Source organism: Haloarchaeobius amylolyticus (genome assembly GCF_042678045.1).
Classification (GTDB): Archaea; Halobacteriota; Halobacteria; order Halobacteriales; family Natrialbaceae; genus Natrinema; species Natrinema amylolyticus_A.
This window is the reverse complement of the sequence record NZ_JBHUDI010000006.1, coordinates 1-54,717: the sequence shown is the minus strand read 5'-3', so window position 1 is coordinate 54,717 and position 54,717 is coordinate 1. Positions and strand designations below refer to the sequence as shown.

General features: G+C 64.3%; 58 protein-coding genes, 1 tRNA gene and 1 pseudogene. 16 read left to right on the top strand and 44 right to left on the bottom strand.

What is annotated here, in order from left to right; genetic code table 11:
• Nucleotides 1–60: 60 nt before the first annotated feature.
• From ACFR99_RS11535 to ACFR99_RS11520, 4 genes are all read right to left on the bottom strand, one after another.
• Entirely contained in the window at nt 61–360 is a 300-nt protein-coding gene (locus tag ACFR99_RS11535; RefSeq protein ID WP_390287491.1) for a HalOD1 output domain-containing protein, read from the bottom strand.
• A gap of 106 nt (nt 361–466) precedes the next feature.
• Complete coding sequence (locus tag ACFR99_RS11530) at nt 467–2,605, bottom strand: GAF domain-containing protein (protein WP_390287489.1); 2,139 nt, start codon at nt 2,603–2,605, stop codon at nt 467–469.
• 49 nt (nt 2,606–2,654) lie between these two features.
• Entirely contained in the window at nt 2,655–3,707 is a 1,053-nt protein-coding gene (locus ACFR99_RS11525) for a DNA-methyltransferase (RefSeq protein ID WP_390287487.1), read from the bottom strand.
• Between the two features lie 100 nt (nt 3,708–3,807).
• Entirely contained in the window at nt 3,808–4,344 is a 537-nt protein-coding gene (locus tag ACFR99_RS11520; protein ID WP_390287485.1) for a hypothetical protein, read from the bottom strand.
• Between the two features lie 462 nt (nt 4,345–4,806).
• Between ACFR99_RS11520 and ACFR99_RS11515 the strand changes: the two genes are divergently transcribed.
• The gene (locus ACFR99_RS11515) at nt 4,807–5,451 is read left to right on the top strand and encodes a hypothetical protein (protein WP_390287483.1); all 645 of its coding nucleotides are present in this window, start codon (nt 4,807–4,809) and stop codon (nt 5,449–5,451) included.
• A 42-nt stretch (nt 5,452–5,493) separates the two neighbouring features.
• Here the strand turns inward: ACFR99_RS11515 and ACFR99_RS11510 are convergent, their stop codons facing one another.
• Nucleotides 5,494–6,087, bottom strand: a complete 594-nt coding sequence (locus ACFR99_RS11510; RefSeq protein ID WP_390287481.1) for an NADPH-dependent FMN reductase — start codon at nt 6,085–6,087, stop codon at nt 5,494–5,496.
• Between the two features lie 91 nt (nt 6,088–6,178).
• Between ACFR99_RS11510 and ACFR99_RS11505 the strand changes: the two genes are divergently transcribed.
• Nucleotides 6,179–7,174, top strand: coding sequence for a nucleoside recognition protein (locus tag ACFR99_RS11505; protein WP_390287479.1), 996 nt, complete (start codon nt 6,179–6,181; stop codon nt 7,172–7,174).
• Between the two features lie 137 nt (nt 7,175–7,311).
• Here ACFR99_RS11505 and ACFR99_RS11500 read toward each other — a convergent pair whose 3' ends face one another.
• The 3 genes from ACFR99_RS11500 to ACFR99_RS11490 form a co-directional block, all read right to left on the bottom strand.
• On the bottom strand, nt 7,312–7,707 hold the full coding sequence (locus ACFR99_RS11500; RefSeq protein ID WP_390287477.1) for an SPW repeat domain-containing protein: 396 nt from the start codon (nt 7,705–7,707) through the stop codon (nt 7,312–7,314).
• A gap of 1,297 nt (nt 7,708–9,004) precedes the next feature.
• Nucleotides 9,005–9,179, bottom strand: a tRNA-Trp gene (locus ACFR99_RS11495).
• Nucleotides 9,180–9,236: 57 nt separating this feature from the next.
• Nucleotides 9,237–10,145 (bottom strand): DUF5794 domain-containing protein, encoded by a 909-nt coding sequence (locus ACFR99_RS11490; protein ID WP_390287475.1) that lies wholly within the window; start codon nt 10,143–10,145, stop codon nt 9,237–9,239.
• Nucleotides 10,146–10,632: 487 nt separating this feature from the next.
• Here ACFR99_RS11490 and guaB point away from each other — a divergent pair, with 487 nt between their 5' ends.
• A complete protein-coding gene (gene guaB, locus ACFR99_RS11485) occupies nt 10,633–12,135 on the top strand; it encodes an IMP dehydrogenase (protein ID WP_390287473.1) in 1,503 nt (500 codons plus the stop codon).
• A gap of 26 nt (nt 12,136–12,161) precedes the next feature.
• On the opposite strand, the gene ACFR99_RS11480 is transcribed toward guaB, so the two are convergent.
• The 5 genes from ACFR99_RS11480 to cmk form a co-directional block, all read right to left on the bottom strand.
• Nucleotides 12,162–13,805 (bottom strand): acyl-CoA synthetase, encoded by a 1,644-nt coding sequence (locus tag ACFR99_RS11480; RefSeq protein ID WP_390287471.1) that lies wholly within the window; start codon nt 13,803–13,805, stop codon nt 12,162–12,164.
• 61 nt (nt 13,806–13,866) lie between these two features.
• Nucleotides 13,867–14,376, bottom strand: a complete 510-nt coding sequence (locus ACFR99_RS11475; protein WP_390287469.1) for a hypothetical protein — start codon at nt 14,374–14,376, stop codon at nt 13,867–13,869.
• 6 nt (nt 14,377–14,382) lie between these two features.
• The gene (locus ACFR99_RS11470; RefSeq protein WP_390287467.1) at nt 14,383–15,969 is read right to left on the bottom strand and encodes a sodium/proline symporter; all 1,587 of its coding nucleotides are present in this window, start codon (nt 15,967–15,969) and stop codon (nt 14,383–14,385) included.
• The gene (locus ACFR99_RS11465) at nt 15,962–16,474 is read right to left on the bottom strand and encodes a hypothetical protein (protein WP_390287465.1); all 513 of its coding nucleotides are present in this window, start codon (nt 16,472–16,474) and stop codon (nt 15,962–15,964) included. Before ACFR99_RS11465 ends, ACFR99_RS11470 begins: the two co-directional genes overlap by 8 nt.
• 427 nt (nt 16,475–16,901) lie before the next feature.
• Nucleotides 16,902–17,513, bottom strand: coding sequence for a (d)CMP kinase (cmk, locus tag ACFR99_RS11460; RefSeq protein ID WP_390287463.1), 612 nt, complete (start codon nt 17,511–17,513; stop codon nt 16,902–16,904).
• A 114-nt stretch (nt 17,514–17,627) separates the two neighbouring features.
• On the opposite strand from cmk, the gene ACFR99_RS11455 reads away from it, so the two are divergent.
• Complete coding sequence (locus ACFR99_RS11455) at nt 17,628–18,140, top strand: hypothetical protein (protein WP_390287461.1); 513 nt, start codon at nt 17,628–17,630, stop codon at nt 18,138–18,140.
• 297 nt (nt 18,141–18,437) lie between these two features.
• Here the strand turns inward: ACFR99_RS11455 and ACFR99_RS11450 are convergent, their stop codons facing one another.
• The 7 genes from ACFR99_RS11450 to ACFR99_RS11420 form a co-directional block, all read right to left on the bottom strand.
• Nucleotides 18,438–20,201: a YcaO-like family protein gene (locus ACFR99_RS11450; RefSeq protein WP_390287459.1), complete on the bottom strand. Its 1,764-nt coding sequence runs from the start codon at nt 20,199–20,201 to the stop codon at nt 18,438–18,440.
• 66 nt (nt 20,202–20,267) lie between these two features.
• Nucleotides 20,268–21,506, bottom strand: a complete 1,239-nt coding sequence (locus ACFR99_RS11445; RefSeq protein ID WP_390287457.1) for a cation:proton antiporter — start codon at nt 21,504–21,506, stop codon at nt 20,268–20,270.
• A 202-nt stretch (nt 21,507–21,708) separates the two neighbouring features.
• A complete protein-coding gene (locus ACFR99_RS11440; RefSeq protein ID WP_390287455.1) occupies nt 21,709–23,163 on the bottom strand; it encodes an MATE family efflux transporter in 1,455 nt (484 codons plus the stop codon).
• Complete coding sequence (locus ACFR99_RS11435; RefSeq protein WP_390287453.1) at nt 23,160–23,798, bottom strand: TetR/AcrR family transcriptional regulator; 639 nt, start codon at nt 23,796–23,798, stop codon at nt 23,160–23,162. Before ACFR99_RS11435 ends, ACFR99_RS11440 begins: the two co-directional genes overlap by 4 nt.
• A gap of 102 nt (nt 23,799–23,900) precedes the next feature.
• Nucleotides 23,901–24,035 carry a hypothetical protein gene (locus ACFR99_RS11430; RefSeq protein ID WP_390287451.1) on the bottom strand — a complete coding sequence of 45 codons (135 nt, stop codon included), beginning with the start codon at nt 24,033–24,035 and terminating at the stop codon, nt 23,901–23,903.
• A 121-nt stretch (nt 24,036–24,156) separates the two neighbouring features.
• Nucleotides 24,157–24,606 (bottom strand): RNA-binding protein, encoded by a 450-nt coding sequence (locus tag ACFR99_RS11425; protein ID WP_390287449.1) that lies wholly within the window; start codon nt 24,604–24,606, stop codon nt 24,157–24,159.
• Nucleotides 24,607–24,673: 67 nt separating this feature from the next.
• The gene (locus ACFR99_RS11420) at nt 24,674–24,874 is read right to left on the bottom strand and encodes a DUF1918 domain-containing protein (RefSeq protein WP_390287447.1); all 201 of its coding nucleotides are present in this window, start codon (nt 24,872–24,874) and stop codon (nt 24,674–24,676) included.
• Nucleotides 24,875–25,028: 154 nt separating this feature from the next.
• On the opposite strand from ACFR99_RS11420, the pseudogene ACFR99_RS11415 reads away from it, so the two are divergent.
• Nucleotides 25,029–25,322, top strand: a pseudogene (locus ACFR99_RS11415) (zinc ribbon domain-containing protein); the annotation flags it as partial.
• Nucleotides 25,323–25,438: 116 nt separating this feature from the next.
• Here the strand turns inward: ACFR99_RS11415 and ACFR99_RS11410 are convergent.
• From ACFR99_RS11410 to ACFR99_RS11400, 3 genes are all read right to left on the bottom strand, one after another.
• Nucleotides 25,439–25,762 (bottom strand): hypothetical protein, encoded by a 324-nt coding sequence (locus ACFR99_RS11410; protein ID WP_390287445.1) that lies wholly within the window; start codon nt 25,760–25,762, stop codon nt 25,439–25,441.
• Nucleotides 25,759–26,571, bottom strand: coding sequence for a succinylglutamate desuccinylase/aspartoacylase family protein (locus ACFR99_RS11405; protein ID WP_390287443.1), 813 nt, complete (start codon nt 26,569–26,571; stop codon nt 25,759–25,761). Before ACFR99_RS11405 ends, ACFR99_RS11410 begins: the two co-directional genes overlap by 4 nt.
• A gap of 415 nt (nt 26,572–26,986) precedes the next feature.
• On the bottom strand, nt 26,987–27,676 hold the full coding sequence (locus tag ACFR99_RS11400; RefSeq protein WP_390287441.1) for a type 1 glutamine amidotransferase domain-containing protein: 690 nt from the start codon (nt 27,674–27,676) through the stop codon (nt 26,987–26,989).
• Nucleotides 27,677–27,828: 152 nt separating this feature from the next.
• On the opposite strand from ACFR99_RS11400, the gene ACFR99_RS11395 reads away from it, so the two are divergent.
• Nucleotides 27,829–28,293: an Hsp20/alpha crystallin family protein gene (locus tag ACFR99_RS11395; protein WP_390287439.1), complete on the top strand. Its 465-nt coding sequence runs from the start codon at nt 27,829–27,831 to the stop codon at nt 28,291–28,293.
• Between the two features lie 45 nt (nt 28,294–28,338).
• On the opposite strand, the gene ACFR99_RS11390 is transcribed toward ACFR99_RS11395, so the two are convergent.
• The 4 genes from ACFR99_RS11390 to ACFR99_RS11375 form a co-directional block, all read right to left on the bottom strand.
• Nucleotides 28,339–29,337 (bottom strand): DHH family phosphoesterase, encoded by a 999-nt coding sequence (locus ACFR99_RS11390; protein WP_390287437.1) that lies wholly within the window; start codon nt 29,335–29,337, stop codon nt 28,339–28,341.
• A 145-nt stretch (nt 29,338–29,482) separates the two neighbouring features.
• Nucleotides 29,483–30,481, bottom strand: a complete 999-nt coding sequence (locus ACFR99_RS11385; RefSeq protein WP_390287435.1) for an ornithine cyclodeaminase family protein — start codon at nt 30,479–30,481, stop codon at nt 29,483–29,485.
• Between the two features lie 74 nt (nt 30,482–30,555).
• Nucleotides 30,556–30,771 (bottom strand): DUF8015 family protein, encoded by a 216-nt coding sequence (locus ACFR99_RS11380; protein WP_390287433.1) that lies wholly within the window; start codon nt 30,769–30,771, stop codon nt 30,556–30,558.
• Between the two features lie 296 nt (nt 30,772–31,067).
• Nucleotides 31,068–31,493: a DUF3054 domain-containing protein gene (locus ACFR99_RS11375; RefSeq protein ID WP_390287431.1), complete on the bottom strand. Its 426-nt coding sequence runs from the start codon at nt 31,491–31,493 to the stop codon at nt 31,068–31,070.
• A 348-nt stretch (nt 31,494–31,841) separates the two neighbouring features.
• On the opposite strand from ACFR99_RS11375, the gene ACFR99_RS11370 reads away from it, so the two are divergent.
• Nucleotides 31,842–32,540 (top strand): J domain-containing protein, encoded by a 699-nt coding sequence (locus ACFR99_RS11370; protein WP_390287429.1) that lies wholly within the window; start codon nt 31,842–31,844, stop codon nt 32,538–32,540.
• Here the strand turns inward: ACFR99_RS11370 and ACFR99_RS11365 are convergent, their stop codons facing one another.
• The 13 genes from ACFR99_RS11365 to ACFR99_RS11305 all read right to left on the bottom strand — a co-directional run bounded on the left by ACFR99_RS11365 (nt 32,541) and on the right by ACFR99_RS11305 (nt 42,534).
• Nucleotides 32,541–33,146, bottom strand: coding sequence for a toll/interleukin-1 receptor domain-containing protein (locus tag ACFR99_RS11365; protein ID WP_390287427.1), 606 nt, complete (start codon nt 33,144–33,146; stop codon nt 32,541–32,543).
• 58 nt (nt 33,147–33,204) lie between these two features.
• Nucleotides 33,205–33,636: a DUF8159 domain-containing protein gene (locus tag ACFR99_RS11360; protein WP_390287425.1), complete on the bottom strand. Its 432-nt coding sequence runs from the start codon at nt 33,634–33,636 to the stop codon at nt 33,205–33,207.
• Nucleotides 33,637–33,718: 82 nt separating this feature from the next.
• Entirely contained in the window at nt 33,719–34,363 is a 645-nt protein-coding gene (tpiA, locus tag ACFR99_RS11355; protein ID WP_390287423.1) for a triose-phosphate isomerase, read from the bottom strand.
• A gap of 70 nt (nt 34,364–34,433) precedes the next feature.
• A complete protein-coding gene (locus ACFR99_RS11350; RefSeq protein WP_390287421.1) occupies nt 34,434–34,976 on the bottom strand; it encodes a multiprotein bridging factor aMBF1 in 543 nt (180 codons plus the stop codon).
• Nucleotides 34,977–35,063: 87 nt separating this feature from the next.
• Nucleotides 35,064–35,678: a CDP-alcohol phosphatidyltransferase family protein gene (locus tag ACFR99_RS11345; RefSeq protein WP_390287419.1), complete on the bottom strand. Its 615-nt coding sequence runs from the start codon at nt 35,676–35,678 to the stop codon at nt 35,064–35,066.
• Complete coding sequence (locus tag ACFR99_RS11340) at nt 35,675–36,229, bottom strand: adenylate kinase family protein (protein WP_390287417.1); 555 nt, start codon at nt 36,227–36,229, stop codon at nt 35,675–35,677. The genes ACFR99_RS11345 and ACFR99_RS11340 overlap by 4 nt, the downstream gene beginning before the upstream one ends.
• Entirely contained in the window at nt 36,226–37,365 is a 1,140-nt protein-coding gene (gene hisC / locus ACFR99_RS11335; protein WP_390287415.1) for a histidinol-phosphate transaminase, read from the bottom strand. The genes ACFR99_RS11340 and hisC overlap by 4 nt, the downstream gene beginning before the upstream one ends.
• Before the next feature lie 153 nt (nt 37,366–37,518).
• Nucleotides 37,519–37,887, bottom strand: a complete 369-nt coding sequence (locus ACFR99_RS11330; protein WP_390287413.1) for a rhodanese-like domain-containing protein — start codon at nt 37,885–37,887, stop codon at nt 37,519–37,521.
• Between the two features lie 47 nt (nt 37,888–37,934).
• Nucleotides 37,935–39,692, bottom strand: coding sequence for an ATP-dependent DNA ligase LigA (ligA, locus tag ACFR99_RS11325; protein ID WP_390287411.1), 1,758 nt, complete (start codon nt 39,690–39,692; stop codon nt 37,935–37,937).
• Nucleotides 39,693–39,845: 153 nt separating this feature from the next.
• Nucleotides 39,846–40,157, bottom strand: coding sequence for a HalOD1 output domain-containing protein (locus ACFR99_RS11320; RefSeq protein ID WP_390287409.1), 312 nt, complete (start codon nt 40,155–40,157; stop codon nt 39,846–39,848).
• An 83-nt stretch (nt 40,158–40,240) separates the two neighbouring features.
• Nucleotides 40,241–40,900, bottom strand: coding sequence for a helix-turn-helix domain-containing protein (locus tag ACFR99_RS11315; protein ID WP_390287407.1), 660 nt, complete (start codon nt 40,898–40,900; stop codon nt 40,241–40,243).
• 177 nt (nt 40,901–41,077) lie between these two features.
• Nucleotides 41,078–41,779 (bottom strand): cupredoxin domain-containing protein, encoded by a 702-nt coding sequence (locus tag ACFR99_RS11310; protein WP_390287405.1) that lies wholly within the window; start codon nt 41,777–41,779, stop codon nt 41,078–41,080.
• 125 nt (nt 41,780–41,904) lie between these two features.
• Nucleotides 41,905–42,534 (bottom strand): class I SAM-dependent methyltransferase, encoded by a 630-nt coding sequence (locus ACFR99_RS11305; RefSeq protein WP_390287403.1) that lies wholly within the window; start codon nt 42,532–42,534, stop codon nt 41,905–41,907.
• Nucleotides 42,535–42,662: 128 nt separating this feature from the next.
• On the opposite strand from ACFR99_RS11305, the gene ACFR99_RS11300 reads away from it, so the two are divergent.
• Nucleotides 42,663–43,823, top strand: coding sequence for a methionine adenosyltransferase (locus ACFR99_RS11300; protein ID WP_390287401.1), 1,161 nt, complete (start codon nt 42,663–42,665; stop codon nt 43,821–43,823).
• Between the two features lie 33 nt (nt 43,824–43,856).
• On the top strand, nt 43,857–44,513 hold the full coding sequence (locus tag ACFR99_RS11295) for a proteasome subunit beta (protein WP_390287399.1): 657 nt from the start codon (nt 43,857–43,859) through the stop codon (nt 44,511–44,513).
• A gap of 88 nt (nt 44,514–44,601) precedes the next feature.
• Here the strand turns inward: ACFR99_RS11295 and ACFR99_RS11290 are convergent, their stop codons facing one another.
• Nucleotides 44,602–44,913: an MTH1187 family thiamine-binding protein gene (locus ACFR99_RS11290; protein ID WP_390287397.1), complete on the bottom strand. Its 312-nt coding sequence runs from the start codon at nt 44,911–44,913 to the stop codon at nt 44,602–44,604.
• A gap of 153 nt (nt 44,914–45,066) precedes the next feature.
• On the opposite strand from ACFR99_RS11290, the gene ACFR99_RS11285 reads away from it, so the two are divergent.
• The gene (locus tag ACFR99_RS11285; RefSeq protein WP_390287395.1) at nt 45,067–45,798 is read left to right on the top strand and encodes a ZIP family metal transporter; all 732 of its coding nucleotides are present in this window, start codon (nt 45,067–45,069) and stop codon (nt 45,796–45,798) included.
• An 85-nt stretch (nt 45,799–45,883) separates the two neighbouring features.
• Entirely contained in the window at nt 45,884–47,437 is a 1,554-nt protein-coding gene (locus ACFR99_RS11280) for a glutamate-cysteine ligase family protein (protein ID WP_390287393.1), read from the top strand.
• Nucleotides 47,438–47,472: 35 nt separating this feature from the next.
• Here the strand turns inward: ACFR99_RS11280 and ACFR99_RS11275 are convergent, their stop codons facing one another.
• Nucleotides 47,473–48,867, bottom strand: a complete 1,395-nt coding sequence (locus ACFR99_RS11275) for an FAD-binding oxidoreductase (RefSeq protein ID WP_390287391.1) — start codon at nt 48,865–48,867, stop codon at nt 47,473–47,475.
• 338 nt (nt 48,868–49,205) lie between these two features.
• Here ACFR99_RS11275 and cofD point away from each other — a divergent pair, with 338 nt between their 5' ends.
• On the top strand, nt 49,206–50,204 hold the full coding sequence (cofD, locus tag ACFR99_RS11270) for a 2-phospho-L-lactate transferase (RefSeq protein ID WP_390287389.1): 999 nt from the start codon (nt 49,206–49,208) through the stop codon (nt 50,202–50,204).
• The gene (locus ACFR99_RS11265; protein ID WP_390287387.1) at nt 50,197–50,958 is read left to right on the top strand and encodes a beta/alpha barrel domain-containing protein; all 762 of its coding nucleotides are present in this window, start codon (nt 50,197–50,199) and stop codon (nt 50,956–50,958) included. The genes cofD and ACFR99_RS11265 overlap by 8 nt, the downstream gene beginning before the upstream one ends.
• A 24-nt stretch (nt 50,959–50,982) precedes the next feature.
• Here the strand turns inward: ACFR99_RS11265 and ACFR99_RS11260 are convergent, their stop codons facing one another.
• Nucleotides 50,983–51,231: a hypothetical protein gene (locus tag ACFR99_RS11260; protein WP_390287385.1), complete on the bottom strand. Its 249-nt coding sequence runs from the start codon at nt 51,229–51,231 to the stop codon at nt 50,983–50,985.
• 111 nt (nt 51,232–51,342) lie between these two features.
• Here ACFR99_RS11260 and ACFR99_RS11255 point away from each other — a divergent pair, with 111 nt between their 5' ends.
• From ACFR99_RS11255 to ACFR99_RS11245, 3 genes are all read left to right on the top strand, one after another.
• Nucleotides 51,343–52,575, top strand: a complete 1,233-nt coding sequence (locus ACFR99_RS11255; protein ID WP_390287383.1) for an HD domain-containing protein — start codon at nt 51,343–51,345, stop codon at nt 52,573–52,575.
• An 80-nt stretch (nt 52,576–52,655) separates the two neighbouring features.
• Complete coding sequence (locus tag ACFR99_RS11250; RefSeq protein WP_390287381.1) at nt 52,656–52,865, top strand: hypothetical protein; 210 nt, start codon at nt 52,656–52,658, stop codon at nt 52,863–52,865.
• Between the two features lie 77 nt (nt 52,866–52,942).
• Nucleotides 52,943–53,962: an amidohydrolase family protein gene (locus ACFR99_RS11245; protein ID WP_390287379.1), complete on the top strand. Its 1,020-nt coding sequence runs from the start codon at nt 52,943–52,945 to the stop codon at nt 53,960–53,962.
• An 87-nt stretch (nt 53,963–54,049) separates the two neighbouring features.
• Here the strand turns inward: ACFR99_RS11245 and ACFR99_RS11240 are convergent, their stop codons facing one another.
• Complete coding sequence (locus tag ACFR99_RS11240; protein WP_390287377.1) at nt 54,050–54,589, bottom strand: gamma carbonic anhydrase family protein; 540 nt, start codon at nt 54,587–54,589, stop codon at nt 54,050–54,052.
• Nucleotides 54,590–54,717 lie beyond the last annotated feature (128 nt).

Here is a 54,717-nt window from a genome sequence, read left to right as displayed (position 1 = left end):
TTACGCTCGGCTCGCGGGCAGAAAATCGAAGGAAGCGAGCCGACAGTCGGCCTCGAGCCGTTAGCTGTCTTTGATGCGGATCTCGCCGTCGCCCGTGACGGTCACCCGACACTCGCTGTACTCGAAGGTCACTGAGCCGGTAGACCGGAGACCGTTTGCGCGCGGTTCGAACAGCCGCTCGAGCGCGTCGGCGTTGATCGAGTAGTGAATGGGTTCGAGCTCGGTGACGTCTTCGTTCAGGAATATTGCAACGGCGTCCGCGATGGCGACGCTGAGCGGTTCGTCGCCGAGTCGATCGTAGTGTGTAGAATAGTGATCCCCAATCTCGGTCGCCGGTGATGGTGAACTCATCTTGCTCATGGCTTGTACGTACCCCCAGTACGGTGGGAAGTCGGTTTCTGATTCAAGAGTTGTTGTAAAGAACCTACTCGTTAACTGTGTAAGGGCCGCCACAGCAGATGGTTAATCAGTTAACCCCCGAATCGGTCGTCCCCTCGAACAACCCGGCGAAGAGTTTCCGTTCGACGGCTCGAACGTGCTTGTGAAAGGCAGGGGAGGAGATCTCCAGCGTAGTCGCGATCTCTTCGCCGTTTGCCCGACGGGGCCACTCGAAAAAACCGCCGTGATAGGCCGTCTCGACGACCTCTCGCTGTCGATCGGTGAGCGTCTCGAGCAAGGTACTGCGTGCACGGGTGGCGACCGTCCGGCGACTCCCCGTCGATACCGACCGACGTGCGATCATCGACACGTCGGGGCCACTCCGGCTGATTCCGGCGACGATGTCGCGAATGCCGCTCGCGTTCGGGACGCCGATGCGTGCACGTCCTCCCGACGCGTCGGCCACGAACTCGCGTAACTGTGCCCCGTGGGAGTCGGTAATCACCTCCAGTGATGGCTCGTCCACCCGGAGCCGCAGCACCGTCTCGTCTTCGTGTTCGGCGATCGTGCCGAGCTCGCTGACGCCCTCGATCGTCGTGCGAGCCTCACCCTCGAGCGACTCGTCGATCGGTCCGTCGATGGCCGCGAACACGACGTGGCCCTCGTCGTGAGCCGTCGCACCCGCATACCTCACATGTGCGTCGAAGAACGCAGCCAGCCGGCACAGCGTCGCGTCCGCCGCGACCTCGAGTTCTACTTCGGTGTGGTCTCCGTCGACCAGCGTGCGCTTCCGATTGACGGCGTCGATCGCGTACGCGATCGTCCCGCCGAGGTCCGCGAGCATCGACCGAAACGGCTCGCTGAACGCGTCCCGCTGGGTCCCATAGAGTGACAGGACGCCGTAGAGAAACCCGTCGTAAACCAGCGGGATCGCGTACACACACTGGACGTTTCGCGAGAGGGCTTCACTGCGCCACGCCCCGTCGTGGACCGAGTCTGCGACGTTCTCGACGTAGACCGGTGCTCGCGTTTGAGCCGCTCGCCCCGCGGGTTCGGCTGTCGATTCGTCGACCGTCGGGACCGTGACCGCGTCGAGGTAGCCGCGTTCGTGTCCGGCGTGCGATCGCGGCGTGAGGCTGTTCCCGTCTGCGTCCGGTTCGCCGGCCCAGACCAGCGAACACGCCCCGCAGTCAGCGAGACGCGCCGACACGCTGCGTTCGATCTCCGTCCGGGAGTCAGCCATCAGGAGGGCCTGTTCGACCTCCTGGCGCATCTCGAGCGCAGCGTCGAGCAGCTCGAGTCGACGAGCGTGCTGCTCGAGCTCGTGTTCGCAGTCGTGCAGTCGCTGTCCCTGTCCGATGCGATCGAGCGCGGCTTTCGTCGTCGTCGCGAACAGTTCTGCGAGTGCGATGAGTTCGTCGCTGAAGCCGGCGGGATCGCTCGAGACCGCGACGAACACGCCGTGTTCACCCAGTGAAACGGCGAGTTCGCTGTGTGGGACGGCCGCATCGGGAACTGCTGGCGACGTTTGAACGTCGTCGAAGACCGACGGGGTGCCAGTGACGAACGTCTCCCAGATGCTACTGTCGGTTGACTGGAGCGACGCCGGGGCACCACTTGTCGACTCGAAGTCCGATGAGTGTACTACCGGACGGAGTTCGTTGGCCTGCTCGTCGAATCGATAGACGATGGCGTCGAGAGCAAGCACGTCGGCCGCGACGTCGACGAGGGATTCGCAGGCGGCCGGTTCCGAATCGGCCGACAGCAGGCGACTGGTCGCGTCGCGAAGCGTGTCGAGTTCCGTCTGATACCGGACACGGTCGGATAGTGCTCGCTCGTTCTCGATTTTCGCACGCTCGTCCTCGATCCCCTTGAGCGTTCGCCGGAGCCGATACGCGAGCAGCCGCGGCTCCTGGATGGATCGTGTCGCGACGATTTCGGCTGCACCCGCTGCCCGTACGGCGTCGATCGACTCGTCAGTCGTCGAATCGAGCGCGTAGACCACCGGACACGTCCCGCCGACGGCCGCGAGTACGGCACGTTCGTCCGTCAACACACACGCTGCTGTCTCGAGTCGGTCGTTCGTGAGTTCGGACGGGACCGAGACGACGTCCGCGACTGTCACTGCTTCGTCCGCGAGCGCTGTCGTCGCCGTCCGGATCCACTCGGACGTCCCGACGAGAACGCACTCGGGCGTCGTCTCGGCATCCTCGAGACTGTGAACCATACCACTGGTGGGCGCGGCGACGGTAAAAAGGTCGTGTCGATTCCCACTCTCATTCGGGTGTGAGCGTGCCGTGTTCGACCCAATAGCCGTCGTCACGGGCCTCGATCGCCCGTACGTCACGCAGTTTGATCCCCTGTTCCATCTTGGTGATGACCGGCGTGTCGTAGTAGTCGGCCTCGTACTCGAATCCCTTGCCTTCCTGGCGGCGACGATCGACGAACTCCCGGTGGCGCTCGAGGCGTGCGCGGCCGACCGACCGTGAGAGCGCCGGCACCTCGTCGATGCTCTCGTCGAACACCTCGAGAAACGCCTCCTCGAGTTCGACCCCGATCGAGTTTCGGCCGGCACACATCGCTGCGAGCGTGGTCGTCCCAGTGCCCCAGAAGGGGTCGAGGACGGTGTCGCCGTAGGCTGAGTACATACAGATCAACCGGTAGGGGATCTCGAGGGGGTAGGCTGCCGACCGCTCCCGGAGTTCGTCGTCGACCGCCTCGAGCGACTGCAACTCGCCGGTCACGTCGGTCCAGACGTCCGAGAACCAGCGGTTGCGTTCCTCCCAGAAGTAGGCTGCCTCGTAGCGCCGGTCGGCACCCGGCTCGAACTCGCGGCGCGTTCCCCCTTTTCGAAAGATCAGCACGTACTCGTGCTCGAGGGTGACGTAGGCGTTCGGCGGGATCATCCCGCTCCCCATGAACTTGGCCGCGCTGTTGGCCGGTTTGCGCCAGAGCACGTCCGGCAGCGGGTCGAATCCTCGTTCTTCGAACGCCGCGAGCACGCGGGCGTGGTTGGGGTAGACCCGAAAACTGCCGTCGACCGATCGGGTCGCGTCGCCGACGTTGATACAGGCGATCCCGCCGTCGACCAGCACTCGCTCGAGTTCGTCCCAGACGGCTGCGAGTTGAGCGTGCATCGCCTCAAAGGCGGCGTGGCCGTCACCGGCGTCGAGTGCATCGCCGATCGCGGGATCGAGCTCCGTAAAGAGGTCGTCCCACATCTCGATCATCGGATACGGCGGCGACGTCACGACGAGTTCGACCGACTCGTCGGCCACGTCCGAGAGCGCGCGTGAGTCACCGACGACGACGCGGTGAGTGGTCTCCATTGGCTTGCACTGTCGGCGTCTCTCCCTTAGCTTCTTCGTCAGACGCCGCACAGCACAGAAAATACGATGATCGGTCGCCCCCGTTCGAGCTGGTTGTCTGTTACTCTTCGTCGCTCTCGTCCATCTCTTCGGCCTCGAGCTCGGCTTCTTCGTCCGTCTCGGTTTCGCCCTCGATGTCGGTCGCCGGCTCGAACTCCTCGATCGGTTCCCACTCCTCTTCCTCGTCCGATTTGAGTCGCCGGCGGAGAATCGCGGCCCCCGCGAGCACGCCCACTGCGAGCAGCAGTCGCGACAGCCGCGAGGGTGCGTCGGATTCAGTGTCGTCCGTCATCGCTTCCGTCGTCTCCTCGGTTTCCTCGGTCGTCGATCGGACGTCCTCGATGATCTCTGGCTCCTCAATGTCCTCGAGCGGCGTCTCCTCGAGCGTCGGTGACTGCTGGCCGAGGAGAAACCCAACGGCCGCACCGAGGCCGAACAGTATCCCTGCAAGCGGGAGTCGCCCGCCTGAGCGAGCCCCCTCCGATTCCTCGACGGCCTCGAGAATCGTCTCGCGCATCGGTGTCTCCATGCCTCTCGTAACCGCTTCTTTGACGATGAACTCGGACAGCGTGTCGTCCTGTTGTTCCGTCTCGGGCATAATCCGCTCCGACCACACCCCTATATATAGTTCTATCCCTCGTTTCTCTCGGTCGGCCGTGTTCGTCGTATCGTATGCATGAACTACTCACGAAACCGGACGGTATAACTACTTGTTAACTGGCGGGCGGGTCGATCGTGCGCGAACAAACGGGCCGATCGTCGTCGAACGGCGTCTCGATCACCGTTCAAAAACGCCCTCGAGAGCCGTTCTGTGGCCTGGACGGCTGATCGCGCTCGAGACACGGGCTGTGTTCTCGTACGGCATAGCACGTGCGCGGGAAGAAACAGCGCATTTACGGAAGCTAACGGATCAGACACGCGTTGCCGTCGGTCGTTTGGTCGTATCAGATCGGTAAACACCGTTCTTCCGGCCATATAAGGCTGCATCGGCACGACGAGCGCGCGCCATCTCCGTGGAATGACTTCCATAACGAAAGGGTTCCCTGAGAGGGATGCACACATGAGTGTCCTCCGCCAGCCCGAGGTACTCGGCCGAACGGCGCGACGGCGCGTCGTCGGCGTTACTGCCGCGCTCTCTGCGGCGGCCGTCGAAACCGTCGCGGTCGGGTGCTGGTTCAGCCTCGTCATCGGTCCGCGGACGACAGCGACCGCGCTCGCAGGACTTGGGGTACTTTTCTGTGGCTCGCTGCTCAGAATGGGGATCTTCGGGGCGACGGTCAGCGACCTCGGTGATCTCCTGGAGCCGCGGCGACTCGGCGTGACGGTCGTCCTCACGTCCGGCTGGATCGTCTGGCTGCTCGTGGCCGAACTGATCGGCGATCCCCTCGGTGTTGCCGTCGCGACCCTCGTGTTCGCCGGGGTTCTCACCGGCCAGTTCGTCCTCGAGCGCCGTACCTTCAGACAGCCGGCGACCGATGGCTGGCCGGTCACACTGGCTATTTCGGGGCTGTTGCTGGCCGTCGGCGCGTCGACGCTGCTCGCGACCGCCTGGTTTACTGACTGGGCGATCGCCTCGTCGCCGCTTGCCGTCGGTTCGACGACGGTCGTGCTTCGGCTCGATGCCGTTCATCTGGGCGTGCTGGCGTTCGGCCTCTTCGCGTTCCTCGCTCACCAGCACCGCTTTCAGCGGCTTCTTGGTACTTGATTTTGATGTGAGATCGCCGATCCACCACACCCTCTACCAGTCTCACTTCCCCTGTGCACCCACGTTCTGGTCGCTCTCGAAGGAACCCGGGTCCGGCTCGATCGTCGCATACTGGACCGCCCGCCTGCCCAGCGTCGTTACCCGCGTCTCGAGTTTCGGATCGGCGAATTCGCCGTCATCGATGGCGGCGCTCGCGTTCGGGATCGCCGCCTCGTGGGGAATGACCCACGCGTTCAGCGCGCGACAGACCGACCGCATATGCTCGAGCGCCGTCACGGGGAAGGCCCCGCCGGAGACGGCGAGCAAGCCGACGGTCTTGTCCTCGAACTCGTCGAACCCACAGTAGTCGAGCGCGGTCTTCAGCGGTGAGGAAAACGACCCGTGATACATCGGCGATCCGAGCAGGATCGTGTCGGCCGCGCGGACGCGAGCCGCCAGCTCGGCTGCATCGCCCGCATCCTCTCGGTCGCGATCCGCGTCGAAGATCGGCAACTCGTACTCGCGGAGGTCGAGCAGTTCTGTGGTGGCTCCAGCTCGTTCGGCGGCTGAGAGCGCCTGCTCGAGCGCGATTCGGGTGTAACTTCCATCGCGAAGACTGCCACAGAGTGCAGCCACGCGGACATCGCTATCGCTCATAGCTGTCTTGACGACTGGTTTGAAGGAAAAGGTACCTGCTGGGCGTGCTCGATCCGATGGCCCTTTCCCCTCGAAATTCGAACCGGTTGTCGTGGAGTCGCTGCTCACCGTCTTGCTCGAGGAGGCGCTGCCGCGCGTGGTGACGATCACGCTCCTAATCGGGGTGGGTGTCGGCCTGGCCAACCTCGCAGTGGAGTACGGCGTGGTCGAACTCGTCGCCCGCGTGGGCCGGTATCTGACGGAGCCAGCGAACCTTCCCCCGGAAGTCGGCACTGCCGTTCTCACCAACGCGGTCTCGGTGACCGCTGGCTATGGGATGCTCGCGGAGTTTCGCGAGGAGGGCTTGCTCGACGATCGAGCCACGCTGATTGCCATCATCATCAACACCTTCTTCGGCTTCATCCAGCACATTTTCACCTACTATGGGCCCGTTCTCATCCCGATTCTCGGACTGCAGGTCGGGCTCATGTACGTGGGTGCCCGCGCCGGTATCTCGCTTGCCATCACGCTCGTCGGCTTGCTTGCCGGTGCCCTCTTCCTGCGGGGGGCCGACTACGACGGCGCCGCAATCGAACCCGACACGCCCGACGAGGACGACGAGCCACAGACGAACCGCGAGAAGCTCTCCGCTGCCGCCCTGAGTACTTACGAGCGCCTGCGTTCGATCGTTCCCCGACTCGCGATCGTCTACTCGCTGGTCTTTGTCGCCCTCGAGTACTCGGACCAAATCCTCGCCGCGTTCGCGTCGGCCGGGCTCGACGATCCAGGTGTGGTGCTCGAGCCGATCGCTGGCCTGTTGGGGCTGCCAGGGGCCGCGGTGCCGGTCATCCTCGTCTCGCTGGTCGATCCGACGACCGGCGCGATCACCGTCGCACCCATGATCGGTGACGTATTGACGCCCGAGGAGGCGGTGATTACGCTGCTGGTCGGCAGCCTCGTCTCGCTGACGATCGGGACGGTCAAGCGCTCGATCCCGTTTCAGTTCGGCATCTGGGGAGCGTCGTTCGGCACGAAAGTGATCGTCGTCAACGTCTGTCTGAAAGCGGCGTTCATCCTCGTCGCGATCGGCGTTTTCTTCGTCGCCTGATACGGTCTGCTGTCACTGTGTACCGGTACAATCGCAGGACGGTCATGGTCGCACCGGCACTGACTGACAGCAGACCGTATGACGCCACTGTGGTACTGCCGTTCCTGCGTCTCGAACGGATTGACCGACAATCGATCCTATGCGCTCGCCGATGCGGTCGTCGACAACTGGCGGCTGCCGTATGCCCCGACGAGGGACAGAATCACGATAAGCACACCGGCAACACCGTTGACTCCGATCACCAGCGCGCGGTCGACGCCTAGGACGAACGGTGCCGCGACGATCCAGATTCCCAGCACGGCGAGGACGGCCGCGATGACGATGCTTGGTGACCGGTGCTCGTTGGTTCGATAGGCCTGAAACGCGGCGAGGAACGCTACTACCGCGCCGACGGGGACGTTCTGGATCCCCATGAAGTCGGTAATCGTGAAGAAGACCGTCGACATCATGATGAACGCGCCGAGCACCGCCGTCAGGCCGGCCGTTCGCTGAACCAACACTGACGAATCGTCCGCGGATCGTGTTCGGCTCATACGCGGTTCTACCACGTGCTTCGTATTTAAGGGATAGCGCGTCTATCATGTATTTAGTATGTAACTGTATCTTACTAACGAGGTTGGGCTAGAGAAGTCCGAGAATCTTGCCTCCTCATCCAGTCCTCTGCGTTACTACGTACTATATTCCCAGACAGGCAATAGGCTATTATAAACCCGCTACAAGACACAGGTGGCGAGGGACGGTCGATTCAGCCACAGATCCTCGCTATACCTGAGATCGCACCACCAACCATCCGTGCCACGATCTCAGACATATACAAGCAACCACCATTTGGGCAATGAGTGTGCTTACGTCGGCCCTTAGCCGACGTTTCTACGGTAAAGTAAGACTCGTAGTTGAAACGACAGCTATCGTAGCCACTGCGGGTGAGATCATCGCGCTCGAGGACCTGGCGGCGGCCTGGACGAAGTTTGGAACTTTGGCCGTAGCCACACAAGCTGCCGAGACAATATGGTTCGGCCGAGCGATCTCCTCTGCTCGGGTCTAATACTGCCGGACAGAACGACGTGACGATCGGTCGCTCTGCTACGGCCGTCTCACCCGGAGACGGCCGCGAATACGTGGCTGACTCCGTATTGACTTCTGCCTGATAGTATACGAATTAGAAACCAGCCAACACCCAACCGTAGTAGTCGACGAAAATATCTATCGCCCCGTACGCTACTGCCAAGAGCATAGCTGCACAAATCACGAGGAATATCAACACGATAGACACGATATACGTTAGTGTTGCAGAGTCCATAATACTCGATCAGAGGCTATTTCGTAAAAACGTGGTGGCAATCCATCTCTGGCATAACCCCCGATTCATCTGGATCAACTGGAACTCAGCAGAGACGTGAGTGGGGCGCTGTGATTTTTTGGCGCTGTCGCCGTGCCGACAGCGTCTCGGGTCCGATCGAGGAATGAACCGTTTTGTCCGACAGTATGAAAAGACGTATCGCAAGAGTGCTGCCACTCACGAGGGCTGTTCTACCAGGTGGTGGTCGAACCCACACGGTGGCTACCTTTCCCGCCACTACGTGTCCGTCATGCGATCGACACCGCACTGAACGGACTACTGCTGTTCTGTTTGAACCCGGCCGGTTCACACTCCGCCCTGGTTAACATTCTAATACTCACAGCTCGCGAGTTTGTTTGATACGAGAAGATGGGTTGGAGGGATTTGAACAACGCCTGAGAACCTGCTCCCGTTGGTCGCAGAACCTCAGTCTCGTTCAAATCCACCTCGTCCAATACTCCCCGCTCACGAAGTTGTGTGCGGCGAGAATATGGGGTCGGAGGGATTTGAACCCCCGATCGACTGATATCTCCGGTGCGCCTCGGAACTCCAGAGGGTCATCACACGGACACTGATCAGGTGCCCGATCAGTATATCAGTCTGGAGTGTCGTCCCGGGCGCGGTGCCTCTGGAGTCAGTCGCCATGCCTGGCTTGGCCACGACCCCGCGTCCTTCAGTTGGGGGATCGCCCGTAAAGTGGTTTCGATTCGGACCGAAACCGCACTACAGCCATGGGGCCCGGCCCGCGGTGTCCGTCGTCTCGTCACCCGGATACGTGTCCGGCTCGTCGTCGCTGTCCGTTGCCGGGGGCTCGCTCGAGCCCTCGCCAGCCCCGCCGTCGGGCACCGCGCTCAGTTTGGCGGCCGCGTCTGGCTTCGCTTGCGGACTCGAGTCCGAGTCGGTCCCGCCCAGCGGCAGGTCGACGGCGAAGACGGCGGCGACGAGCAACGCGGCGAGCGGGGCCTGTCCGAAGGCCATCCCGAGCAGGGACAGTGGGAGCAGGCCCAGCGCGACGGCGCTGCCGAAGCGGAACCGGTCGATGTCCATGTACGTCCGGAGGTACGGACCGGTCAGTGCGATCGTCAGTGCGAAGGCGACGCCGATGGCCGCCGCCAGCGTCGCGTTGGCGACGAGGACGGGATCGGTCATCACCTGCACCGTCAGTCCGGACGGATCGACGCTGGCGACCAGCCCCAGCCCGATGACGACGACGGGGTTGGGGAGGTAGTCGCCGATGGTCGCGCTTGCGGTCTTGGCCGCGATGGCGGCGATCACCAGCGCCGCGAATCGTTCGAAGATGACGATGTCGATGACGCTCTCGATCACCGGCGCGAGCGCGGCCTGGACGGCTGCCAGCAGGATCAGTGGGACGCCGACGAGCATGACGACCGCCGCCTGCTCGCGCGGGGTGCCGTCCATCTCCGCGAGGATGACGGCGACGGTCGCGCTCCCGCCGAAGATCAACAGGCCGACCTGAATCGCGCCCAGCGGATCGTCGAGCGCGCCAGCCAGGATCAACGCGGGGAAGACACCGTCGACTAACGGGAGCATCATCACCAGCGCGAGCAGTCTCGCGTCACCGCCGACGATGCGCTCCATCTGGAGCGCGACCGGATGCTGTGACGTACTCATCGGTCAGGGCCGATGGCCGTGACCCGAGGCCAGTGGGCGATATGAATGCCGATCCCAGACCGATCGGTCCACACACCGCTCGATCGATTTGGGTTTCTGGCCATTCGCTGTGAGTTTCGGTGTAAAATTCCCGAACGCAAAGGTGGCGACGGAGTCGAAGCTCGTCCGGCCAGCAGTTCGGGCGTCGGATGCACTCACAGCGTACATACCCGAATTCACGGCAGGATTGTCAATAAACGTTGCGTGAGAGAGGGTTTCACGACCAGGTAGTATTCGTGAGGTATCAGCCGTATTCGTACGGAAATGGACAGACCTGCACTGGATGTGGGCAGCCGTCGCGGCGATCGCCTCGAGTCCGATCGAGACGCGTCTGAACCGAGATGATCACTCGCATGGCACAACGGATCGCCTACTGACGGCCTCGACAACCGTTCTCACCCGAGTTTCATCTCGCAACGCTTTTCCCCCGGGACACCGGACAGTTTACATGGCGAACGACGTTCCTGAGCACGAGCCCTATTCTTCGAAACTACAGGTACCGGAAGCGCTAACGTTCGACGATGTCCTTCTTCGTCCGAAGGAGAGCCGTGTCGAACCGGACGACGCCGATCTCACCTCGAACGTCTCGAAAAACGTCGAGGTCTCCGTCCCGATCCTCTCGGCGGCGATGGACACCGTCACCGAGAGCGGCATGGCGATCGCGATGGCCCGCCACGGCGGGCTCGGCGTTCTCCATCGCAACATGAACGTCGACGAGATGGTCGAGGAGATCGAGCGCGTCAAAAGCGCTGACGAGCTCATCATCCCCCTCGAGTCCGTCGTCACGGCCGATCCCGAGATGTCCGTCCGTGAGGTCGACGACCTGATGGCCCGCCAGGGCGTCGGCGGCGCGCCCGTCGTCAACACCCGCGGCGAGGTCCTGGGGATCATCTCGAGTACGGACATCCGGCCCCACCTCGAGGTCAACGAGGATGACCCGGTCACGGAAGCGATGACCGACGAGGTCATCACGGCCCCCGAGGACATCGACGCCCGCGACGCGTTCGATTTGATGTACGAGCACAAGATCGAGCGCGTGCCGGTCGTCGACGACGAGAACCTGCTGGTCGGCCTCGTGACGATGCAGGGCATTCTCCAGCGCCGTGAGTATCAAGAAGCCGTTCGCGACGAGGGCGGCCGACTCCGCTGTGGCGTCGCCGTCAGTCCCTTCGAGCAAGACCGCGCCGAGGCCGCCGACGAGGCCGGCGCGGACGTCCTCTTTATTGACACCGCACACGCGCACAACCTGAACGTCATCGACGGCGCCCGTGAGATCAAGGAGTCCGTCGATGCGGACGTCGTCGTCGGTAACGTCGGCACCCGTGAGGCGGCTGCCGATCTCGTCGACTTCGCGGACGGCATCAAGGTCGGTATCGGGCCGGGTTCGATCTGTACCACGCGCGTCGTCTCGGGAGCTGGCATGCCCCAGATCACGGCCGTCGCACAGGTCGCCGACGTCGCCGCCGAACACGATGTCCCTGTGATTGCCGACGGTGGCATTCGATACTCCGGCGATGCGATCAAGGCGATCGCCGCCGGCGCGGACGCGGTCATGCTCGGTTCGTACTTCGCTGGCACCGACGAGGCACCCGGCCGCGTCGTCACCATGAACGGCAAGAAGTACAAGCAGTACCGCGGCATGGGCTCGGTCGGCGCGATGAAATCCGGCGACAGCGATCGCTACCTCAAGGACGAACCCGACGAGGACGACGAGTACGTCCCCGAGGGTGTCGAGGCGGCGACGCCGTACAAGGGCACGCTCCAGTCCGAACTCCACCAGCTCGCCGGCGGCATGCAGTCGGGCATGGGCTACGTCGGTGCGGAGACGATCCCCGAGTTCAAGGAACGCTCGGAGTTCGTCCGTATCTCCTCGGCCGGCCAGGCCGAGAGCCACGCCCACGACGTCGTGATCACCGACGAAGCACCGAACTACTCGCCCGACGGCGAGTAACGGACGCTAGCCGACACCAACGCGGCTTACACTAATTCCGTTCGGCGAATCTTCCCGGTCGTCGTCGTCGGCAGTTCGTCGACGAACTCGATCTCGCGCGGATACTCGTATTCTGCCAGCCGCTCTCGAACGAGCGTCCGGATTTCCGTCCGTAACTCGTCCGAGCCACGCTCTCCGGCGACCGGCTGGACGACCGCCTTGATGATCTCGCCGCGGGTCTCGTCGGCCACGCCGACGACGCCGACCTGCTCGACGGCGTCGTGCTCGAGGATCGCCTCCTCGACTTCGCGCGGTGCGACGCGATAGCCGCTCGTGATAATGAGGTCGTCGTCGCGCGAGACGAACCAGAGGTAGCCGTCTTCGTCGCGTTCTGCGAGGTCGCCCGTCCGGTGCCACTCCTCGAGTGTCACCGCGGCCGTCTTCTCGGGGGCGTTCCAGTACTCTTCGAAGATCACGGGATCGTCACCGCGTCGAACCGCGATCTCGCCGGTCTCGCCGGGGTCGACGGGTTCGCCGCTGTCCGGATCGATGACCGCGACATCGTGGCCGGGAACCGGTTTCCCCATGCTCCCTGGCTTCGCGGGGAACCAGCCGCGACAGTTCGTTACCAGCAGGTTCGCCTCCGTCTGGCCGTACAGTTCGTTGATCACGGTCCCCGCGAGTTCTGCGTCCGCCCACTCCAGAATCTCGCGTGTCAGCGGTTCGCCACCCGAACAGATCGCCTCGAGCGACAGGTCGTACTGTTCGGTGGGGTCGTCGACGTCCATGAGCATTCGGATCGCCGTCGGTGGAATGAAGGCATTCGTCACGTCGAACTCCGCGGCGATCTCGAAGGCAGTTTCGGGATCGAACGACCCCATCGGGTAGCCGACGACCGGCCGGCCGTAGTGCCACGCGGGGAAGACGAGATCGCCCAGCGCGCCGATCCACGCCCAGTCGGCCGGCGTCCAGTAGACCGAGTCGCCGCGGATGTCCCGCTCGAAGTACATCGAAAACGCCGGGCAGTGGCCCACCCAGAGGTCGTGGGTGTGGAGGACACCCTTCGGATCGCCGGTGCTGCCGCTCGTATACATGACGATCGCCGGCGTGTCGGCGTCCGTCGCGACGGTCTCGTACTCGCTCGAGCGCCCCTCGATCGCCGCATCGAAGGTCCGGACTGTCGTCTCGCCGATCCGTGCCGTCTCCGGCTCGCCGTCGACCACGAGTACGTGCTCCAGGGCGGGACAGTCGGGTGCGACGGCGCGGATCGTCTCCCACTGGGCGGCGTCGACGACGGCGACCCGCGCTTCACTATCCTGCAGTCGATAGCGCAGCGCGTCGTCACCGAACAGCACCGACAGCGGGAGCGATACGGCCCCGCGTTTCCAGCACGCGAGATGAGTGAGGACGTTCGCCGGCTTCTGGGGAACGGCGATCGCGACCCGGTCCCCGCGGTCGACGTCCATTTCCTCGAGGGCGTTGGCGACGGCGTTCGATCGTCGATCGAGGTCGTCGAAGGTGTACGTCTCGCGGCGGCCGTCAGGATACGCTTGGAAGAGCGCCGGCCGATCGCCGTTGGGGTGTTTCCCTACCAGATCGGTCGCCGCGTTGAAGTCCGACGGGAGGTCCCACTCGAACGACTCGCGAGCCGTCTCGTACGAACCTTCATCGAATGTGACATGCCACGTCATATCGCGCCATACCACGAAGCCCTAAATAAACGGTTGGGACGGGGCTAGTGACTGGCCCAGACTACAGACGAGGGAATCGTGGCGTCTCGACGGCCACGTCGACGTTCCCGAGTCGCGGATCCGACGCCAGGTCGGCCACGAGTTCCCGCTGTGAGTCCGCGGTTCGCGACTGGTACAGCGTCCACTCGTCGGACTCGATGTCGTCTCCCGCCCGCCAGCCGACGACGAGTCGCGCCCGCCGCAGCCGTGTTCCGGTGACGAGGCGGAGTGTCTCGAGGGACTCGAGCGGTACGACGAGGTTCCGCTCGTCGAACGTTTCGATGTCGTCGGGCGGAAGGTCCGCGATCGTGTCTCGAGCGCGCTCGCCCATGTCTGCCCGCAAGAGCAGCGAGCGGTAGGACTCGCCGACGAAACAGAGGAGGAGTCGCTCGTCGGTCAGGATCAGTTCCCAGAACTCGATCGAGTTCGGTCGCTGGCGAAACCAATGTGTGAGTCGCGCGATCGTCGTCTCTGTCGTCATCGGTTCATCAGCATGTTCGATCGTCGGGTGGGGTACTGTGTGGTCGGGCATCTGCGATCAGTGTTCGAGCAGCGGGTGGAGATCGACCGGGAGCTCCTCCCACTCCTGGGTCGCGAGCGAGACGCCGACGAACAACACGATGGCGACGAGGAGTGCGACGGTTCCGACCGGGAACGCATCGGGGAAGGGGTAGAACGCCATGATACCGGTCGCAAGCCCGTCGTAGCCCGCGACCTCTGCGGTCATCGGGACGGCGCTGTAGAGGATGTTGATGACGAGTCCGCCGACGATCGAGGCGATCGCACCCCACTTCGTCGCACCCTTCCAGTTCATTCCGAAGACGGCGACCGGGACGAACGCCGCGGCGAAAAAGCCCCAGCCGATCGTGCCGAGGATACCGACTAGCGTCTCGGAGTAGTAGACGACGCCCGTCGAGAGGATCGTCAGCCCGGCCAACGCCACCTGCGTGATCCGCAACTCCGTCTTGTCGTCCTCGATCGGACGGCCCAGCGCCCGCGGAATGTCCCTCGAGACGGCCGCCGCGCCGATGTTGAGGAACGAGTCGCTCGTCGACATGATCGCCGCGAGTAGCGCCGCGAGGATGAGTCCGGCGACGACACTCGGCGTGTACTCGAGCACGAAGACGGGACCGACCTCGCTCGCGCTGAACGTCTCCGCAATCTCGCCGGCTTCGACCATCGAGCGCATCGACAGTCCCGCCGAGAAGGCGATCAGGCTCGAGACGGCATACGAGAGGGCGGCGATCGGCGCGCCCCACTTCAGGATCTCCAAGTTACGGCTCATGTAGAACTTCGTGATCAGGTGGGGCTGGCCGGCGGCACCGACCGAGAAGAGAATCCACCACGCGATGCCGACGAGGACGGCCGTCGTCGCCTCGCCCATCGCACCGAACGGCGACACCAGAGCCGGGTCGGCGCTCGCGAGGTTTCTCGAGATCGTTCCCATGCCGCCGCCGACGGACATCGCATACGCGAAGACGAATACTGCGCCGGTGATCATCGTCAGCGCCTGCAGGAAGTCGGTCCAGACACCTGCGATCATGCCGCCGAGCATACTGTAGAGTAGCAAGATGAGGGCTCCGCCGAGCAGCCCCCAAATAACCGGGATCCCGAAGATCGCACGCATGACGAACTGCAATGCCGCAAGGTTCGTCGCCAGGTAGGCGATCACCCCGACGACGACGGCTAGCCCGGTGAGTCCGCGAACCCAGTCGCTCTCGTAGCGGACGTACATTCCGTCGGCCAGCGTGAGGACGTTCCGGATGTCCGCGAGCAGGCGCAACCGTTTGGCGAGGACGACCCAGGTGAGGAGGAACCCGAACGGCGCGGTAAAGAAGATCCACAGCGACGTCGTCCCGAACGCGTAGACGAGTTCGGGGCCGCCGACGAAGCCGAACCCGGACTGGATGACCGAGAAGGCCGTCATCGCGAGGACCCATGTCCCGATGCTCTTCCCGGTGATGAGGAAGTCGCCGGTCGTCTGTGTTCGCATGTAGCCCCACGCACCGATCAGGACGACGATCAGCAGGTACACCGCCCCGAAGGCAAGGATGATCGGATCGTCGGCGACCGGAATACCACCCGACTGCAACGGCTGCCATGGGATCGACGCGCGTTCAATCATCGCTTCCCTCCACGTCGGACGCTCGATCGAGCCCGTCCGCGCTCGTTGACCGCTCGATTCGTCGCGGTTCGAGCGGGACGTCCACCTGTTGCTGTCGGTCCCGTGCCTCGCTGATGATCTCGTCGACGACTGCGTCGCTGCCGATTCGGTCGAAAACGATCACCGAGTAGTAGATCGCCGCGAACGCGGGGGCGAGCCACAGGAGCACGAAGTAGACGAGCGTCGGCGTCGGCACACCCAGCGCGTAAGTGTAGCTCGTCACGTCCGGGCTCCACAGCAGCCAGATTCCCGTGAGCCCCGCAAGGAACATCCCGGTGAGCCCGGCGACGAGGCCGGTGTAGGGCTCGAGAAACGAGCCGTGGTGTTCGATCGATGCGGACGCGACGACGGCGAGGATGAACACTGCCGCGACGTACGAGAACACCCGATACAGACCGAGGCTCGCGGCGACGAGTGCCCCTGCTGCGAGGAGGGCGATTCCCGTCATCAACGCGTTTCGTGGCATGCACACCCCCTCCCGTCGCACGTCGCGTTGCTCGCAACCCCGTTCCACCTGCTGATCCAGGTCCTCAAGCGAGACGACCCGCCGGTCGACACGTCCCGATCAATGGCTGGCTCGATATTGGAATCTATTACCATGTCTCTCTATTCCACACCGAAATACGAACTCCTATTTAACCGTTTGGCGGGAGAAGAGCAGTCCTCGCGATGGGCGCTCTCTCGTGCCCTTGCTGGTCGTTGCTCGCTGGGTCTCCTCGGAGTCGTGGGTCGTACTACTGGACAGCAGTCGATAGGAAGCCGGTCGCGAATTCGCGGCCGTCCCCACAGGTGACGGCCACATACATGCGAACGGCTTCACGTCGTTCTGTCCGGCAGTATCAGCCGATGAGAGTCGCCGCCTCTGTATCACCGAACGATATTGCCTGGCGCAGTCAGATGTCTATCGACGGGGTTCGAAACGCCCCCTCGTCCAGTTCCGCATCGTACTCTTCGATCGCCGCTCGAACCAGCGCAAACACGCCCTGTTTGCTCCAGCGGGCGGTGTTGATGTCGAGGTCGTAAAACGACCGGTCAGCGATGTCGAGGTCGTAGTAGGACTGGTAGCGGCCGGCTTCGCTGACCTCGCGGACGCGCATCTCCGCTTCGGTTTCGGTACGTTCTTCGATCCGCTCGAGACGGACGTCTTCGGGCGCGTCGAGCCAGATCCGCAGGTCCGCGCGGTCGCCGGCCAGCCAGCCCGCCAGCCGAGACTCGAGGATGAAGGGTTTGTTGGCCGTCCCCCACTTCTCGGCGATCTGCTGGAGGCGCTGGTCTAACGCGCGGTCGATTTCGTCGTCCTCGTCGGCTTTCGCCGTGAGCTGATTCAAACTCATGTCGCGATCCTCGGCGAGTTCCCGGAAGATGTCGCCGCCGGAGACGTAGGGACAGCCCATCGCGTCGGCGAGGCGTTCACAGAGCGTGGTCGCCCCACACCCTGGCGGGCCGGAGACGGTGATAAAGAGTGTCGTGTCGATCTCCGCGGTCGAACTGTCTGCTGTGGCCATACGTTGATCCACTCGATCCCTCGTGAAAAGGTTCCGGCTCGGATCGAGGACGGGACGACCGACCAGAGCAGTCGAAGAGTAACGCCTACAGTCGTCCGTCCCCGAACGCCGTACGTGAACCGTCGGACGGTACTTCGGACCGCAGGCGTGACCGCAACCATCGGGCTCTCGGGCTGTATCGAGGCGCTGCAAGAACATTACGAGGGCAGTTTCCGTGGACTGGTCCCGATCGAGATCCACAGCGAGGCCGACCAGCCCTACGACGTCACACTCGAGGCCTTCGACCCCGAGACGGACCGCCAGACCTACGACGAGAGCTACACGGTCACGGCCGGCGAGCGGGCGCTCCCGCCGCATCTCGATGCGACCGAGCAACTCCTTCGTGTGACCCGAATCAATCGTGAACACCGCGATCGCCAGCTTACCAGAGAGGCGACGATCACGCGGGAGACGAGCACCGTGATCGTTCGGCTCACCAACGACGATCTCCGCCTCGAGCTAGAGCGCGGTGACGAAGACACGGAGCCAACGACAGTGTCTGGAACGGACGGGCCCGAATCGAACACATCCAGTCAGACCGACGCCGAGCCGAGTACGAACGAGTCTGCCGCCAACACATCCGAATGAACTATCCCGCCCTACTCGCTCCCTCCGATCGCTCCTTGAGGGCGGGGGCTTGGCACCCGCACCATCACCGCTAACGGCTCGGCGACGATTTCGGAGAGTCGCGGATGACGGGCCGTGACCAGCCGATCGTGGCTCGGCACTCCTTGCTGCCAGCGATATCGTCTCGCACACGAGCGGTGTGCAACCTGTGTGATCCGACTGTCTCATACGGACTCCTGTCAGTCGTTGCCGGTGCACTCGCGACCCGCACTGCGGGTACACCGGTAACTCGGTACAGCAGACCGTATCTGCGACGGATCAGGGATACGGGTGGAACGCTCGCTCGAGGCGCGGTTCGAAGCCCAGATCCGCGGGTACCGTCCGCGCGCGCTCGCCGAAGAACGGCGCGTCGGTAAACAGCGGCTGGGCACCCGGGACAACGACTCGAACGGCCTCGAAACCGATCGCTTCGACATCTCGAGTCGTCAGCCGTGCGGCGGCGGGCGTCAGGTCGGCATCGCGCACCCGCGAGCACAGCGTCTCGAGTCGATCCCCACCGGTCGGGACGGGATCGGGGCCGACGCTCGATGCAGGAATCGTTCGGTCGACGTCGACGAACGTTCGTGCGCGCTCGGGAAACGCGGCGTACTCTCCGATCGCGCCACCGGCGTCGTCGGCCTCGTCGGGGCCGAGACTGCGCAGCTCCATCCAGTTTTGCAGTGCTTCCTCGAGCGCCGACGTCGCGGCGGCTTCGGCGTCGAGGCCGGCCGCCGAGCCGACGGCGAACGCCGGCCACGCGTCGTCACCCGGCGAGATCGATCCGTCACCGTCGAGCGCGTCCGGGTCGCGGTGGACGGCGACGGCGACGACGGGCACGTCGATGTCCTGGGTGACGAGCAGCGCCGTTACTGCAAGTCCCTCGCTCTGGGCGCGACGCTCGAGCGTGTCGAACGCGTCGGTCTCGACCGACAGGCCGAGCGGCTCGAACGTCGAGTACCACGCGAGCATGGTCGCGTCGCGCTCGATCACTTCCGTCAACCCGGAGACCAGCGCATCGACCGTCGAGGAGCCAAGTCCCAGTCCGGTCGTGATCGCCGGGACCAGCGACTCGCCGGGCTGGGGGAACTGGACCGCCGCGGCGGGCAGATGTGTCTCCTCGCCAGTCGCGAGGTTCTCGCCGGGAACCCAGCGGTGGTCGGCGCTCGCGTCGTAGGTCGGCGCGTCGTCCGGGCGGACGAGGTCCGTCGGCGCGATTGCACTCTCGAGGTCGTCCTCGCTCGCGTGGACGAAGTCCGCCTCGAGATAGACGCCGGCACAGTAGCGCTCGAGGCCCTCGCCGACGGCTTTCATCAATGCGGCGTTCCAGTCGTCGGCGACGCCGGCGGCCTGCCGCGGCGCGCTCGCGTCGCTGTAGGCGGTCGTGTCCGCGACCGTCGAGAGGTAGTAGGGTGCCGGGAAGGACTCGACCTCGGCGATGCTCGTGACGAGGCCGATCCGATCGTCGATCGCCCCTTCGGCGTGTTCGACCGCGGTCTCGAGCGGGAGCGTCTCGGCGTCGCGCTCGAGCGTGCGATCCCGCTCACTCTCGGCACACGTACAGCCCGGGACGGGCAGCACCTGCCGGCGGGTGTGGGGCACTTCGCGTACCTGCCCGATGATCGACTCCTCGTCACCGGAGAGGACGCGCACACACTCCCGGCCGGCGATCGCACCGGCGAGTCGTGCGGCGGCGCGGTCGGCCTGTGGGTTCGCGGCGCGATCCTCGACGTTCGACGCAACGCGGGCGCGCAGACAGTCGAAACAGGCGGTGGCGGGCGCAAAACCAGAGATAGCCGCGTCCACGTCCGGAAGTGGATGGTTACCGACCCCGCCGATCTCGACGGCGATCCAGGGCGTGCCACCCTCGAGTGCGGCCTCGTTCGCCCGGTCGAACGTCGCCGAGCCGGCGACGTCGCTGACGACTGCGAAGCGAGCGTCGGCGAGCTCGCCGGGGCTGCCGTTGCGGACGCCGACGTCGACATCATCGAGCGCGGTGACGACGGCCTCGCGGACCGGATCGTCACCCACGACGGTGACTTGCATACCCCTATCTGCTGTGGCAGGCGGCAAAAACGCCCCGCTCGAGCGTCGCCGACGTGAGCGCCAGGGTCAATCCTCGAGCGGCGTCATCGAATCGACGTAGACGAGTTCGTCCGCGTTCTCGAGCAGGCGAACCCCCCAGGTGACGGTGACGGGGACGAGTGCGGTCGTAAAGACCGCGATGAAGACGAGGATCGAGAACAGCGACTGGTCGATGACGCCGGCGCGAAAGGCGACCTCAGCAATGATGATCTCGACGGTGCCACGGCCGTTCATCCCGAAGCCGACGACCAGCCCCTCGCGTGAGGTCAGCGATGTCGGTAGCGAGAACAGCCAGGAACCGATGATCTTGCCGAGGAAGGCGATGACGACGAGTCCGACGAGCACGCCGATGCTGTCGGAAAAGACGTCGAACGTGATCTGGAAGCCGACCGTGACGAAGAAGACGGGTGCGAACAGCCCCATCGCGAGGTCGTAGATGACCACGTGGATGTGTTCGTAGAGTCCGGGTTCGACGTCTGATTGGCGGAGGAACATCCCGGCCATGAACCCGCCGATGATCATGTGTAACTCCGCGAGCGTCGCAAGCTGGGCGAACAGCAGGGAGACGAGCAGGGCGAAGGTAAAGGCAGTCGTCCGATCGACGAAGCCGTATCGCTCGCGCTGACGCTCGATGTATTGCCACGCGAGTGGGAGGAACCGATAGCCCAGGAGGAGCGTCACCGCGAAGAAACCGATCGCTTGCAGGATGATCGTACCGAGTTCGGTCGGATCGAGCGCCCCCGCCGTCACGTAGCTGTCGATGCCGGCGAACACGATAAGCACCCCCACGTCCGAGGCGAGCGCGCCGCCGAGGAGCACGTTCGCGATCCGCGTCTCAAGCAGGTCGAGATCCGCGAGAATGCGTGATTTCGTGGCTAGCGACGTGGCGGCCATCGCGAGCCCGAGAAACAGCGCCGCGCCGGCGGAGACGCCGAGCCAGACGCCGGCCGCATAGCCCATGCCGAACGGGATGACGAAGGCCCCGAAGGCGATCAGCAGCGACTGAGGACCGAGTTCGAACAGTTCACGGAGGTCGACCTCCATACCGACGTAGACCATCAGGAGAAACACGCCGAGCTCGGACAGGACCGAGAGCAGTTCCGAGGGGTGTAACACGCCGAGCAGCGCCGGGCCGAACGCGATGCCGGCGAACAGCTCGCCCATCATCGTCGGGTAGCCGAATCGCTCGGCGAGCGCGCCGAACACCCACGCGACCGTCAGGACGAGTAGCAGACTCAGCAGGTCGATGCTGACTGTCTCGACCATCGGTTACACCACCGTGGTGGCTATGGCTGCTGGCCGTTTCATCACACTCGGCTCGATCAAATCGGACGACACACAGGTACTTTACTGGACCGGCGTGAAACTCGTGCCAGCAGCCCGTCTCATACGGTCTGCTATCACTGGTTCCCGTCGCGCCCGCAGGACGGGTCGCGGGTGCGCCGGAACCCACTGAGAGGAGTCCGTATCAGTCGTTCGGACTGGTCTCGAGGTCGCTGCCGGCCTCGAGGTCGTCACCCAGCGCGGACCCTGCCGGCTGGCCGGTCACGTCGGCTTCCCGCCAGGTGCCTCTGCGGTACCAGGCGTAGGCGAGCATGGCACCGAAGGCGTTCGAGACGGCGAACGCGATCCAGATCCCGCGGTAGTCGATCGCCTGCGAGAGGCCGTAGGCGATCGGCAGTCGAACCAGCGCGTAGGTCACGAGGACGATCGCCGCCGCAGTCAGCGTCTTGCCGGTCCCGCGGAAGCTGCCGTTGTAGGCGCGCATGACGCCGATGAAGCCGAATGAGGGGGCGACGTACCGGAGGAACGTCACGCCGACGTCGATGACCCGCTGATCGTCGGTGAACGCGGCGGTGATCGGTTCCGCGCCGAGCCACGCCACGACGCCGAGTGCACCGAGGACGACGAACATGGTGCGGGCGGCGAAGTTCGCGGCAGCCTCCGCACGGTCTGGCTTGTCAGCCCCGACGTTCTGGCCGGTCATCGTCTCGACGCCGCGGGCGACCGCGATCGCCGGGAGGAAGATGACCGAGAAGACGCGCGTCCCGATCCCGTAGGCGGCGACGACGTAGGTGGGAAACAGCCCGACGATCACCAACAGTAGGTTGATCGACAGCGCACGGCCCATTCCCTCGATCGACGCCGGGAATCCGATGCTGACGAGTTTCTTCGCAAAGGAGAGGTCCGGCCGCATCTGTCGGAGCCGAATCCGAACACCTCTCGCATCCTGAAACATGATCGCGAGGCCGACGATGAGCGCGAGAGCACGGGAGAAGACCGTCGCGATCGCTGCCCCCTCGATTCCGAGTCTCGGAAACGGCCCCCAGCCGAAGATCAGGAAGGGGTCGAGAACGACGTTGAGCAGGACCGAGCCGAACATGACCAACATCGGCGTGATCGTGTCTCCGTACCCCCGCATCAGCGCGATGAAGACGAAGAAGCCGAACATAAACGGCATCCCGAGCGAGATGACCTGCATGTAGTCGGTCGCGAGCGGCAACACGTCGGCCGATGCGCCCAGCAGCCCGAGCAGGTCGTTGACGATACCGTAGCCGACGACTCCGAGGAGCATCGCACCGAGCAGTGACAGTGCAACGGTCTGGGAGGCGGCGTACTCCGCTTTCGACTCCTCGTCCGCCCCGATGTGCTGTGCGACGAGGACGCTCCCGGCAACTGACAGTCCCATACCGACCGAGATCAGCAAGAAGACCATCGGGAACGCGAAGCTGATCGCCGCCAGCGCCTCGGTGCTGTACTGGCCGAGCCAGAACGTGTCGATGAGGTTGTAGGCGGTCTGCAACAGGTTCGTCACGATGATCGGCAGCGACAGGTAGAACAGCGGCCCTGCGATGTCACCGGAGGTCAGATCGAACTCGTCGCGGCCCTTGAACAGCCCGGAGAGTCGATCGAGGAGGCTCATCCGTTGGCCTCCCCGCCTCCGGTCCCGTCGGTCGTCGGTGGAACGTCATCCCCACTCGTTGCCGCCGGCTGCAAGATTTCGTCGATGTACTCGTGGACGTACTGGCGGGTCCGTTCGGGCGGTCGATCGACTGCCGTCGCGCGCGTCTGTGCGCCATGAAACAGTGTGACGAGGAAGTCCGCCGTCGCCTCCGGATCGACATCCGCGTGGAACGCGCCCGTCTCGAGGCCCTCGGCCACGAGGGCCGCGATCCGCTGCTGGAGGAGTGTATCGAACTCGCGCAGTCGCTCCCGGTAGGCCTCGTTGTACGGCGACTGAGCCTTGATCTCGAGGATCGCCGTCCGGAATTCCTCGGTGGAGTCGTCCGACGGCGTCAACAGCTCGTCGACGAACTCGTGGAGCTGCTCGGCCGGCGTTTCACCGGGCACGGTTTCGGTCCGTGCCTCGAACTCGTTCAGCAAGTATTCTAGAAACGACTCGAGGAGGTCCTGTTTGCTGTCGAAATGGTAGTGGAGGGTGCCCTTGCTCTTGGTCGATTCCGCGGCAATATCCTGCATCGTCAGCTCCGCGTACCCGTGTTTACAGAGGGCGCAATACGTCGCCTCCATCAGATCGTCGATCGTCTCGTCCGTCATTCAGAAGGGCTCTACACGAACTTACTGACTGGCCAGTCAAAAGGGCGTCGCCCTCGTCGTCGATCGATTGCGGTTCACACACGGCCGGAATGTGGGCTATCGTCACTGGCACCAGCCGGCGAGCCAGCGGGCTTTCATCAGCGCCAGCAGGTCGGCGACGTGATCGGGTGTACAGTGACAGTCGGTGGCACGGATAGCTGTCGCTGCTCGCCAGCAGGGACAGCAATCGGCAGTCATACTACTGGACAGCAGTCAAGACGAAGCTAGTCGCATACGTGCGGCCGTCTCCACGCGCGACGGCCGCGAATTCGCGACCGGCTTCACGTCGTTCTGTCCGGCAGTATCAGCCGAGGACAGATTAGTGTTCGTCGCGCAGTCGCTCGAGAACTTCTTCGGCGTTCTCGACTGCCTTTTCCTTCTTGGCGGGGTAGGCCTCGACTTTTCCGCGGAAGGTGATCCCGTCGCCGAGGCGGACGTCACCCTCGAAGGCAGCCTGTTTGTCGAGGCGAAGGAACAGTTCGGTGTTCTCGGTAACCCGCTCGTCGAGTTCGTCGATCAGGTCGTCGAAGGACTCGAGGTCGGCCAGTCGCGAGAGGACGTACCGGACGTCGTCGGCGTTTTCGACGCGGGCCGAGAGCACGAGGATGCGGTCGCCGTAGTGGCCCTCGCTCTCGGTGCGCTCGAGCTCGAACGGCTCGTCGTCACGGTCGGGGAGGAAGGTTCGCAGAGCTTCCTCGACGCGTTTCTCGTCCTCGGTGGCGTAGCAGAACGTTCGTAAATCGACGTAGTGAAGCGGGATCTGTGGCATCTGCGGGTCGAATTCCAGTATGGCTAGTTCGCGGGGCTCGAGCGAGCGCGGTCGCCCGCAATCGGTCTTATTCGTCGTCGGCGTCGGTGTCGTCGGCTGCCTCGAGATCGTCCTCGGGAACGCCGGTTTCCTGCCCATCCTCGAAGCTGATGGTGTAGGTGACGTCGCCGAACATCGACTCCATCGTCTGAGTCACGGTACCGGTCTCGCCGTCGAACTCGCTGTGCTCGTCGTTAAGAACTACCTGGTCGTCTTTCTCGAAGCTCATAGCCGATTCTTCCCCGTCGGCGTGTAAAAAGGGACTGATTCGTTGCAACGGTATACCGCGGGACTTCACAGGCGGTACGAGGCGGATGCCCCGACCCTTGAGGTCAGGGAGGAAGCCGACACCAGATGACACAAACCACGCTACGATGGCTGACCGACCCGAAGAACACGGTGTTGAAGCCGTGCAGGTTGACCCTCGAAATACGTCGAAACGTTGCTCAACGTGTGGGTTTACCCACGACGACAATCGCCACCAAGAGTCGTTCGAGTGTCAGCAGTGCGGATACGAGAACCACGCGGATTACAATGCTGCGAAGAACATCGGTTTGCAGTATCTCCGTCGTCGGCAAAATGCAGGCGACGGAGGCACACTCGTAGATGTGCGCTTGAATCGCGGGACGCTGAACGTGAGCGGGGAGTACGTGCCCCCTGCCTCTACTGAGGCATAGAACGGGAGTCCACGCGAAAGCCTCGGGGCTTGATCCCGAGGCGATTTACGTGCGATCCTCCATCGATCGTGGTCGGGTTACCGTGCTGGTGCAGCCGCTTGCGCGAGTCACTATTCCTATCGCTCACGCCACCATTCATAGCCGGAGCCGACGACGGCGGCGATGCCGGCGGTACCGACGAGGAACGGCACCCAGTAGATCCAGAATTCAAAGCGCGGCGCGATGGCGTTACCAAACGCTGTTCCGATGGTATAAACCAGGTAGCCGGGTAGTGCAAGCGGCGAGAAGAGTCGCGTCTCGAACCAGCCCAGTCCGAACGGAACGACCAGTAACAGGAAGGTAGCAAGCGTCGCCGGGCTCGTCGCGACCCGTCGGAGCGACACGGGTAGCCGACTGCCGCGCTCACTGTCTAGAGCCGTGTGCCCACTGCCGTCGGTCATGCGTCACCTCCAACCTCGAGCAGGCCGTGCAGCTCGAGGACGTGTGCGGCTGCCACTCGCGTCAGTTCGACTCTCGTGGATCGGTCGAGCAGGAACTCGGTGGTCTCGAAGATGTAGGTGCTGGCCCCGAGCTCACGTGCGGCGTGCTGGAAGAGCAATGGCCCAGTGAGGGAGCTCTCTTCGGACCGAAACGTGTGGAACGGCAGGTACCACGGGACGGTGTCCTCGTTGAGCCGGTCGGCGAGCCGCTCGCCGTGGGCATCCGGCGAGTGAAAGATCGCTTGTCCGACGAACTCCCGATGGAAGCCGTAGATTCCGAGCGACCGATGGAGGTCGAGTACGACGTCTGGCTCGTGGTCCTCGACGGCGTCCCAGATACCGTTTGCGAGTTCGCTCTGTGGCTCGCGATTGGCCAGAAAGTTCCGATTCAGGTCACCAGCAACTCCCTCACGTTCGCGGTTCTCGACGGCTACGCGATTGGTCTCGGGAACGACGACGAGCGTCCCCGCGTCGGGCTGCCAGTCGGTGATCTCGCGGGCGGCCTCGATCCCGCTTCGTTCGTCGCCGTGGACGCCGCCAAACACCATTGCCGTCGGCCCGTCGTTCGGCGCGTCGATCTCGTATAGCGGCGTCTCGTGGTTGGTTCCAGGAAGGACCATCTCCGTGCTCGTACCGGCTTCGCCGGCGTCGGTCGGTTCGCGAGCCGCCTCGAGTAGACGCTTGTTGCTCGACGGTTGACTCACGAAGCCTGATATGATTGTGCCAGCAAGCACGCTCCCGCCGCCGGCCAGAAACGTCCGACGTCTCATCGGATGGGAGATGAACGGATGGCCTAAAGCTCCTTCCCATTCGTGACGCAAACGGGTCGACACGAGCCCGAGTCGGAGTCGGATGGTCGTCGCTTACCGCAGGTCTTCGAGGGTGACGACGGTATCAGACCTGAGCCACGCGTCCTCGCTGTCGACGCGTTCGACACTGAGCGCGAAAGATGACTCTCCGGCCCTCGTCGACGGTGATCCGGTAGCTGCGGCTCCGCATCGAACCGGCCAGTTCGGACGTATTCGATCGGGCGGGATCCACGGATGTGTGAGGGAACCGGCGCTGATAACTGCCTCCGTCCGAGACCCGGTCGGTTCACTCCATCCCGAGTCACCAGTCAGTGTCCGGTCCGACGCCGACAGCTCACGGCGAATATCGCGGAAAACAGATGTCAGGTGGGTCCGATCAGGCTTCGAGTTCGACGTCCAGTTCCTCGAGCAAGGTTTTGGCGGCCACATGCGAGGAGCCGGGGCCGCGGCCGGTGATGAGGTCGCCGTCGACGGTGACGCTGGTCTCCTGGTCGAGTTCGGCGTCCCAGTTGCCGCCGGCCGTTTTCACCTCGTCTTCGACCCAGTAGGGAAGTTTGCGGCCGTCGGGCATCCGATCGGCCTCGTCGACGATACCCTCCTCCCACTCGTTGGGGAAGCCGGTCACGTCGCGGCCGTTGACGATGAACGCGCCGTGGCTGTCGCGGGCGAACGCGAGCATGCCGACGGCGTGACAGACGACCAGCGCCTTGCCGTCGCCCTCGACGATGTCACGGAGGAGTTCCCGGGCGTGTGTGTCCTGGTTGATGTCCCACTCGGTGCCGTGGCCGCCGGGGAAGACGACGGTGTCGTACCCCTCGGCGTCGGCCTGTGCGACCGAGATCGGATCGTTCAGTCGCTCGTCGGTCTCGTGGACCTCCCGGACGTGTTCGGCGGTCTCTTCACCGACCTCGTCGGGATCGATCGAGCGCTCGTCGATCACCGGCGGGCTGCCCGAGGGCGTCGCGACCGTAATCTCGACGCCCGCATCCGAGAGCGTCTCGAGTGGCTCGACGCATTCTTCGCCCCAGTAGCCTTCCTCGCTGACAACGAACAGTGCATCCGTCATAGTCAGTGCTACACTGCGCAGCCTGAAAACGACCAGCCCCACCCGCCGGTTCTGCCGCAAGTCGCCGCGACAACATATCGAAACTAGCGATCGTCTTCGCTGGTGGGGGTGGCTTTTTTCGCGCTCGGCCACCTACTATGCCAGGTGAGACCATGGCAGATCGACCCCGCCCGTTCGACGGCATCGAAGAACTGCTCGACCGACTGAATCGCCAGATAGAGACGGCCACCAAATCGTGGGAGACGCAACTGGACAACCGGAGTCGACTCGACCTCTCGACGAGCGGCTCGGAGATGCAACTCGACCTTGCGGACGAGGACGACGAGTTCGTCGTCACCGTCGACGTCCCCGGTTACGAGAGCGACGACCTCGAGTTACGACTCACCGGGGAGACGCTGGCGATCTCGGGCACGCGAGAGCGAACCGAGGAGGTCGGCGGCGAGGACGAGACCTACCTCCGGCGTGAGCGGAAGGCACAGTCGTTCAGCCGGCAGATTCGGTTGCCGGAACCGGTCGACAAGGACGCGGTGCAGGCCAGCGTCAACAACGGCATCCTGACGGTCCGGCTCCCAAAGCGCGAGCCCAGCGAGGAGGCACACTCGATCGACATCGAGTAGCAGTCCGCCTTCACACTGTCGGGCGTCCCTGTTTGACCGCCCATCTCATTCGTCGAGATGTAATGAATCGAAAAACCGTCGAGTGAGTCGATCCCCGATGAACGCGAGGAGTTCGTCGGTGTCGTCACCTTCGTCGGCGAACAGTCCGAGTTCGATCCGGCCGCCGGCCATGTCGTGATGGCCGCCGACCGATCCCAGTTCGTTGAAGCCGTCCTGGAGCGTCTTCCCAAGGTTGACTCGTGGATCGATCGAGCGGCCGCTCAGACGGATCGCATCGTCGACGACGCCGTAGACGAGCACCGTGTCCACGCCCTCGAGGTTGAGCAGGTAGTCAGCCGCCTGCGGCAGCGCGTCGGTTTCGCCGGTCGTACCCACGCTCGCGACGAGCGCCGACCCCCGTCGTTCGCGGCTGGTGATCGCCCGGCCGATCGCGTCGAGGGTGCCCGGCGAGAACGTGCTCCCGTACAGTTGTTCGAGGGTCTCGAGGTCCGCGTCGGGGTAGACTGCCAGTGCGGCCTCGTACTCGCGTCGCGTCGGCTCCCGGACGAAGTCGAGACGCTCGCGGTGGAGTGCAAAGAGCAGCGCCGACGCGAGGCGCTCGGTGGGGTCGACCTCGAGCTCGCGGAGATACTCGACGAAGATCGTCGCTGTCGCGCCGTACTCGGTTCGCACGTCGACGAACGTTGCGTTGGCCGGCTCGCCGGGATGGTGATCGATGACGATATCTGGGACGATACTCGTCGGAACTTCGGTGTTTGCACCCGGTGTGCTGTGATCGACGAAGCTCAAACAGTCGTACTCCTCGAGGCTGGTCTTCGCGAGCGTCTGGAGATTGATATCAAGCAGGTTGACGAACGCACGGTTTTGCTGGTGGGAGATCTCCCCGCCGTAGGCGATCATCACGTCCGTGACGTCGTGATCGTGGGCGATCGTTTCGAGTGCGAGCGCACCGGCGAGACAGTCCGGATCCGGATTGTCGTGACAGACGATCGCCAGCGAGTCGGTCGCCTCGAGCACGGACACGAGTTCGGCCGCACGAGACATATCCATAATACGCCGACGAGACGCTTGAAACCCGCGTCGGTCGTGGACAATCGTGAGTCTCCGCCTCGCTATAGTGTCAAAAACGATTTGCACTGATCGAACGACGACTGTGTGATCCAGTGTGTAATGATTTTCAGTGGGTACTCTAGTTCCCCGTCAGTGCCTCGCTCGCCGGCGCGAACTCGATTTCGGTTCCGAGTCCGGCCTCGAGCGCGCGGTCATAGAGCAGGGACGCCGCGGCGACCGTCTCGATGCCGGTGCCGCCGCTGTCGAAGACCGTGATCTCGTCGTCGCTCGTCCGCCCAGGGGCGGTCCCGGCGACGACCTCGCCCAGCTCCGCGTGGACGTGTTCCTCCGTGATGGCTCCCTCTTCGAGCGCGTGGATGAACGAGCCGGCATCGAGCGTCGCTCGCTCGCGGAGGTCGGGGACGTACGTCGCCCGTTCGACGGTCGTCGTATCGAGTTCGCGCTTGTCCGGCGAGTACTGGCCCATCGCGGTGACGTGCGTGCCGGGCTCGAGGTCGTCACCGTCGAACACCGGTTCGCTGGCGGTCGTCGCCGTGATCACGACGTCCGCGCCGGCGACGGCGGCCGAACTCGAGTCGACCGCGCGGACCGACGGCTCGAGCGCCTCGTCGAACTCGGCGGCGAACGCCTCGCGGTTCTCGGGTGTCGGCGAGTAGACGCGGACCTCGTCGAACGGCCGGACTGTCGTGGTCGCGCGCAGTTGGCCACGGGCTTGCGCGCCGGTGCCGATAACGGCGAGGGTCTCGGCGTCAGTGCGCGCGAGTTCGTCGACTGCGACGGCACCGGCTGCGCCGGTCTTGAACGGGTTCATGCTCGCACCGTCGAGCAAGGCGAGCGGCGCGCCGCTGTCGGCGTCGAACAGCGGCGTCATAAACCAGGCGTCGCCAGCACTGAAGCCGGCGCTGTACATGTAGCCGCCCATCACGCCCGTCTCGGGGAGTACGGCGGCATAGCTGGTGAACATCCCTTCGGGATCGCTCCGGAGGAGTTTCGACCGCGGCTGTGCCGGTGCACCCGTACCACGCTGGCGATATCCCTCGCGGACGGCGTCAACGTACTCGGCTGGCGTCGCGAGGTCGGCAACGTCGGCGCTGGTCAGAAACAGGGTGTCTGTCATACCAGAGTAGAGGACACGAATTCAGGAAAAGGAACCGGCCGCAGAGAGCAAAGAGAGAAGAAACGTGACTGGAGTTAGTCCGCGTTGAGTGGCGGACGCGCAGAGTTGGCCTCGTCGGAGACGTCTGCCGGCGTGTTGACGAACATCGCGTGTCCGATGATCGACATCGCGACGATCGAACCGATCGGAACCGCCGCCGTCAGCGAGACGCCAACGACGGTCAGGGCTGCGGTGATTCCGAGCAGTGCGACTGGGATGAGGCCGAGAACAATGTCGTAGTATCCAGTCATAATCTATTCTATACTATGGGGAATAGCCATATAAGTGTTTCCCATAATTAGCTCATGATTGACTGCTACCTGATTCACATTCTACGAATCGGCTACTCATAACTTATGAGAATGTTTTATCCGTTTTGAAAAATGTCATGTCAGACATCGATAAACCAATGTAAGAAATAGAGATTCACAGATCCCAACGTTCTCGTCTGCTTCCGTGGAAAATCTCGGCTTCCACTACTCTGTATTGGATATTAGAAAGATCGATCAGCTGTTATGAACGCGAGGTCGACCGACCCTCGAGCAACTTACCTTGATCGTGACACGTACAGAGTGTAGCCGAGCCGCCAGCCGAGCAAGGCGACGAGGACGGTACCGGTGATGACGATCGGAAACGGCCAGGTCGTTCCGCCGTCGAACAGCGGCGAGCCACGAATCATGAGCCCGACGTTCGCTGCCGCGATCCATGCGACGGCCGTCAACCGTATGTCGGTGATCCCGCCACGACGGTCACGCGTGTAGACGCCCGCGAGCAATGCAACGGTGAGCCAGCCGATCACGAACGGAACGGCCGTCGTGAGCGATGCCACTGGTTCGGCGATCGGATTCCCACCGTGTTCGATGTTTCCGAGGAGGACTAACCCGACGACCACGATGAGGTCGACGACGCCGACGATGACCCGTTCACGGTCGAGCGTGTCTTTCTGGGACCCGGTCTGAACTGCCGTATCCATACGACAACGTGCGCGCTGCGGACCTATTGGTGTCCCGGTTCGAAGTGGTGGAAAACGACCTGACAGGAGTGGTGGCCCTCGGCGAGCGCCGGTCGCCGAGTGCCGCCCACCGGATAGCGCGTCTTCGTGCGAGGTCTCCCTCGCACACCCGACAGTCGATGGGCGACTACTTTGTTAGCAGTACCGTTCAGCCGCCGCCGTCGCGCCGTCCGACGCAGCCACGCAGTAATCACGTATTACGATCGTCGAGCACACGGTCGGATCACGATCGTTCGGGTCCACAACGGGTCCGATTTCGTGACTATCTGCAAAAGAACTAATATAGGTCGACGCCGAATCGCCGTCGTGATGGCTGTGGTCGGCGACAAACGAGTCGGCTGTGACGGCTGTGGCCGAACAGTTGCGCTCGAGGAACTGACGACAGTGACGATGCCCGACGGCCAGCAGGTCGCCTGCTGCCCGGACTGTGAGCCTCACGCCAGAGCAGCCGCACAGAAGGGCGGCTCGCTCGATCAGCGCCGAGACACCTGCGACGGCTGTACCGGGACCTTCCTCGTGGCCGAGCTCAAGGACGTGGTCCTCGACGACGGCACCGTCGTGACCTGTTGTCCATCGTGTGCGACCGAGGCACCGACGAGCGGCAGTGACGACTCGTCAGCTCCCGATACGGACGATACTACTGCTGTAGCCGATACCAGTCCGACGACCGAATCCGAGCACACCGACGAGAAACGCTATCGCTGTACGCAGTGTCACGAACAGGTTACTGAGGAGCCGTTCCGCGTGACGACGATCGACGAGCGCACCGAGCGGCTGTGTGCTGACTGCAAGGCGGCCGCCGAGGACCGCGGCATCGTCGCGGCCGTCGACATGCGAAAGACCAGAGCGCGCGAGATCCTCGGCGTCGAGCCGGACGTGAGCGACGACGAACTCCGGGACGTGTATCACGACCAGATCAAGCGCGCTCATCCTGACCGCAAAAGCGGCAGCAAATCCGCGTTTCAGCTCGTCACGGAGGCCTACGAGCGACTTCGTACCGACGAGTGATCACACCTCTTTGCGACCCCTGAAACCGATCGTCGCCGGGTTGAAGCAGTACGTCGATCCACACGCCGCACACGACGCTGTCAGATGTTTGCCGTGCGTATAGAGTTTCCAGAGCTTGGTCTGTCCTTGCTCGAGCTCGAGCGTGACCGGGTGACCACAGTCCGGGACCGTACACGGGAACCGAATGTACCAGTTCGGGACTGACAGCGCTCCAAGCGGCGCAAGCTCGCTTCGCAGCCGGGAGAGCAAGTTGAAAATCGTCACCGTGAGATCCGATCGATCGATCGTCACGCCCTCGACATCACCGACGTAGCCGCGACGACTCACTCCTTCGTCGCGCAGCGGCAAGACGGGAATGCCCTTGGCAACCGCGTATCCGATCTCCTGATCGATCCACGTGGTGTCGGCCATGTCTTCAGTCAGCACTGCAACGACAACATCGCTGTTGGCAACGCGGCCTTCGAGTTGCTTCCGAGAGCGGACGGATTCGAGTTCCTCGAGTGCGATGTGGACGCCGAAGGGGAAGTTCTTGACCGTCGAGAACAGGTCTTGGACGAGTGTGAGATCGCTCGGGGCGTGAGAAACGTACACCTGCTCGCCGGTCATGTGAATGTCTACGATAAGCAGTTGGCCGAACCATTATTAAACTACGTCAGACTCGCATTTATCTACTGTCGTATTCCGGGCGGTAATTTTTGATCGTCGAGAGGACCTGTTGGGAAAACTCGAGTTGGGAGAGTTCCGATTCCAGTTGCTCGAACCACTCGCGTTCGACGTACCACCAGCCGCGGACGTCGCCGTCGGTCGTCAGCGACGTCACCTCCAGCCGGCCCGGCATCCACGAGCGTTCGTCGCCGATCGTCAGCAGTGTCCGCAGCACTGCGCCGACTTCGTCGCGCGTGATCCTGGGCGTCTCGGCGACGACTTCGTACTCGAGTTCGATCCCGGCGCCGTCTTCGGGCGGATCGGCCTCGTCCTTCCACGCGAACGACGTCAGGTAGATGCCGTGGCTCATCAGGCGGTTCTCGAGGGTCACGGCTACAGGTCGCTCCCCCGCTGTCGGGTCGTGCTCGGCGTCGGCCCCATCATCGGTCATAGTCCGTTCTTCGACCGAGAGGAAGAAAAGTCGGTCGGCGACACGTGTGTCGTGCCGCCGTCGGAGCCGGAAGCGATCCGATCTAAAGTGGTGCCACGAGGTCTTCGAGCGCGGCTGTCGGATCGTCAGCCTTCGCGACGCCGCTTGCCAGCAACACGCCTTCGGACCCGAGGTCGCCCGCGGCGACGACGTCGTCGCCCGTACTGATGCCTGCCCCACAGAGGACCGAGACGTCGGCGTCGACGCTCGCTGCGGCGTCGACGGCGTCCTCGACGACGTCGGGATCGGCCTGACTGACCGGCGTCCCGGTGCCGATGAGTTCCGGGGGCTCGACGGCGACGGCGTCCGGTCCGAGCGCCGCGGCCGCGCCGATCTGGGCCGGGTTGTTCGCACAGACGACCGTCTCGAGGTCGGCCCGCTCGGCCGCCTGGACGGCACCGTCGATGTCCGCTAGTTTCAGTCGCCGCTCGGAGTGGTTGATCAGCGTGCCGACCGCACCCGCGTCGGCGACGTGTTCGGCGAGGGTGTGGCCGGTGTTGCTGCCATGCTCGATCGGATCGACGTGCTGGGCCCATGTCTCCGCGCCCGTCTCGGCGACGCGCTCGATATGGGTCGCTGGCGGCGCGACGGCCAGACGGGCATCGGTGGTTTCGTTGACGTCGCGGACGGCTTCCGCCACTGCGACCGGATCACACGGATAGGTCTTCAGGTTGACCAAGACGAACATATCGGCAACCGCACCCGCACGGAAGAAATAGCTTGCGAGTCAGCGACGCGGGTTCCGAGGATATTCCGCGTCAGTCTTTGCGTTTGACGACGTCGCCGAGGGTGTAACTTCCCGTCGAAGAGCCGCCGGACCACTCCGAATCCTCGCCGGAACTTCCCTGCGCGCTCAGGTTGATCTCGAGGAAGTTCTCGAGTTTGGACTGGACGCGGTCGCTCGGGAGGGTGTCACCGCGTTCGATCTTACGGATGAGGCTTGCTTTCTCATTGAGTTCGTTTGCCAGCTCGGACTGGCTCAGTCCCTTGCTCTCGCGGGCGTTGCGGACGCGATCGTCGTAATCGGTCGCGAGCTCGTCCATGTCGTCGAACATATCCGAGCGACGCTGGCTCGAGCCACCGGAACTCGCGGAACTCGCGCTCGATGTCGACTGGCCACCCCCGCCCGATGCGGACGAACTCGAGTCGGTCGAGTACTTGGTCGACGTGCTCGAACTCGAGGTCTGTTTGACTTCAGTGCCGAAGTCCGTGCAGTTCGAACACACGTCTAGCTTCGCACCCTCGACTTTGATCGTCTTCGGGGACGACGTCTCGGCCCCACACATCTCGCACTGAACCATACCCAGTTCTATATCGTGCCGAGGGATAAAGTATACGGCGTCGTTCTATGTCGGAAGACAGCCGAGTTAACGGCCGGAAACGGGTATTTATTCGAGGGCTATCCAGGCGTAGTAAAAGCGCTGGAGCGCGGTCAGGTGGCCGACGACCGCGAGGAAGACCAACAGCAGGCCGACGAGTGTCACGTCGCCGATGACTGGTCCCGAGAGTGGATAGGCCAGAAAGCCGACGAGTCCGATGATCGCTAACCGGTCTGCACGACCCACCAGCCCACCGTAGACCCGATCGAGCCCGACGGCCTGAGCCTGCGTGCCCAGATACGAGGTCATCACCACGCCGGTCACGGCGGCAAAGCCGAGCAGGTAGTTTTCGAGGCCCGCGGCCAGCCCGGCGATGACGACGATGTCCGCATACCGGTCGAGGACGTGATCCAGCAGGTCGCCGCCGGCCGAGGCAACCTCTTGTTCGCGCGCGAGCGCGCCGTCGACGATGTCGAGCCAGCCATTCAGGAAGACGAGCGCCGCCGCGACGGCGTACCAGACGGGATCCTCGAGACCGCCGAGTGCGAACGCACCGGCGGCCAGAATCGCCATCCCGAACGCGAGCACGCTCACCCCGTTGGGCGTCATCCCGACGCGGTCGAACCCCTTCACGAACGGATCGAGGGCACCCGAGACGTACGGGCGGAACTTGTCGAGCGTCATGTGAGATACCCCATGAAGTCGACCTCGCCGGCACTTGGCTCGCGCTCGCCCGCCGCGACCGCCGCGAGGTCGTCCGCGACGGCCTCGGGATCACGGTCGGTCGTATCGATCTCGTATACCGACTCGAGACCGTGTTCCTCGACGGCCTCCGAGAGGATTACGTCCAGCGCCTCGCTTTCGGCGTTCTCTGCCGCCTTCGCGTCGGTCTCGCCGCGCTCGCGCAGCCGCTCCTCGAGCGTCTCGGGGTGACACCGGAGCACGACGATTCGGTCGGCGTCGAAGTGATGGGCGAGATGGGATTCGATCACGACGTCGTCGCGGCCGTCGAGCCACTCCGCGAGCGCCTCGAGGTCGGCGATCTTGCTGTCGCGATCCGCGTCGACCTCGGTGTAGAGTCCTTCGTCCTCGAGCACCTGATTGAGATGGATCACGTCGAGAGCCGGCGTCGCTTCTCCTTCGTCGTCGCTCTCCGAGTTGGCCAGCCGGGACTCGAGCAACTCCGTCGCGGTCGTCTTGCCGGTCCCGGGGGTGCCAGTGACGGCGACCCTCACGGATCGGCCACCTCCGCGTCGGGATCGTCGACTACGTCCACGTCGAGGTCTTCGAGCACGTCGTTGAGCGTCGTGACCGCGCGTTCGGTCTCGTCTTCGGTGCCACAGGTGATACGGATACACGCCGGGAGGCCGAAACTCGAGCAGTCCCGAACGATGACGCCCCGCTGTTGCATCTCGGTGGCGACGGCCGAGGCGTCGCCGACGTCGACGAGGACGAAGTTCCCTTCGCTCTCCCAGACGTGCGCATCGATGTTTTCGTGCATATACGCGCGCGACTCGCGGGTCGTCTCGACGGTGCGGACGACGTGTTCCTCGTCGTCGATGGCCGCGAGACCTGCCCGACAGGCGAGTTCGCTCGCCGCGAAGGGCGTGTTCACGCGGGTATAGGCGTCGGCCCACTCGTGAGGGACGACGGCGTAGCCGAGCCGGACGCCGGCCAGCCCGTAGGCCTTCGAGAACGTGCGCAGTACCGCAACGTCGTCACGTGCTTCGAATCCGTTGTGGCCCTCGATGAGCGCGATGGCACTCTCCCGGTCGGCGAACTCGCCGTAGGCCTCGTCGACGACAATCAGGGTTTCCTCGTCGGTTTCGTCGGCGAGTCGTTCGATCTCTGCGAGTGGCATCGTCGAGCCGGTTGGGTTGTGCGGGCTCGTCAGCCAGATCACGCGCTCGCCGTCGTAGGCCTCGAGGACGGTGTCGGCATCCTGTGTGAAGTCGTCGGCTCGCGAGAGGCCGTACTCGCGAACGTCGCCGTGGTGGAACCGGGAACTCATCCCGTAGTAGGCGAAGCCGGGCGTCGGGACGAGCACGTCGTCGCCGGGCTCGAGGGCCGCTCGGTGGAGGTAATCGATCGCGCCGTCGCCGCCGTTTGCCAGCCAGACTTGTTCGTCGGCGACGTTCCAGCGGCCGGCGATGGCGGTCGTGAGGTCGGCGTGGGCGGCTTTGGGGTAGGAACTCACGTTCGAGGCCGTCTCCCGAATGGCCACGGCGGCGGCCGGCGAGGGCCCGTGTGGGTTCTCGTTCGAGGCGAGTTTGATGAACTCCGAGGGGTCGCGCCCGAGTTCGCGGGCGACCTCCTCGATGCCTCGACCCGCCTCGTATGCGACGTGATCGGACAGGTCGCGCGGTTGCATACGCGAATCCAGTTTCCCGTGGCTCTTAAGGATGCTCACATATAGTCAGTCGTTCGACCCTGACTGTCCGCGCTGCTGTGGCATGTCGTGGGGCAGCGTGTGCCGGTTTGTGGGCGTAGTAACTTGTGTCGTGGTATTTTTATGACGCAGTTCTTACGTAAGTTTCCACAGCAACGACCGGAGCTTGTACCCCAGCGAGCCGTTCTGATAGCCAGTCCACCCGCTCATGCCCCCCAGAAGCGTCGCCGCGTCGTACCCCTCATCGGAGAGCAGGCTCGTCGCCCGTTTGGCAACCATGCCTTGTTTACACACCACGACCACGTCCTCGTCAGTGGGGAGGTCATCGAGTCGGTCGTACAGTGCGGCCTCGTCGCCTTGCCGAAGCTCCTGATAGACGGGTACGTTGTGGCTGCCCTCGATCGCGTTCGATTGAAAATCCGATCGCGGGCGAATGTCCATGATAAACGGTTCGTCTCCCGACTCGAGACGTGCATCGAGTTCTGCTGGGCGGATGGTGCTCATCACCGTAATATTGTACTCAGTGAACAAAACCGTGGTGCTTCAGACGCTCACTGGCCCTGCAAGCGCTCCAAGCGCTCGAGCGAGTCCGCATCGGCCGGGTCCTTGTCGGGCCGAACGCCCAGGAACCGCGGGAACCGAAGCGCATAGCCCGACGAGTACGTCGGTGAGGTCTGGATCTCCTCGTAACCGACCTCGAAGACGACCGCGGGCTCGATGTCGACGTCCTGGCCGTCTTCGGCGGCGATATGGGGCTCGAGCAACTCCGTCAGTTCCGACAACTTCTCGTCGGTGATGCCGGTCGCGACCTTGCCGACTGTCGCTAAGTCGTCACCCGCACGAACGGCGAGTTCGAAGGTCCCGAGGAAGGTCGCACGCCGGCCTTCCCCCCATTCGGCACCGGTCACGACGCAATCGAGCGTCTCCACGTCCGGTTTGCGCTTGCGCCAGTGTTTGCCGCGGCGGCCCGGCGAGTACGTCGACGCCGGATTCTTGAGCATGATTCCCTCGTGGCCCGCCTCGAGCGCGTCGGCGTCGATCGACTCGATCTCGTCCGGATCGTCGGTCAGCCAGAGCAGGGAGAGCCCCTCGACGTCCGCGTCGGCGGCGGTGCCGTCGCCGCCAGTGTGGTCCGCGGTGTCGGACCCACCTAACACCGATCGGAGTCTGGCGTGCCGTGTTGTCAACGGTTCCTCGAGCAAGTCCTCGCCATCAGCATGCAGGCAATCGAAGAAGACCGGCCGCACCGTGACGTCCTCGCGGGCCTTCGCAACGTCGTGTTTGCGGCGGAATCGCTTGAGCACCTCCTGAAACGGCAGCGGCGACCCGTCCGCGTCGATCGCGACGACCTCTCCGTCGAGGATCGCGGGTTCCTCGAGCGTGTCCGCGGCGAACTCGACGACTTCCGGCAAGGCGTCGGTGACCTCCTCCATGTTTCGCGAGAAAACGCGCGTGTCCGCCGGTCCAGACCCGGCGGGGTTGTAGTGCAGTTGAATCCGCGCCCCGTCGTACTTCCACTCGACGCCGGCCTCGTCCCACTCCTCGAGCGCGTCAGTGACGGTGCCCGCCTGTGCCAGCATCGCCTGCACGGGCCGCCCGATCTCGAGTTCCATCGCGTCCAGTCCCTCGAGCCCCTCGTCGCGGGCGACTCGAGCAACCCGTCCGTAGTCGTTCGATACTTGCAGCGCGCGTTCGACCCGATCCTGGGGTACGTCGAACGCCTCGGCGATGGCATCGCGGACGGTCCCCTCGCCGACGCCGATGCGCATCTCCGAGAGGACGATGCGGGCGAGGTAGCGCGCCTCCTCGCTCGAGCAGCGGTTGAACAGCCCGAAGAGCAGGTCGACCTTGCGATCCTGGCTTCCCGAGCCCTCGGCGTGGGCGAGGTCCTCGAGCGTCTCGTAGACCTCACGGACGGTGAGGTCGTCACCGCCACCGCCAGCGCCGCCGCTGATGAACGCACTCAGCCCCTGCTGGCCGCCGAAGTCGTAGCTCGCCGCCACCTCACCGATCTCGCCGACGTCGGCGAGTCGGTCCTCCACGTCGTCGGCACCCACGTTCGTCCCCGCGGCGCGGGCGATCGCCTCGTAACACGTACTCGGCCCGATATCGAGCGTCGTCGAGTCCCAGGCCGGAAACACTCGGCCCTGGGCAAAGCGGGCGACGATCTCGAGGGTCTGTGGCTCGGCCCCGCCGCAAGCGTCGTCGCCGGCGTCGGCGAGCAGCTCCCGAACGTGGGCGACGATCTCGAGGTCGGCAGGTTCGGCGTCGATCGTCCCGGCGCGGTCGGCGAACGTGGCGAACTCCATCGCCGGTGTGTATCGCCGGGGGGTGTAAAACGGTTCTGAGACGGGCCCGATCCGTGCGCAGGGACTCGAGACGTGAGTCAAAGCGGAAGGGGCCGAAGTCGAAAAGAGGAGGGCCGAAGCGATCGACTAGGGACAGTTGCGACCGAAGGAGACTTACTGACTCGAGACGGTGACCTCGCCTTCGGCGGTTACGGTCACTTCGTAGCCGTCGTGGGTGAACGTCACGGACCCGGTTCGTGTGTCACCGCTGTACGTCGGACTGAACAGGGCATTGAGCGCGTCGGGATCGATCGTCTCGAAAAGCGGGGTGAGGACGCCGACGGTTTGCAGGTCAGCACTTGCGTCCGAATCGGACGTCACACCCGCGGCTTCTCGTAACGCCGCAATGACGGCATCACTAAGTGGCTCGTCGTCAGCCGCGGTGTAGGTGAGCGAGTCCTGACAGACGTCGGCATCTGCGTGCATCGATCGATTTTGTCTCGTGGCCATCAGTATACTACTATAGACGACTATTGATTGGTGGCTTCCCGGGTTTACTCATCAACGGTTTAAGTATTCGTGTCGTTCGCGATCGTACTCCGGACGAGCGCCTTCTGACCGCGCCGAATGAGCGCCGAGAGCGCTTGGCTCGAGATTTCGAACTCTTCGGCCAACTCTTCTGCCGAGATTTCACGCGGGACCTCGAAGTAGCCCCGTTCCAGCGCACGATGTAACACGTCTCGTTGGCGGCTGGTGAGGTCGTATTTGGCCGACGCTTCCGCGTCAGTTCGATAGAGGCGGTGAAGCGTAAACGGGAGGTCGCGCTCGTCGCATCGATCACGGTAGCTCGAGAGCGCCTCGCGGCTTGGCACCTGCGCGCGGTACTCCATCGTCGTCCCCGTCGCTTTGATCTCGAGAAACGTGATCCCGAGTTCGATCGCGTCGATATACGTTAGGCCACGTTCGCCCTCCGACGAGAGCGTGATACGAAAGAGCCGTCGCTCGGACAGCGTCGCGAGCGTCTCGAAGTCCGCAATGGACGGATCGTGTGGAAGTTCTCGGAAGAATCGATCGAGTTCATTCTCCTGGCCACGAGCCCAGATCGTCAACCGCGAGTCGCTTTTCAGCGCCGGCTGCTCGTCTTCGACTTCGACGGTGACCTCGGGAACTGTTTCCCGGGTCTCGTACAGGATCGGATTCGAGAGCGTATATTCCGCAATGAAGCTCATTCGAATCGCCCGTCGGGAATTCTGGCAGTTCGTTCAGCACCGTCAGGTGGACACAGTGGCAGTCCATCGACCGCTGTCGATCTCGCCTCGCCGGTGTGCGTTCGAGCTCGCATCCAGTCCGGCATGTAGGATCGCGGAGAAAACATACCTTTTTGTTACGGCGCAGACACCTTCGTGTCAGTGTTCGTCGCCGTCCTCGAGCAACGTTCGGGTTCGGTCGTTGAACCCCTCGAGTTCGTGTCTCGCGGCGTCTGGGAGCCGGTCCGCAGGTGATCGAAGGGCGGGCTGGTCGTCCGGGTCGAGGTCCGGCCAGCCGACGATGACGCGACCGACCATGCCCGTCGATTCGTGTGTTCGGTGATGGCCGTAGGGTCCCTGTCCACGCTCCGGGCCGTGGCCGTGTTCGACGACCGTACAGACGTAGTCGTAAATCCCCGCCGCCTCGAAAGATCGTTCGAAGGTCTCTCCCGCAGTCCGGTACAGGTCACTCGCCCAGGGACGCACTCCGCCCGGTATCCGTCGCTCGGCCGCTGACGGGAGGAGGTCTGCGTTGTCCGGATGGTAGGCGACCGTGTCGTGTGCGCCGCTCTCGAGGGTCCACGTTACCGTCCCGCCCGTCTCGACGTGAACGACGTGTGGAACGAAGTGGTGAGCATCGTCGGCCGATTCCATCGCCACGTCGACGTGGGGCTCCGGATGGCCGAGGTCGTGATCGGTGTCGTGGCCGTGATCACCGTTCGAGCCGGCGTCGTCCTCGCTGCTCCCGTCGTCGGTAGCGCCGGTGGGTTGGAAGTTACCACCATCGAGACACCCCGCGAGGCCGGCCGCGATCGCTCCGACGGCGAGTACGCGTCGCCGGGTGGGCGTCGTGTCGGCCATCAGCGTTCTACCTCCCGTGACATACTATCCGGTTCGCCCAGAGTCCTCATAAAGGCATAGCTCGCTTCTGACCCGTGGGAGCTCACAAACACGAGAGTCGAACCCCCGGTCACGGCGATCGGCCGCTACCGGGTCGCTTTGATCCCGACGAACGAGCCGTCGCCGTACCCCTTCTCGACCGGTTCGGGACCGTCGATCTCGTCGAGCCAGCGATAGATCGTCTGGACGAACTCGAAGTCGGTGAAGCCAGCCGCCTCGAGTGCGTCGACGAGTTCGTCGGTCGAGACGAACGTCGCGTCACGATAGAACGGGTTCTGCGCTTTTTTCTCCTGATATTGCTGGCCGACGGGACTGTCCTTGTCGATATAGCCGATCACGAGACTGCCCGACGGCCTGAGGATGCGGTCGGCTTCGGCGAGCGTTTGCGGGATGTCGTCGACGAAACAGATCGTCGTTACGATCAACGCGGTGTCGAAACTTCCGTCTCGGAAGGGGAGTGATTCGGCGACTCCCCTGACCACGTCGATCCCCCGTGCTTGGGCGCGCTCGAGCATCGCCGCGGCGGGATCGATGCCGACGTCGAGCTCGAGGGGTGCAGCAAAGCGTGCGCTGCCGACGCCGATCTCGATTCCGCGGCCGGTCGCCGGGACGAGCCGCTCGAGTGCGTCGAGCTCGGATCGATAGGCGTCGTCGTGGGCGTCGAACCAGTCTTCGTACCGGTCGGTGTGTTCCTCGAATGGGGCTGTTTTGGGCATACCTGCACGTAGGCTACGTGGTACTACCAATATTGGGGCCGGGAACCGCTTCTGACGAGCGGAGAACAGACCCTCGGCTAAGTCTGGTGCCACCGTGACTTATGCTCACAGCTAGCGTGGTTCTGTCTATGGCCGACTCTGCGGTGACCGTTCACCACCTCGAGCATGATCCCGTCACGTCACGAGCGACGGAATTCGTCGAACGGAAGGGACTGGGTCATCCGGATTCGATCTGCGATGGGATCGCCGAAGCGATTTCGCGACGCCTGTCGCAGTACTATCTCGAGGAGTTCGGGCGGGTGCTCCATCACAACACCGACAGCGTCCAGCTCGTCGCCGGGACGACCGAGCCAGCGTTTGGCGGCGGCGAGATCCTCGATCCGATCACCGTCTTTCTCGGCGGACAGGCGACCAAAACCGTCGATGGGCGACGTGTACCGATCGACGACCTCGCGGTCGACGCCGCACGAGACTACGTCGACGCGAACTTCGACGAACTGCCCGCCGACGCGGTCGAGTTCGACCCACGTCTCGGCGAAACGTCCGCCGATCTGCAGGCGCTGTTCGACGAGCAGGCGGCCCCGCGAGCGAACGACACCAGTATCGGCGTCGGCTACGCGCCGCTGTCCGACACGGAGCGTATCGTCCGCGGGCTCGAGGCGGCGATCCGCGAGGAGGGTCCGGCGGTCGGCGAGGACGTCAAGGTGCTGGGCTGGCGCACGGACGACGGTCTTCGTCTCACTGTCGCCGCGGCCGTCGTCTCTCGGTACGTCGCGACCGTCGAGGAGTACGTCGACGTCGTCGCGCAGGTCGAGGACCTGGCCACCCGGTACGCGAGCGACCGCACGGAGCGCGACGTCCACGTCGACGTCAACGCCGCTGACGATGTCGACGCCGAGACCGTCTACCTCACCGAAACCGGCCTCTCCGCCGAGATGGGCGACGACGGGAACGTCGGGCGTGGCAACCGCGCCAACGGGCTCATCACGCCCCACCGGTCGATGAGCCTTGAGGCAACGGCCGGCAAGAATCCGGTTAGCCACGTCGGCAAGCTCTACAACCTCGTCGCGACGAACGCCGCAGAACGGATCAATCAGCAACTCGATGCCGAGTACACCGGGGTGAAACTCCTCTCCCAGATCGGCGCGCCGGTGACGGAACCCCAGGCTATCGACGTGGAGACGGCAGCACGTGACGACGAGGAGATCCGACGGCTCGTGACCGCCGAACTCGAGGACGTCGACTCGCTCTCCCGCGACATCGTGGCCGGCGACGTGCAACTGTTTTAGTGCTGGTCGATGTCGGTTCCGTGAGGTGTCACAGTGACGGCACGCCGACTGCGAACCAGTCGATCACGGGACGGCGACCTCCTGACTGACGGTGGCTCCGAGGTAACCGGGACGCTCGTGGGGCTCGCGACGCGAGACGGTGTCCTCCTGGCGGCTGACACGCGCACGAGTCAGGACACCGTGGTCCGCAGCGAGCGCGTCCGAAAGCTCGCGCAGGTCCACCCGACCGCCGCGATGGGATCGACCGACCATCTCGGCACTGCACAGTCGTTCGTCCGAACGGTCCGGCTCGAGGCCGACCGCTACGAGGCCGAACGTGGCGAGCCGATGACGCTGCCAGAACTGAGTGCGGTTGCGGCCGAGAAGCTCCGATCGGCGTCCGAAGCGGGGACGTTCGTCCTCGGCGGCGTCGACGACGACGGGTCACACGTCTTCTGCCTGCGCCCGGACGGCGGGGTTCTCGAGGACGAGGCCGTCGCAATCGGGAGCGGACGAGAGATCGCCACGGGCGTCCTCGAAGCCGGCGCGACGGACTCGCTGACGATGGCCGAGGCACGACGGGTCGCCGGCCGTGCCCTCGCGAGCGGTGCCGAGCGCGACACGCTGACCGGTATTGGCGTTTGCGTCGCCGAGATCACGGCCGCTGGTGTCGAGACGGGCGACTACGAGTCGGTCGACGAACTCCTGTAAGGGCACCCATACGGACCACTGTCAGTCAGTTCCGGCACACCCGCATGACGATTGCGGGTGCGCCGGTACCCAGTGACAGCAGACCGTATCAGTCGCGTCGCCTAGCCTCCCGGCCGAGCCGTCGTTCGACGGCGTCGACCTTGTCGCTGGCGCGTTGCTCGACTGTCCGTTTGTCGTCGACTTTCAGCGTCGTGATCACCCGGGCTTCGTCGACGGCCGCGTGTGCTGCCGCTGCGGCGTCGAACAACTCGTTCGCATCGTCGGCTTCGACGACCGTCCCCATCGGATTGGTTTCGTACGCGACATCGAATGCCTCGAGCGCGTCGATCGCCTTCGCGATCTCTTCGGACAGACTCCCCTCCCGAACGGGCGTGACGTTGAGCTCACCGATCGCGGTCATATCTGACGGTACGTTGTCAGCCGATATAATGACGCAGCCTGCTCGAACGAGTGCTTGTCGCAGGCCTGCCCGTGACACCCCAGTATCCCTATGTATCTGCTCGGTGTCGATCGTCCTACCGACGATGAACGATCAGGGGAGCGGAGGTCGGCCATGGTAGCGGTTTCAGGAGAGTTCTACTGGATCGCGGGGTTCGCCATCGTTGCAGCGCTCGTCAACAGCGCAGGAATCATCGCCATCTTCCGTTATCGAGCGTGGGCGGAGCGCTACCTCACGTATTTCATGTGTTTTGCCGCAGGGGTCCTCCTCTCGACGCCGCTGTTGCTCGCGCTACCGAACGCGATCGCGAACAACCCGAACGCGGGATTCAGTGCTCTGGGTGGGTTCCTGTTCATGTTTTTCTCCAACAAACTGATCACGTATCGCACTCAGCAGGAGAGCCTCGCGTTCGGGGTGACGGCAGCGGAAGGCATCGGCATTCACTCGCTGGTCGACGGCGTCGTATATACTGTCACGTTCAGCGTGTCCCTCCTGACTGGCATCCTGGCTGGCACCGGGTTGGTCGTCCACGAGTTCGCCGAAGGAGTCATCACCTATCTCGTCTTGCTGAAAGGGAACGTGACGGAACGGACGGCGGCTGTGTACGCGTTTTTCATCGCCACGCTGACGACACCGATCGGCGCGTTCGTCGCGTATCCGCTGGTCACCAGGCTGGGACAGCGCCATCTGGGGCTCATGCTCGGCTTCGTCTCTGGTGTGTTGCTTTACGTCTCCGCGTCTCACCTGCTCCCCGAGGCGAGCGCACACGAGCAGAAACACTCGACCGTCACCCTCATGGCTGGCGTCGGTCTGGCGCTGTTTATCGTGTTCTCGCGGACGGTGTAAGACGTTCGAAGCCGGCGTTGGTCCTCGAACCGGTCGTCGCCTCGAGAGACGTGCTTTCAAGTCAATCGCGCGCGCACTCGGAGCTATGCCAGAGGAGGAACTCGCCGCACGGGTCGCGGACGTGCTGGCGGTCGACGCTGCTGACTTCCGCCAGCAGGCTGAGGCGGACGCCGAGGTGATCAAAGACGCCGTCGAGGAGGGGGTCTTCGACAACCCGCAGGCGATCGTCGGCCTCGAGTACGAGTTCTACGCGATCAAGGCCGACGACTGTACGCTGCGGCGGGTCCCACGCCGGCTGCTCGAGTTGATTGGCTTCGAGAAGGAACTGGGCTTACACAACGCAGAGATGACGACCAGCCCACAGCCACTGAACGCGCCCGGACTCGCGGCCCAGGAGTCGGAGGTCAAAGCGCGCCTGCAGACGGCACTGGACGTGACCCAGTCCGAGCGGATGCGGCTGGTCAGCGACGGGCTGTGGACGATCCCACCCGAAGGCGAGGCGGCGGACACGTACCTCACTGACAGCGTCGAGCGGACGGCAACCACGCCGGAAGGGGACGACCGCTCGATGCGCATCGCGACGAACATGAGCGACTCCGCCCGGTATCACGCGATGGCCAACACCGATCAGGCAGACTCCGCGGGAATGCGTATCGAGGCACCGCACGTCTCGTTACAGGCCGATACCGTGATGCCCGAGAGCCTCATCACGTCGATTCAGCCCCACTACCAGGTGGCTCACGCTCCCGACCTGCCCGAGTACTTCAACTACGCGCTGCGGGTCGCGGGCCCGCTGCTCGCGCTGGGGGTCAACTCGCCGTTTTTCCCCGCTGACCTCTACGACGAGGACGCGACCGCAGACGAGGTCCTTCGAGACGGCTGGATGGAACACCGCATCAGCGTCTTCGAGACCGTGCTCAACGATCCCACGACGGGCGAGGGGAAGGTCCGGTTCCCCCACGATCTCGAGAGCGTCGACGAGGCGATCGACCGAATCGTCGAGGACGACACGATCGTTCCCATGCCGGTCGAGCCCGGCGAGCGATTCGACGATCAGTTCCCCCACTTCCGGCGCAAACACGGTACCTACTGGCGGTGGGTCCGCCCGGTCTTCGGCGGGCCGACGCGCTCGGCTGCCAACGCTCGCATCGAGTTCCGGCCGATCCCGGCCCAGCCGACGGTCCGCGATTCGGTGGCCTTTCTCGCCGCCTTCGCCGGGCTGATGGAGAGTCTCACCCGACTCGAGCACCCCGTCGTCGAACTCGACTGGCAGCTCGCTCGCGAGAACTTCTACGGGGCGATGACCGACGGCCTCGAGGCCGAGCTGACCTGGATCACGAACGACGGCCGAGAGATCACCGACGGCCTCGAACTCTACGAGGACCTGCTGGCTCACGCCGAGGACGGGCTGGTCAACCGCGGGCTGAGCGAGGAAGACGCCGCCAAGTACCTCTACCCGCTCCGGCGGCGAGTTCGCCAGAAAGTGACGCCGGCCAGCTGGAAGCGCGAGCAGGTGCGGGCAGCCCTCGAGGACGGTGCCGACCTCGCCGAGGCGATCGCGCGGATGCAACAGCGCTACGTCAGCCGGCAGTCGGAGACGTTGCTCGAGGGAAGTTTCGCGGACTGGATCGGCGACTAGCGGTTCGTGAGCGGTGGATCGGCAAAAAAGCGTTATCAGGCCGGTTCGACGTTCTGGTTCATCCGGAACAGGTTCTCCGGATCGTACGTGGCCTTGACCTCGGCCAGCCGTTGCTGGTTCGTCCCGTAGGCGAGGTCTTCTTCGCCCTCGTCCTCACTGATGAAGTTCATGTAGACGCCGCCGGTCCCGTATGGGGCCATCGCGTCGAAGAACTCCCGAGACCAGGCGATGCACCTGTCGTCCATCGCGGGGTCCTCCCAGCGCGTGTGGACGTTCATCGCGTATTCGGCGTCCCGGTGTGGGTACGCCGTCGCGTCTGCGGGCACGCGGCCCATTTCGCCGCCGATCTGTGCGAAGAAGATCTCGGACAGCGGGCTCGGGAGCTCCGCTGCGTACTCGACTGCGGTATCGATGGCGTCGTCGGAGAGTTCGCTGAAGTTATGCGATTTCCAGTAGTTCCGGGCACCCTCGGTGAGCAGCGGATCGAACGCTTGCTGGAACGCCGCGTACTGGTGTGGACCGACCGCGTCGGCGATCGGGTCGCCGTACTCCCGGAGCGGGGCCAGGACTTCTTCACCCTCGTCCATGTCACCAGCGTAGAACATCACGACGAGGACGACACCGACGCCGTGGACGTCCTCGGGAAGGAACGGCAGGGGCGGTGCCTTTCGGAGAACGACCCAGACGGCGGACTCGTCCGGTGCATCCTCGTTGAAGTCCCGGACGTGTCGGATGACGTCTCGCGCATCTTCGCCCGCATAGACGATCGGCCCCGACAGTATCTCGGGGCCGACCTCGTGGAGGTCGAATTCGAAGGAGGTGACCACGCCGAAGTTGCCACCGCCGCCGCGGACTCCCCAGAAGAGATCCGGGTTTTCCTCTTCGCTTGCGCGACGCAGTTCGCCGTCTGCGGTGACGATATCGACGGAGCGCAGGTTGTCCACCGTCAGTCCGTCCCTGCGAGTCAGCCAGCCGAACCCGCCGCCGAGTGTCAGTCCCGCGACCCCCGTCGTCGAGTTGATTCCAAGCGGCGTCGCCAGCCCGAACGCCTGTGCCTCGTGGTCGAAGTCGCCGAGGGTCGCCCCCGGTTCGACTCGAGCCGTCTGCTCCTCCGGGTCGACGCGAACCGACCGCATCGCCGAAAGGTCGAGCATCAGGCCGTCGTCACAGACCGCGTTCCCCGCGATGTTGTGTCCGGCACCGCGGACCGCGAGTACCATGTCCTGCTCGCGGGCGAAGTTCACCGCCGCGATCACATCCGAGACACCCATCGCTCGAGCGATGAGTGCTGGCCGTCGGTCGATCATTCCGTTCCAGATCGCTCGCGTTTCGTCGTAGTTCGGATCCTCGGGGCGGAGCAATTCGCCGTGAAGCCCCTCGCCGAATCCGTCTATTGCACCGTCGTCTACGGGTGTGGTTACTACTGCCATTGTCACTCAATATTCGTACGCTTTCCCTGGGGATATAGTTGTACATTATCAATAATTAAGATAGGTCCGGTGTCGAGAGAGACCCGAACAGGGGCGCATCGGGCTATGGCTCGAGAACGTGGTTCCACCCGCCAGCCGTCGGACGCGAGCGCCAGGCGAGCGTCGCCTGGGAGCGTCACTTCTCGGCCCGGATCGATCGACCGTCACGTAGCGAACTCGTGACAACAACGACGACCGCGTCAGCGCCACAGCCCTCCGCTCGAGCACGCCCGTTGTCACCATCCGCCGTTCCAATGCGGCCGAAAGCGATTAAGTAGCCTCGCTCGAGAAGTGCGCGTATGGTAACTTTCCTCTCCGGGGGCACCGGAACGCCGAAGCTGTTAGACGGCGCTGCCGCCGCGTTCTCGCCGGAGGAGACCACGGTCGTCGCCAACACGGGCGACGACATCGAGCTCGGCGGGCTCTTCGTCTCGCCGGACGTCGATACGCTGCTGTTTCAAGGCGGTGGAATCCTCGACCGTGAGACGTGGTGGGGAATCGAGGACGATACGCACCGAACCAACTCGGCGCTGGCCGACATCGCGTCGGCCGCGGGACTTCCCGAGGGGCCACAGTATCTCCCCGAGGAGAAACAGACCGAGGGACGGCAACTCGCGAACTGGCGGCGCTTCTCCGGGATCGCGGAGTTCATGACGATCGGCGACCGCGACCGGGCTGTCCACATCACGCGCACGAGTCTCCTCGATGAGGGTAAGACGCTGAGCGAGGCGACCCAGCGGCTGGCCGACGCGTTCGGCGTAACGATCGACCTGCTCCCGATGAGTGACGATCCCGTCGCCAGCCTCGTTCACACTGACGAGGGGATGATGCACTTCCAGGAATACTGGGTCGCTCACCGCGGCGCGCCGACCGTCGAAACCGTCGAATTCCGCGGCTCGTCGGACGCCGAACCCGCGCCGGGCGTCCTCGAGGCACTCGACGACACCGTCGTCATCGGCCCTTCGAATCCCGTCACCAGCATCGGGCCGATGCTCGCGTTGCCGGGCGTCGCCGACGCGCTCGCCGAGACGACGGTCGTTGCCGTGTCGCCGTTCCTCGGCGACGACGCCTTCTCCGGGCCTGCGGGCGATCTCATGGCCGCGGTCGATGCAGAGCCGAGCACCGAGGGGCTGGCCTCCGTGTACCCGTTCGTCGACGCCTTCGTGATCGACGAGGACGACGCCGCGTTCGACCGGCCGACGATCCGGACGGACATCCGGATCGACGACAGCGAGGACGCCGCGCGTGTGGCTCGAGCCGTCGCCGACGCGATCGAGCGCGTTCGCTCACATGACTGAGTCCGTCTCGTTTACCCCGCCGCTCGCGCTCGCCAGCCTCAGCGGCGAGGCCGACGCCGACTGGGCGCGGGCCGGCGCTGACTACGCTGGCGCGGCGTTCCTCGGCGGTATCGCCCTCGATGCCGACGCGAGAGCGGCCGCACGCGACCTCGTTGCCCGTGATCGCTCCGAGTTCCTGCCCGATGATCCACTCGCCTTCATCGACCGCCAGCTTGCAGCCCTCGAAGACGTCCCCATCCAGCCCGCGTTCAACGTCCGGAGCGCGACCGTCGACCCGATCGCCGACGCCGCCCGCGTCTGTCAGGATCGGGACGCCTACCTCGAAATAAATGCCCACTGTCGACAGGACGAACTCTGTGCGGTTGGCTGTGGCGAGACGCTCCTGAAAGACGGCGACCGCCTCGTGGCGTACGTCGGCCGGGCGGCCGACACCGGTGCGATCGTCGGCGTGAAGGTCCGCGCCGAAGTTCCCGGCGTCGACCTGCCGGCGCTGGCTCGCGACCTCGAGCGCGCGGGGGCCGACTTCGTCCACGTCGACGCGATGGACACCGAGTCGATCATCGCGGACGTGGTCGGCGCGACCGACCTGTTCGTGATCGCCAACAACGGCGTCCGTGACGACGCGACCGTCCGCGAGTACGTCGAGTACGGTGCCGACGCGGTCAGCGTCGGTCGGCCCAGCGACAACCCCGTAGTGCTCGAGCGCGTTTGCGCGGCCGTCGACCGCCGGTTCGGACTCGAGGCAGGCCGATAGCGAGCTGGCCGGGTGCAGCCCCGACTACGACGACTCGATCGTCGAGACCGTGTGGATCTCGTCGTACCGGACGCTTCCGTCGTCGAGGGGCTGGCCGTCAAGCTCGAGATATCCGGGCTCGAAACCGGTCACGTCTCCGGTGACGGCCGTCATCTGACCGGCCGTCCGCTCCTCGCTGCGGACCTCGACGGTGTCGCCGATGTCGACGTGCTCCTGGACGAGCGATTTGGTTCGTTTCGTGTCGGCGTCGGGAGGGACAGTCAGATTGGTCATTGGCTGTCGAAACGAAGCAGGACCACACCAGTAGTAATTGAGCCGGTATTCGCAACGCGAGGGGTGTCGCTCGGACGACCGTTTTTGTACGAACCGGCCGAAAGGCGACTAATGAAGATCATCAAGGACAGCGTCCACGACCACATTCAGGTCGACGGCGTCGCCCGGGACCTGCTCGACACGCCCGAAGTACAGCGGCTTCGGAACGTGAGCCAGCTCGGGACCGTCTCGCTCGTGTATCCCTCTGCCAACCACACCCGCTTCGAGCACAGTCTCGGCGTCTACCACCTCGCCTGCGAGGCCCTCGAACATCTCGCCGTTGACGGACGGCAGGCCGAGCGGGTCCACGCCGCCGCCCTGCTTCACGACGTGGGTCACGGCCCCTTCAGTCACAACCTCGAGTCGCTGACCCACCGCCGGACGGGACGGTACCACGACGATGTCCACGACCTGCTCGCGGACGGGACGGTCGGTGAGGTGTTGCGCGACCACGACCTCGAGCCCGACCGGGTCGCCGATCTGGTCGCCGGCGAGGGCCGCTTTGGCCAGCTCGTCTCGGGCGAACTCGACGTCGACCGGATGGATTACTTGGTGCGGGACGCCCACCACACCGGCGTTCCCTACGGCACGATCGACCACGGACGGCTCGTCCGGGAACTGACGTTCGTCGACGGGGAACTCGTCCTCGACGAGGGGAACGTCCAGACGGCCGAGAGCCTGCTGGTCGCTCGAGCGCTGATGAATCCGACGGTCTACAGCCACAGCGTCGCCCGGATCAGCAAGGCGATGCTCCGGCGAGCCGCCGAACGGCTGCTGGACGCACCCGAGATCGACGTCGACGCCGCGACCCTCCAGCGGATGGACGACCCCGATCTGATCGTTGCACTGCGCTCGTGTGAGCGGACGGCGGCGTTCTCGAGGCGGCTGGATCACCGCGACCTGTACAAGCGGGCGGTCTGGGCCGAGCTCGACGACGTGCCGGGTGGGATCATCGACGCCGATCATGGAACGATCCGCGAGTTCGAACGCGAGATCGCCGACCGGGCGGGCGTCGATCGGGCGGCCGTCATCCTCGACGTGCCGAGCCGACCCTCGATGACGGAGTCGACGACGCGCGTGGTAGTCAACGGCGAGGTCCGTCGACTGGGCCAGCAGTCGCCGCTGGTCGCGGCGCTGCGGGCGGCCCAGTACTCCCAGTGGCGTCTCGGCGTGTACTCGCCGCCCGAATTGCGGGATCGGGTCGGTCGGGCTGCTGTCGACGTGCTCGGGCTGGATATCGACGGCGCGCTCGTCAGCGACGTCAGGGACGGACTCGACGCGACGCTGGATCAGTTCGTCGACTGAGACGGTCTGCCGTCACTGGTTACCGGCGCGATCGCAGGACGGCTCGCGGCTTATCCATGGCCGAGAAAGAGAACTGTGCAATGAGTAAATTTGTGGGAAGACTGCTGGTACTCCTCGTCGTCACGACCGCGATCGCCGTCGGACTGGTCGGCTGGGCCAGCGGCCTCGTCCGCATCGACGCCGTCGGTGGACAGGTCGCCGCCGTGATCGTCGGGCTGCTCCTGCTCGTCACCTCGGGGCTAATCGCCGTCCTGTTCGAGCCGATCGAACCCGACGACGAGTCTGCCTGATTTCACCCACGTCGAAGCGGGGGTCGATCGCACCCCAAACCGCCGCCGTTGAAGGCACTCGCCGCCAACGGGCTCGTATGGAACGAACCGGAACCGTGCTCCGCGGCCGCGAGTTCGAGCCCGTCGAGGGGCGGATCATCGTCGACGACGACGGCCGCATCGAGGCCATCGAGGAGACGCCGGTCGAGAGCGACGACATCATCCTCCCGGCGTTCGTCAACGCTCACACCCACATCGGCGACTCGATCGCCAAGGAGGCCGGCGGTGGGCTCTCGCTCGAGGAACTGGTCGCGCCGCCGGACGGGCTGAAACATCGGCTACTCCGGGCGGCCTCCCGCGACGAACTCGTGAGCGCGATGGAGCGCTCGCTAGCGTTCATGCAACAGGCCGGGACGGCCGCCTGTCTGGACTTTCGGGAAGGCGACGTCGAGGGCGTTCGAATGCTCGCAGACGCCGCCGAGGGCCTCGAGATCGACGCGTTGTCGTTCGCTCGTGGCTCGGTCGACGCGATGCATGAAGGCGACGGGTTCGGCGCGAGCGGGGCCAACGACGCGACCTTCGATCAGGAGCGGACGGCGACCCGCGAGGCAGGCAAACCCTTCGGCATCCACGCCGGCGAGGTCGACGAAAGCGATATCAACCCGGCGCTGGACCTCGAGCCGGACTTTCTGGTTCACATGGTCCACCCCGAACCGCTGCATCTCGATCGGCTCGCAGACAGCGAGATTCCAGTCGTCGTCTGTCCGCGCTCGAATCTGGTGACCGACGTCGGACTGTCGCCCTACGAGGAGTTGCACGAGCGGACGACGCTCGCGCTCGGGACGGACAACGTGATGCTCAACTCGCCGTCGATGTTCCGCGAGATGGAGTTTCTCGCGAAGCTGTCCGATCTGCCGGCCGACGAAATCCTCCGGATGGCGACCATCAACGGGGCTGAAATCGCCGATCTCGAGTACGGACTTGTAGCGCCCGGACGGGAGGCCCGGCTGCTAGTGCTCGATGGCGACTCGGACAATCTCGCCGGCGCGCGCGACCCGGTGCGGGCCGTCGTCCGGCGCGCCGGCGTCGACGACGTTCGGGAGGTCGTCTACGGATAGCTCCTCATACGGTCTGCTGTCACGATTTACCGGCGTATCCGCAGGACGGTTCGTGGATACGCCGGAACTGACTGACAGTCGTCCGTATCAGTCGAGCCGTTCCGACGTCTCAGCGTGTTCTCTCGCCAGTTCGACGTACCGGTCGGCGGTCGCCTCGAGATGTGGATCGTCGATCTCCGTCTTCGGTTCGGCTGGCGATCCGGCGACGAGCGTCGACGGTGGGATCTCGGTACCCTCCGTGACGACGCTGCCGGCGGCGACGACCGCGCCCTCGCCGACGTGGGCCCCGTCGAGAACGACGGCGTTCATCCCCACGAGCGCGCGCTCGGCGACGGTCGCGTCGTGGACGATGGCGCTGTGGCCGACCGTCGAGTAGGGTTTCAATTCTGCATCCTCGTGGAGGACGGCGTTGTCCTGGACGTTGGCCCCTTCACCGACGACGATCCGGCCGTGATCGCCGCGGAGCGTGGTGTTCGGCCAGACGCTCGCGTCGGCCTCGATGACGACGTCGCCGATGACGACGGCGGCTTCGTCGACGTACGCGGAGTCGGCAACCTGTGGTTCGGTCCCATCGAACGAACGTAGCATGTGAGACCCTGTCTCGAGAACCGTCTTGAAACTGCCCATCGAGCGCCCGAGCCGTCGTGGTGGATTCTCGACGTGATACAGTTCGATTCCCGCAGCAGGCGATAGTTAGCTGAATCGAGGCGCTAAGCCCTCTTCCTCAGCGAGCGAAGCGAGCAGGGAGGGGATAT

Bases quoted from the DNA above. Each gene is read 5' to 3' on its own strand.
- ACFR99_RS11535 (WP_390287491.1), bottom strand. From the start codon at position 360: ATGAGCAAGATGAGTTCACCATCACCGGCGACCGAGATTGGGGATCAC.
- ACFR99_RS11530 (WP_390287489.1), bottom strand. From the start codon at position 2,605: ATGGTTCACAGTCTCGAGGATGCCGAGACGACGCCCGAGTGCGTTCTC.
- ACFR99_RS11525 (WP_390287487.1), bottom strand. From the start codon at position 3,707: ATGGAGACCACTCACCGCGTCGTCGTCGGTGACTCACGCGCGCTCTCG.
- ACFR99_RS11520 (WP_390287485.1), bottom strand. From the start codon at position 4,344: ATGCCCGAGACGGAACAACAGGACGACACGCTGTCCGAGTTCATCGTC.
- ACFR99_RS11515 (WP_390287483.1), top strand. From the start codon at position 4,807: ATGAGTGTCCTCCGCCAGCCCGAGGTACTCGGCCGAACGGCGCGACGG.
- ACFR99_RS11510 (WP_390287481.1), bottom strand. From the start codon at position 6,087: ATGAGCGATAGCGATGTCCGCGTGGCTGCACTCTGTGGCAGTCTTCGC.
- ACFR99_RS11500 (WP_390287477.1), bottom strand. From the start codon at position 7,707: ATGAGCCGAACACGATCCGCGGACGATTCGTCAGTGTTGGTTCAGCGA.
- ACFR99_RS11490 (WP_390287475.1), bottom strand. From the start codon at position 10,145: ATGAGTACGTCACAGCATCCGGTCGCGCTCCAGATGGAGCGCATCGTC.
- guaB (WP_390287473.1), top strand. From the start codon at position 10,633: ATGGCGAACGACGTTCCTGAGCACGAGCCCTATTCTTCGAAACTACAG.
- ACFR99_RS11480 (WP_390287471.1), bottom strand. From the start codon at position 13,805: ATGACGTGGCATGTCACATTCGATGAAGGTTCGTACGAGACGGCTCGC.
- ACFR99_RS11475 (WP_390287469.1), bottom strand. From the start codon at position 14,376: ATGCCCGACCACACAGTACCCCACCCGACGATCGAACATGCTGATGAA.
- ACFR99_RS11470 (WP_390287467.1), bottom strand. From the start codon at position 15,969: ATGATTGAACGCGCGTCGATCCCATGGCAGCCGTTGCAGTCGGGTGGT.
- ACFR99_RS11465 (WP_390287465.1), bottom strand. From the start codon at position 16,474: ATGCCACGAAACGCGTTGATGACGGGAATCGCCCTCCTCGCAGCAGGG.
- cmk (WP_390287463.1), bottom strand. From the start codon at position 17,513: ATGGCCACAGCAGACAGTTCGACCGCGGAGATCGACACGACACTCTTT.
- ACFR99_RS11450 (WP_390287459.1), bottom strand. From the start codon at position 20,201: ATGCAAGTCACCGTCGTGGGTGACGATCCGGTCCGCGAGGCCGTCGTC.
- ACFR99_RS11445 (WP_390287457.1), bottom strand. From the start codon at position 21,506: ATGGTCGAGACAGTCAGCATCGACCTGCTGAGTCTGCTACTCGTCCTG.
- ACFR99_RS11440 (WP_390287455.1), bottom strand. From the start codon at position 23,163: ATGAGCCTCCTCGATCGACTCTCCGGGCTGTTCAAGGGCCGCGACGAG.
- ACFR99_RS11435 (WP_390287453.1), bottom strand. From the start codon at position 23,798: ATGACGGACGAGACGATCGACGATCTGATGGAGGCGACGTATTGCGCC.
- ACFR99_RS11430 (WP_390287451.1), bottom strand. From the start codon at position 24,035: ATGACTGCCGATTGCTGTCCCTGCTGGCGAGCAGCGACAGCTATCCGT.
- ACFR99_RS11425 (WP_390287449.1), bottom strand. From the start codon at position 24,606: ATGCCACAGATCCCGCTTCACTACGTCGATTTACGAACGTTCTGCTAC.
- ACFR99_RS11420 (WP_390287447.1), bottom strand. From the start codon at position 24,874: ATGAGCTTCGAGAAAGACGACCAGGTAGTTCTTAACGACGAGCACAGC.
- ACFR99_RS11410 (WP_390287445.1), bottom strand. From the start codon at position 25,762: ATGACCGACGGCAGTGGGCACACGGCTCTAGACAGTGAGCGCGGCAGT.
- ACFR99_RS11405 (WP_390287443.1), bottom strand. From the start codon at position 26,571: ATGAGACGTCGGACGTTTCTGGCCGGCGGCGGGAGCGTGCTTGCTGGC.
- ACFR99_RS11400 (WP_390287441.1), bottom strand. From the start codon at position 27,676: ATGACGGATGCACTGTTCGTTGTCAGCGAGGAAGGCTACTGGGGCGAA.
- ACFR99_RS11395 (WP_390287439.1), top strand. From the start codon at position 27,829: ATGGCAGATCGACCCCGCCCGTTCGACGGCATCGAAGAACTGCTCGAC.
- ACFR99_RS11390 (WP_390287437.1), bottom strand. From the start codon at position 29,337: ATGTCTCGTGCGGCCGAACTCGTGTCCGTGCTCGAGGCGACCGACTCG.
- ACFR99_RS11385 (WP_390287435.1), bottom strand. From the start codon at position 30,481: ATGACAGACACCCTGTTTCTGACCAGCGCCGACGTTGCCGACCTCGCG.
- ACFR99_RS11380 (WP_390287433.1), bottom strand. From the start codon at position 30,771: ATGACTGGATACTACGACATTGTTCTCGGCCTCATCCCAGTCGCACTG.
- ACFR99_RS11375 (WP_390287431.1), bottom strand. From the start codon at position 31,493: ATGGATACGGCAGTTCAGACCGGGTCCCAGAAAGACACGCTCGACCGT.
- ACFR99_RS11370 (WP_390287429.1), top strand. From the start codon at position 31,842: ATGGCTGTGGTCGGCGACAAACGAGTCGGCTGTGACGGCTGTGGCCGA.
- ACFR99_RS11365 (WP_390287427.1), bottom strand. From the start codon at position 33,146: ATGACCGGCGAGCAGGTGTACGTTTCTCACGCCCCGAGCGATCTCACA.
- ACFR99_RS11360 (WP_390287425.1), bottom strand. From the start codon at position 33,636: ATGACCGATGATGGGGCCGACGCCGAGCACGACCCGACAGCGGGGGAG.
- tpiA (WP_390287423.1), bottom strand. From the start codon at position 34,363: ATGTTCGTCTTGGTCAACCTGAAGACCTATCCGTGTGATCCGGTCGCA.
- ACFR99_RS11350 (WP_390287421.1), bottom strand. From the start codon at position 34,976: ATGGTTCAGTGCGAGATGTGTGGGGCCGAGACGTCGTCCCCGAAGACG.
- ACFR99_RS11345 (WP_390287419.1), bottom strand. From the start codon at position 35,678: ATGACGCTCGACAAGTTCCGCCCGTACGTCTCGGGTGCCCTCGATCCG.
- hisC (WP_390287415.1), bottom strand. From the start codon at position 37,365: ATGCAACCGCGCGACCTGTCCGATCACGTCGCATACGAGGCGGGTCGA.
- ACFR99_RS11330 (WP_390287413.1), bottom strand. From the start codon at position 37,887: ATGAGCACCATCCGCCCAGCAGAACTCGATGCACGTCTCGAGTCGGGA.
- ligA (WP_390287411.1), bottom strand. From the start codon at position 39,692: ATGGAGTTCGCCACGTTCGCCGACCGCGCCGGGACGATCGACGCCGAA.
- ACFR99_RS11320 (WP_390287409.1), bottom strand. From the start codon at position 40,157: ATGCACGCAGATGCCGACGTCTGTCAGGACTCGCTCACCTACACCGCG.
- ACFR99_RS11315 (WP_390287407.1), bottom strand. From the start codon at position 40,900: ATGAGCTTCATTGCGGAATATACGCTCTCGAATCCGATCCTGTACGAG.
- ACFR99_RS11310 (WP_390287405.1), bottom strand. From the start codon at position 41,779: ATGGCCGACACGACGCCCACCCGGCGACGCGTACTCGCCGTCGGAGCG.
- ACFR99_RS11305 (WP_390287403.1), bottom strand. From the start codon at position 42,534: ATGCCCAAAACAGCCCCATTCGAGGAACACACCGACCGGTACGAAGAC.
- ACFR99_RS11300 (WP_390287401.1), top strand. From the start codon at position 42,663: ATGGCCGACTCTGCGGTGACCGTTCACCACCTCGAGCATGATCCCGTC.
- ACFR99_RS11290 (WP_390287397.1), bottom strand. From the start codon at position 44,913: ATGACCGCGATCGGTGAGCTCAACGTCACGCCCGTTCGGGAGGGGAGT.
- ACFR99_RS11285 (WP_390287395.1), top strand. From the start codon at position 45,067: ATGGTAGCGGTTTCAGGAGAGTTCTACTGGATCGCGGGGTTCGCCATC.
- ACFR99_RS11280 (WP_390287393.1), top strand. From the start codon at position 45,884: ATGCCAGAGGAGGAACTCGCCGCACGGGTCGCGGACGTGCTGGCGGTC.
- ACFR99_RS11275 (WP_390287391.1), bottom strand. From the start codon at position 48,867: ATGGCAGTAGTAACCACACCCGTAGACGACGGTGCAATAGACGGATTC.
- cofD (WP_390287389.1), top strand. From the start codon at position 49,206: ATGGTAACTTTCCTCTCCGGGGGCACCGGAACGCCGAAGCTGTTAGAC.
- ACFR99_RS11265 (WP_390287387.1), top strand. From the start codon at position 50,197: ATGACTGAGTCCGTCTCGTTTACCCCGCCGCTCGCGCTCGCCAGCCTC.
- ACFR99_RS11260 (WP_390287385.1), bottom strand. From the start codon at position 51,231: ATGACCAATCTGACTGTCCCTCCCGACGCCGACACGAAACGAACCAAA.
- ACFR99_RS11255 (WP_390287383.1), top strand. From the start codon at position 51,343: ATGAAGATCATCAAGGACAGCGTCCACGACCACATTCAGGTCGACGGC.
- ACFR99_RS11250 (WP_390287381.1), top strand. From the start codon at position 52,656: ATGAGTAAATTTGTGGGAAGACTGCTGGTACTCCTCGTCGTCACGACC.
- ACFR99_RS11245 (WP_390287379.1), top strand. From the start codon at position 52,943: ATGGAACGAACCGGAACCGTGCTCCGCGGCCGCGAGTTCGAGCCCGTC.
- ACFR99_RS11240 (WP_390287377.1), bottom strand. From the start codon at position 54,589: ATGGGCAGTTTCAAGACGGTTCTCGAGACAGGGTCTCACATGCTACGT.